The sequence below is a fragment of the Streptomyces sp. NPDC048566 genome, from assembly GCF_043199735.1.
Taxonomy (GTDB): domain Bacteria; phylum Actinomycetota; class Actinomycetes; order Streptomycetales; family Streptomycetaceae; genus Streptomyces.
Genome location: NZ_JBICWL010000012.1, coordinates 112,899 through 169,112, shown reverse-complemented (window position 1 = coordinate 169,112; position 56,214 = coordinate 112,899). Strand labels below are relative to the sequence as shown.

44 protein-coding genes and 5 pseudogenes (2 of these 49 running past the window's edge) are annotated in these 56,214 nt (G+C 72.1%); 19 read left to right on the top strand and 30 right to left on the bottom strand.

What is annotated here, in order from left to right:
- The 5 genes in view from ACGFS9_RS20095 to paaA are tightly spaced (at most 8 nt apart) and all read right to left on the bottom strand, a layout consistent with a single transcriptional unit that may run on beyond the window.
- A protein-coding gene (locus ACGFS9_RS20095; RefSeq protein WP_393254892.1) for a 2Fe-2S iron-sulfur cluster-binding protein crosses the window boundary here: on the bottom strand, window positions 1–1,035 show its 5' portion. It extends 78 nt beyond the left edge of the window; the window shows 1,035 of its 1,113 coding nt (coding positions 1–1,035); its start codon is at window positions 1,033–1,035; its stop codon lies beyond the left edge, outside the window.
- An 8-nt stretch (window positions 1,036–1,043) separates the two neighbouring features.
- Complete coding sequence (gene paaD, locus ACGFS9_RS20090) at window positions 1,044–1,544, bottom strand: 1,2-phenylacetyl-CoA epoxidase subunit PaaD (RefSeq protein ID WP_393254890.1); 501 nt, start codon at window positions 1,542–1,544, stop codon at window positions 1,044–1,046.
- Window positions 1,541–2,326, bottom strand: a complete 786-nt coding sequence (paaC, locus tag ACGFS9_RS20085) for a 1,2-phenylacetyl-CoA epoxidase subunit PaaC (protein WP_393254889.1) — start codon at window positions 2,324–2,326, stop codon at window positions 1,541–1,543. The genes paaD and paaC overlap by 4 nt, the downstream gene beginning before the upstream one ends.
- Complete coding sequence (locus ACGFS9_RS20080) at window positions 2,310–2,627, bottom strand: 1,2-phenylacetyl-CoA epoxidase subunit B (protein WP_393254887.1); 318 nt, start codon at window positions 2,625–2,627, stop codon at window positions 2,310–2,312. Before ACGFS9_RS20080 ends, paaC begins: the two co-directional genes overlap by 17 nt.
- Window positions 2,624–3,670, bottom strand: coding sequence for a 1,2-phenylacetyl-CoA epoxidase subunit PaaA (gene paaA, locus ACGFS9_RS20075; RefSeq protein ID WP_393254886.1), 1,047 nt, complete (start codon window positions 3,668–3,670; stop codon window positions 2,624–2,626). Before paaA ends, ACGFS9_RS20080 begins: the two co-directional genes overlap by 4 nt.
- Window positions 3,671–4,019: 349 nt before the next feature.
- Between paaA and ACGFS9_RS20070 the strand changes: the two genes are divergently transcribed.
- From ACGFS9_RS20070 to ACGFS9_RS20060, 3 genes are read left to right on the top strand one after another with little or no spacing between them, the layout of a single operon-like run.
- Window positions 4,020–4,274 (top strand): acyl carrier protein, encoded by a 255-nt coding sequence (locus tag ACGFS9_RS20070; RefSeq protein WP_393254884.1) that lies wholly within the window; start codon window positions 4,020–4,022, stop codon window positions 4,272–4,274.
- Entirely contained in the window at window positions 4,274–5,752 is a 1,479-nt protein-coding gene (locus ACGFS9_RS20065; protein WP_393254883.1) for a class I adenylate-forming enzyme family protein, read from the top strand. The genes ACGFS9_RS20070 and ACGFS9_RS20065 overlap by 1 nt, the downstream gene beginning before the upstream one ends.
- 4 nt (window positions 5,753–5,756) lie before the next feature.
- The gene (locus ACGFS9_RS20060) at window positions 5,757–6,380 is read left to right on the top strand and encodes an enterobactin synthetase (protein WP_393254882.1); all 624 of its coding nucleotides are present in this window, start codon (window positions 5,757–5,759) and stop codon (window positions 6,378–6,380) included.
- A gap of 146 nt (window positions 6,381–6,526) precedes the next feature.
- On the opposite strand, the gene ccrA is transcribed toward ACGFS9_RS20060, so the two are convergent.
- The 3 genes from ccrA to ACGFS9_RS20045 are packed head-to-tail and all read right to left on the bottom strand — an operon-like array spanning window position 6,527 to window position 20,221.
- Window positions 6,527–7,762, bottom strand: a complete 1,236-nt coding sequence (gene ccrA / locus ACGFS9_RS20055; protein ID WP_393254881.1) for a crotonyl-CoA carboxylase/reductase — start codon at window positions 7,760–7,762, stop codon at window positions 6,527–6,529.
- The gene (locus ACGFS9_RS20050) at window positions 7,759–11,628 is read right to left on the bottom strand and encodes a type I polyketide synthase (protein WP_393254880.1); all 3,870 of its coding nucleotides are present in this window, start codon (window positions 11,626–11,628) and stop codon (window positions 7,759–7,761) included. The genes ccrA and ACGFS9_RS20050 overlap by 4 nt, the downstream gene beginning before the upstream one ends.
- Window positions 11,621–20,221 (bottom strand): amino acid adenylation domain-containing protein, encoded by an 8,601-nt coding sequence (locus ACGFS9_RS20045; RefSeq protein WP_393254879.1) that lies wholly within the window; start codon window positions 20,219–20,221, stop codon window positions 11,621–11,623. The genes ACGFS9_RS20050 and ACGFS9_RS20045 overlap by 8 nt, the downstream gene beginning before the upstream one ends.
- A gap of 427 nt (window positions 20,222–20,648) precedes the next feature.
- On the opposite strand from ACGFS9_RS20045, the gene ACGFS9_RS20040 reads away from it, so the two are divergent.
- Complete coding sequence (locus ACGFS9_RS20040) at window positions 20,649–21,941, top strand: condensation domain-containing protein (RefSeq protein WP_393254878.1); 1,293 nt, start codon at window positions 20,649–20,651, stop codon at window positions 21,939–21,941.
- Between the two features lie 47 nt (window positions 21,942–21,988).
- Window positions 21,989–22,507, top strand: coding sequence for an RNA polymerase sigma factor (locus tag ACGFS9_RS20035; RefSeq protein WP_393254877.1), 519 nt, complete (start codon window positions 21,989–21,991; stop codon window positions 22,505–22,507).
- 282 nt (window positions 22,508–22,789) lie between these two features.
- Here ACGFS9_RS20035 and ACGFS9_RS20030 read toward each other — a convergent pair whose 3' ends face one another.
- Window positions 22,790–23,332 (bottom strand): PAS domain-containing protein, encoded by a 543-nt coding sequence (locus ACGFS9_RS20030; protein WP_393254875.1) that lies wholly within the window; start codon window positions 23,330–23,332, stop codon window positions 22,790–22,792.
- Between the two features lie 828 nt (window positions 23,333–24,160).
- Here ACGFS9_RS20030 and ACGFS9_RS20025 point away from each other — a divergent pair.
- A complete protein-coding gene (locus tag ACGFS9_RS20025; protein WP_393254873.1) occupies window positions 24,161–24,886 on the top strand; it encodes a GNAT family N-acetyltransferase in 726 nt (241 codons plus the stop codon).
- A 392-nt stretch (window positions 24,887–25,278) separates the two neighbouring features.
- Here the strand turns inward: ACGFS9_RS20025 and ACGFS9_RS20020 are convergent, their stop codons facing one another.
- From ACGFS9_RS20020 to ACGFS9_RS20010, 3 genes are all read right to left on the bottom strand, one after another.
- Window positions 25,279–26,100, bottom strand: coding sequence for a hypothetical protein (locus tag ACGFS9_RS20020; protein ID WP_393254871.1), 822 nt, complete (start codon window positions 26,098–26,100; stop codon window positions 25,279–25,281).
- Window positions 26,101–26,389: 289 nt separating this feature from the next.
- A complete protein-coding gene (locus tag ACGFS9_RS20015; protein WP_393254870.1) occupies window positions 26,390–26,800 on the bottom strand; it encodes an arsenate reductase ArsC in 411 nt (136 codons plus the stop codon).
- 14 nt (window positions 26,801–26,814) lie between these two features.
- Window positions 26,815–27,027 carry a hypothetical protein gene (locus tag ACGFS9_RS20010; RefSeq protein ID WP_393254868.1) on the bottom strand — a complete coding sequence of 71 codons (213 nt, stop codon included), beginning with the start codon at window positions 27,025–27,027 and terminating at the stop codon, window positions 26,815–26,817.
- A gap of 92 nt (window positions 27,028–27,119) precedes the next feature.
- On the opposite strand from ACGFS9_RS20010, the gene ACGFS9_RS20005 reads away from it, so the two are divergent.
- From ACGFS9_RS20005 to ACGFS9_RS19995, 3 genes are all read left to right on the top strand, one after another.
- Window positions 27,120–27,434 (top strand): ArsR/SmtB family transcription factor, encoded by a 315-nt coding sequence (locus ACGFS9_RS20005; protein ID WP_393254867.1) that lies wholly within the window; start codon window positions 27,120–27,122, stop codon window positions 27,432–27,434.
- Between the two features lie 110 nt (window positions 27,435–27,544).
- Entirely contained in the window at window positions 27,545–28,285 is a 741-nt protein-coding gene (locus ACGFS9_RS20000) for an aquaporin (RefSeq protein WP_393254940.1), read from the top strand.
- Window positions 28,282–29,343, top strand: coding sequence for an ArsO family NAD(P)H-dependent flavin-containing monooxygenase (locus tag ACGFS9_RS19995; protein WP_393254865.1), 1,062 nt, complete (start codon window positions 28,282–28,284; stop codon window positions 29,341–29,343). The genes ACGFS9_RS20000 and ACGFS9_RS19995 overlap by 4 nt, the downstream gene beginning before the upstream one ends.
- Window positions 29,344–29,436: 93 nt before the next feature.
- On the opposite strand, the gene ACGFS9_RS19990 is transcribed toward ACGFS9_RS19995, so the two are convergent.
- Window positions 29,437–29,814 (bottom strand): ArsR/SmtB family transcription factor, encoded by a 378-nt coding sequence (locus ACGFS9_RS19990; RefSeq protein ID WP_393254863.1) that lies wholly within the window; start codon window positions 29,812–29,814, stop codon window positions 29,437–29,439.
- A 69-nt stretch (window positions 29,815–29,883) separates the two neighbouring features.
- On the opposite strand from ACGFS9_RS19990, the pseudogene ACGFS9_RS19985 reads away from it, so the two are divergent.
- A pseudogene (locus tag ACGFS9_RS19985) lies at window positions 29,884–30,225 on the top strand (flavoprotein); the annotation flags it as partial.
- A gap of 99 nt (window positions 30,226–30,324) precedes the next feature.
- A pseudogene (locus ACGFS9_RS19980) lies at window positions 30,325–30,743 on the top strand (Tn3 family transposase); the annotation flags it as partial.
- Window positions 30,744–30,764: 21 nt separating this feature from the next.
- Here the strand turns inward: ACGFS9_RS19980 and ACGFS9_RS19975 are convergent.
- Window positions 30,765–31,325, bottom strand: a complete 561-nt coding sequence (locus ACGFS9_RS19975; RefSeq protein WP_393254861.1) for a hypothetical protein — start codon at window positions 31,323–31,325, stop codon at window positions 30,765–30,767.
- A gap of 310 nt (window positions 31,326–31,635) precedes the next feature.
- Here ACGFS9_RS19975 and ACGFS9_RS19970 point away from each other — a divergent pair.
- Window positions 31,636–32,103 (top strand): annotated as a pseudogene (locus ACGFS9_RS19970) (hypothetical protein); the annotation flags it as partial.
- 11 nt (window positions 32,104–32,114) lie between these two features.
- Window positions 32,115–32,874 (top strand): annotated as a pseudogene (locus tag ACGFS9_RS19965) (flavoprotein); the annotation flags it as partial.
- Window positions 32,875–32,912: 38 nt separating this feature from the next.
- Here the strand turns inward: ACGFS9_RS19965 and ACGFS9_RS19960 are convergent.
- Window positions 32,913–33,278 (bottom strand): annotated as a pseudogene (locus ACGFS9_RS19960) (transposase family protein); the annotation flags it as partial.
- On the opposite strand from ACGFS9_RS19960, the gene ACGFS9_RS19955 reads away from it, so the two are divergent.
- Complete coding sequence (locus ACGFS9_RS19955; protein WP_393254860.1) at window positions 33,271–33,579, top strand: hypothetical protein; 309 nt, start codon at window positions 33,271–33,273, stop codon at window positions 33,577–33,579. The pseudogene ACGFS9_RS19960 and the gene ACGFS9_RS19955 sit on opposite strands and share 8 nt — an antisense overlap.
- A gap of 88 nt (window positions 33,580–33,667) precedes the next feature.
- Here ACGFS9_RS19955 and ACGFS9_RS19950 read toward each other — a convergent pair whose 3' ends face one another.
- Together ACGFS9_RS19950 and ACGFS9_RS19945 are read right to left on the bottom strand one after the other, a co-directional pair.
- Window positions 33,668–33,910, bottom strand: coding sequence for a hypothetical protein (locus ACGFS9_RS19950; RefSeq protein ID WP_393254858.1), 243 nt, complete (start codon window positions 33,908–33,910; stop codon window positions 33,668–33,670).
- Window positions 33,911–34,083: 173 nt separating this feature from the next.
- A complete protein-coding gene (locus ACGFS9_RS19945; protein WP_393254857.1) occupies window positions 34,084–34,974 on the bottom strand; it encodes a S41 family peptidase in 891 nt (296 codons plus the stop codon).
- Window positions 34,975–35,385: 411 nt separating this feature from the next.
- Between ACGFS9_RS19945 and ACGFS9_RS19940 the strand changes: the two genes are divergently transcribed.
- Window positions 35,386–35,793: an FKBP-type peptidyl-prolyl cis-trans isomerase gene (locus tag ACGFS9_RS19940; RefSeq protein ID WP_393254856.1), complete on the top strand. Its 408-nt coding sequence runs from the start codon at window positions 35,386–35,388 to the stop codon at window positions 35,791–35,793.
- A 398-nt stretch (window positions 35,794–36,191) separates the two neighbouring features.
- Here the strand turns inward: ACGFS9_RS19940 and ACGFS9_RS19935 are convergent, their stop codons facing one another.
- The 4 genes from ACGFS9_RS19935 to ACGFS9_RS19920 form a co-directional block, all read right to left on the bottom strand.
- Complete coding sequence (locus tag ACGFS9_RS19935; protein WP_393254854.1) at window positions 36,192–37,832, bottom strand: M4 family metallopeptidase; 1,641 nt, start codon at window positions 37,830–37,832, stop codon at window positions 36,192–36,194.
- A 415-nt stretch (window positions 37,833–38,247) separates the two neighbouring features.
- Window positions 38,248–39,624: an MFS transporter gene (locus tag ACGFS9_RS19930; RefSeq protein ID WP_393254852.1), complete on the bottom strand. Its 1,377-nt coding sequence runs from the start codon at window positions 39,622–39,624 to the stop codon at window positions 38,248–38,250.
- Window positions 39,621–41,633 (bottom strand): PEP/pyruvate-binding domain-containing protein, encoded by a 2,013-nt coding sequence (locus ACGFS9_RS19925; protein WP_393254850.1) that lies wholly within the window; start codon window positions 41,631–41,633, stop codon window positions 39,621–39,623. Before ACGFS9_RS19925 ends, ACGFS9_RS19930 begins: the two co-directional genes overlap by 4 nt.
- On the bottom strand, window positions 41,630–43,003 hold the full coding sequence (locus tag ACGFS9_RS19920; protein ID WP_393254849.1) for an acetyl-CoA carboxylase biotin carboxylase subunit family protein: 1,374 nt from the start codon (window positions 43,001–43,003) through the stop codon (window positions 41,630–41,632). The genes ACGFS9_RS19925 and ACGFS9_RS19920 overlap by 4 nt, the downstream gene beginning before the upstream one ends.
- Before the next feature lie 299 nt (window positions 43,004–43,302).
- Between ACGFS9_RS19920 and ACGFS9_RS19915 the strand changes: the two genes are divergently transcribed.
- Both ACGFS9_RS19915 and ACGFS9_RS19910 read left to right on the top strand, forming a co-directional pair.
- Window positions 43,303–44,343, top strand: a complete 1,041-nt coding sequence (locus ACGFS9_RS19915; protein WP_393254847.1) for a helix-turn-helix transcriptional regulator — start codon at window positions 43,303–43,305, stop codon at window positions 44,341–44,343.
- Between the two features lie 159 nt (window positions 44,344–44,502).
- Entirely contained in the window at window positions 44,503–45,039 is a 537-nt protein-coding gene (locus ACGFS9_RS19910) for a YcxB family protein (protein WP_393254845.1), read from the top strand.
- A gap of 154 nt (window positions 45,040–45,193) precedes the next feature.
- Here the strand turns inward: ACGFS9_RS19910 and ACGFS9_RS19905 are convergent, their stop codons facing one another.
- The 7 genes from ACGFS9_RS19905 to ACGFS9_RS19875 form a co-directional block, all read right to left on the bottom strand.
- Window positions 45,194–46,405 (bottom strand): globin domain-containing protein, encoded by a 1,212-nt coding sequence (locus ACGFS9_RS19905; RefSeq protein ID WP_393254843.1) that lies wholly within the window; start codon window positions 46,403–46,405, stop codon window positions 45,194–45,196.
- 101 nt (window positions 46,406–46,506) lie between these two features.
- Window positions 46,507–46,944: an RrF2 family transcriptional regulator gene (locus ACGFS9_RS19900; protein WP_393254841.1), complete on the bottom strand. Its 438-nt coding sequence runs from the start codon at window positions 46,942–46,944 to the stop codon at window positions 46,507–46,509.
- A gap of 154 nt (window positions 46,945–47,098) precedes the next feature.
- Window positions 47,099–48,388 carry a cyanophycinase gene (locus tag ACGFS9_RS19895; protein WP_393254840.1) on the bottom strand — a complete coding sequence of 430 codons (1,290 nt, stop codon included), beginning with the start codon at window positions 48,386–48,388 and terminating at the stop codon, window positions 47,099–47,101.
- Window positions 48,389–48,495: 107 nt separating this feature from the next.
- Window positions 48,496–49,710 (bottom strand): M20 family metallopeptidase, encoded by a 1,215-nt coding sequence (locus ACGFS9_RS19890; RefSeq protein ID WP_393254838.1) that lies wholly within the window; start codon window positions 49,708–49,710, stop codon window positions 48,496–48,498.
- Window positions 49,707–50,471 carry an amino acid ABC transporter ATP-binding protein gene (locus ACGFS9_RS19885; RefSeq protein WP_393254837.1) on the bottom strand — a complete coding sequence of 255 codons (765 nt, stop codon included), beginning with the start codon at window positions 50,469–50,471 and terminating at the stop codon, window positions 49,707–49,709. The genes ACGFS9_RS19890 and ACGFS9_RS19885 overlap by 4 nt, the downstream gene beginning before the upstream one ends.
- Window positions 50,468–51,427, bottom strand: coding sequence for an amino acid ABC transporter permease (locus tag ACGFS9_RS19880; RefSeq protein WP_393254835.1), 960 nt, complete (start codon window positions 51,425–51,427; stop codon window positions 50,468–50,470). The genes ACGFS9_RS19885 and ACGFS9_RS19880 overlap by 4 nt, the downstream gene beginning before the upstream one ends.
- Before the next feature lie 2 nt (window positions 51,428–51,429).
- Window positions 51,430–52,374, bottom strand: coding sequence for an ABC transporter substrate-binding protein (locus tag ACGFS9_RS19875; RefSeq protein WP_393254834.1), 945 nt, complete (start codon window positions 52,372–52,374; stop codon window positions 51,430–51,432).
- A 343-nt stretch (window positions 52,375–52,717) separates the two neighbouring features.
- Between ACGFS9_RS19875 and ACGFS9_RS19870 the strand changes: the two genes are divergently transcribed.
- The gene (locus ACGFS9_RS19870) at window positions 52,718–54,145 is read left to right on the top strand and encodes a pre-peptidase C-terminal domain-containing protein (protein ID WP_393254833.1); all 1,428 of its coding nucleotides are present in this window, start codon (window positions 52,718–52,720) and stop codon (window positions 54,143–54,145) included.
- 346 nt (window positions 54,146–54,491) lie between these two features.
- Window positions 54,492–55,370, top strand: a complete 879-nt coding sequence (locus tag ACGFS9_RS19865) for a MurR/RpiR family transcriptional regulator (protein ID WP_393254831.1) — start codon at window positions 54,492–54,494, stop codon at window positions 55,368–55,370.
- A gap of 41 nt (window positions 55,371–55,411) precedes the next feature.
- Here the strand turns inward: ACGFS9_RS19865 and ACGFS9_RS19860 are convergent, their stop codons facing one another.
- Complete coding sequence (locus ACGFS9_RS19860) at window positions 55,412–56,098, bottom strand: Pr6Pr family membrane protein (protein ID WP_393254830.1); 687 nt, start codon at window positions 56,096–56,098, stop codon at window positions 55,412–55,414.
- Window positions 56,099–56,162: 64 nt separating this feature from the next.
- Window positions 56,163–56,214, bottom strand: partial view of an alpha-galactosidase gene (locus ACGFS9_RS19855; protein ID WP_393254828.1) — the final stretch only. The gene runs 2,099 nt beyond the window's last position; the window shows 52 of its 2,151 coding nt (coding positions 2,100–2,151); its start codon lies beyond the right edge, outside the window; it ends in the stop codon at window positions 56,163–56,165.

The following is a 56,214-nucleotide window of genomic DNA, read 5'->3' as shown; positions in this document are numbered from 1 at the left end:
TCCGGCGTCCAGGGCGTGTTGGGGGCCGGTCGCGACCTCACCGGTGAGGACCTTGGCGCGGCAGCTTCCGCAGATGCCCTCACGGCAGGCGTAGGGCACGTCGGGGTGGTCGCGCAGCAGGGCGTCGAGCAGCACCGGGTCCCCCGGCCCGGCGGTGACGACGTGGCGCCGGCCGTCGTACAGGGCGGTGACCCGGGTGTCCTCGGGGAGCGGCGGCGCGACGGGCGCGGGCGGGGCACCTCCCGGGGTGTCGCCGAGGGTGAACGGCTCGGAGCGCACGAGGCCGGGGTCGGCTCCGGCCTCCGTCAGCGCCGCACGGATGGCGGCGGTCAGGCCGAACGGGCCGCACAGGGCGAAGGTGGTGCCGGGGCCTGGCTCGGCGCTCAGTGCGGCCAGCAGGCGCGGCAGGTTCCCGGCGCCGATCCGGCCGTCCAGGAGCGTGCCCGCCTCGCCCGTGAGGACGTGGAGCGCGGTGAAGCGGTCGACGAACGCGTCCTTGATCAGGGCGAGTTCGTCGGCGAGCAGGGCGTCGGCGGCGGTGCGCACCGAGTGCACGAGGGAGACCCGGCACGCGGTGTCCGTGCGGAGGGCGTCCGCGGCCAGGGCGGCGAGCGGGGTGATGCCGGAGCCGCCCGCGATCAGCACGTGGTGCGCACCGGGCCGCTCGGGCAGCGCGAAGTCGCCGCTGGGTGGGGAGAGTTCGAGGTGATCGCCGGGGGCCAGAACGGTCAGGGCGTGGACGCCGAAACCGTCCGGGGTACCGCGCGCGACGACGAGTCGCAGCGCGCCGGGATCCTCAGGTGGAGGGCATACCGAGTAGCTGCGGCGCAGTTCCTCGTTCGCGCGGTGGTGGCGGACGACGACGTGTTCGCCGGGCCGGTGCGCGAAGGTCTCCCGCAGGGCCCCCGGGACGTCGAGGGTGACGGCGACGGCGTCGTTGGTGAGCCGCTGGACGGCGGTGACCGGGAGCCGGTGCCAGCCGGTGCGCCGGCGGACGGCGGGCGGGCGGGGGCCGGCGGGGATGACGGAGTTCACGCGGGGCCTCACAGCGCGGTCAGGTGGGGGAACAGCTCGCGGCAGGCGGTGCAGCGGCGTATCGACTGGCAGCGGGAGGGGCCGAACGGACTGTGCGGCCGGGTGGCCCGGGATCCGCAGTGCGGGCAGGGCTCCCCGCCCAGTCGGACCGGCACCGGACCGTCCTCCGGTGCGGGCCCGGGCGGGGCGATGCCGTGGGCGGCGAGCGCGGCCCGGCCTGCTGCGGTGATGCGGTCCGTCGTCCACGCCGGTGACAGCACCTGCCGTACCCGTCCGTCCGGGTGACCGCACTCGGCCAGGACGGCCCGGATCGCGGAGGCCATGGCGGCCAGGGCCGGGCAGCCCAGGTAGGTGGGGGTGAACTCGACGTCGAGCCGGCCGTCGGCGCCGGGGGCGACGGAGCCGATCACGCCGAGGTCGCCGAGGGTGAGGAAGGGCAGCTCCGGGTCGGGTACGGCCTCCACCCGTGCCCGGACCTCCGGTGCCGTCAGGGCGGCGACGCCGCTCACCAGGTGCCTCCCGGGAACTGCCGGTGCACCGACTGGAGTTCGGCGATCAGGGAGGCGAACTCCTCGGTGTGCAGCCCCTCCCGGCCGCCCCGGGCCCACCAGCGCGGGGCGGGCACGGTCAGTCCGGCCCGGGTGATGACGTCCGCCGTCCTCTCCTCCCACCGCGGACGGAGCGGGGCGGGCGAGGGGGCCGTACCGGCGGCGGCGAGGCGCCGTACCAGGTCGTCCTCGTCGAAGAGTTCCGCCGTGTACGGCCACACCAGGTCCAGGCCCCGCTGCATCCGGCGGGTGCTCTCGGGGGTGCCGAGGCCGAGCCGTTCGGTCCAGGTGTCGGCGTGCAGCCGGTGGAAGGCGACCTCCTTGGCGGCCCGCTGCCCGAATGCGGCCAGTTCGGGGTCCGGACAGCCGCCCAGGGCCTCGTAGTACGCGACGGCGTAGTGGGTGTAGGCGAGCTGCCGGGCGACGGTGGCCGCGAAGTCTTCGCCCGGGAGTTCCACGAGCAGGGCGTTGGTGAACTCGCGGTCGGTCCGGGTGAAGGCGAGGACGTCCTCGTCGCGTCCGGTGCCGTCGAGGCGTCCGGCCCGAGTGAGCAGCAGCCGGGCCTGGCCGATCAGGTCCAGGGCGATGTTGGACAGCGCCAGGTCCTCCTCGATCGTGGGCGCCCGGGTGATCCACCGGCACAGCCGCTGCCCGAGAACGAGGGCGTCGTCGCCGAGGCGCAGCAGGTGGACGGCGAGGTCGAGGTCGGGGCGGACGTCCGCCGGGTCAGTCGTCGTGGTCACCGTCGGTGTCCTTCTCGCTCGTCAGCGGTGCGAACCGCTCCGGATACCGGTACGGCTTGTGCCGGGCGTTGGCGAAGTACGGGTCGCGTTCGTCCGGGGAGGTGGTGTGCACCCGGTCGGAGCGGACCACCCACAGCGACAGCGGGTCGCCGCGGCGGGTGTACAGGTCCCGGGCCCTCAACAGGGCGGTGTCCGGGTCGTGCGCGCGGACCGAGCCCACGTGCTGGTGAGCCAGTCCGCGCCGGGGGCGCAGGAAGACCTCCCAGGACGCGGGGGTGCCCTCGGGCTGCCTGCCGGTCATGCGCGCACCTCCGTGCCGTCGGGGCTCTGCGCGCCGGTCCCGCCGCGGTCCCCGGTGCGGGCCGCGTACGCGGCGGCGGCCTCTCTGACCCAGGCGCCGTCCTCGTGGGCGGCACGCCGGTGGGCGACGCGCTGCCGGGCCCAGTGGGTGTCCTCGCCGAGCGCGCGCCGGTAGCCGTCCCAGTCGACGGGGGTGAAGTCGTAGTGGCCGCGTTCGTCGTTCCAGCGGACCGCCGGGTCCGGCACGGTCAGGCCGAGGCGCTCGGCCTGCGGGACGCAGGTGTCGACGAACCGCTGGCGCAGTTCGTCGTTGGTGTGCCGCTTGATGCCCCAGGCCATGGCCCGGCGCGAGACCGCGGCGCCGACCGCCGCGGTGCGCGCGTCGGCGCCGCCCGCCTCGGTGTCGGGCGGGCCGAACATCAGCGCCACGGCCGGCAGCCACCAGCGGTTCACGGCGTCCTGCGCCATCTCCCGCTGCGCCGGGGTCCCCTCGCACAGGGCACGTATCAGGTCGTAGCCCTGCCGTACGTGGAAGGCCTCCTCCTGGCAGACGCGCCGCATCGCACGTGCGTAGGGCCCGTAGGAGGTGCGGCACAGCGGCGCCTGGTTGATGACGGCGGCGCCGTCCGTCAGCCAGGCGATGGTGCCGGTGTCCGCCCAGGTCAACGCGGGGTGGTTGAAGGTGGCCGACGCGCGCTGGCGGCCCTCGTGCAGGGCGTCGAGCAGGTCGGCGCGGTCCACGCCCAGGGTCTCGGCGGCGGAGTACAGGTACAGGCCGTGGCCGGCTTCGTCCTGGACCTTGGCGATGAGCACCGACTTGCGGTGCAGGGAGGGTGCCCGGGCGAGCCAGGCGGCCTCCGGCTGCATGCCGATGATCTCGGAGTGAGCGTGCTGGGCGAGCTGCCGCAGCACCATGCGCCGGTAGCCGTCGGGCATCCAGTCGCGCGGTTCGACGGCCTCGCCGGCACCGACGAGCGCCTCGAACCGTTCCAGCAGCTCGTTCTCGCCGGCGGTCGCGGCGCCGGCGGACTCCACCGCGCTCATGCCGCTCCTCCCCGCCCGATCCGCGCCGGGGCGGGGATGCACGCGCCCCCGAACCGGACCCCTCGCCTGGGCACTGGCATCACTCCTTCGACACGTCTCGGGCTTTCACGGATGCCGCCACGCCCGGGGGTTCGGGCGCGGCCTCCGTCTGGGAAAGAGGCCGGACGACGGGCCCGCAATCCCCCGTCCGGCGGCATGGGCGCGTGACAAGCGTCACGCGGGGGTGCGGGGATTGCGGGACGGTGCGCCCGCCTCTTGTTCGGGTGACAGACGCGGGACGCGATCCGTCCGGTGACCGGTCCGCACGATCCGTCCGGCGGCCGGTCCGCCGGGGCGAAAGGGGTACCCAATGAGCACCATCAGGGAGTTGCTGGTCGAGCTGACCGGCACGGAGGAGTACGCGGACGCAGGGCGGGTCGGTGACGACGTCGACCTGGCCGCGAGCGGTATCGACTCCGGTGACCTGGTACGGCTGGTGCTGCTGGTCGAGCAGCGGGTGGGGGTGGAGATCACCGCCGACGACATGGAGAAGCTGCACACGATCGCCGACTACGAGCGATTCGTGGCCGACCGGTCGGCGGCCGGTGCCGGGGGCGTCGCCTGATGTGGCTGACCCAGCTGCTGGAACGCAACCGGCAGTGCTTCCCCGAGCGAACGGCCCTGGTGGACGAGCAGCGGGCGGTCACCTGGCTCCAGTTCCACGAACGCACCCTCGAACTCGCCCGGGGCCTGTCGGAGTTGGGCATCGAGCACGGTGACCGGGTCGCCGTGCTGTCCAAGGACCGGATCGAGGTGCTGGAGACCTACTTCGCGCTCGCCAGGCTCGGCGCGCTGTTCGTTCCGCTCAACCACAGCCTGGCTGTTCCCGAGGTGGCCGGGATCGTGGCGCAGGTCGGCGCGGTGGCCGTGTTCGGCGAGTCCGAACTGCTGGACCGGCACCCGGAGCTGCCGCCGTCGGTGCGGATCAGGATGGCGTTCGACAAGCCGGCGTTCGAGGCACTGGGCGCAGTGACGCCCCCGCGTGCCCTGACGCCCGTGGCCGACACCGACCCGGTCGCCGTGCTGCACACCTCGGCCACCACCGGACAGGCCAAGGGCGTCACGGTCGACAGCGCCTCGTTTCGCGCCATCGCCCTGGGCTGGCTCGTGTCGGCCCGGCCCACCGACGACATCGTGATGGTCAACTGCTGCCCGCTGTACCACGGCAGCATGGTGGTCTCGCTGACCTACATGGCCGCGGGCGCGACCATCGTGCTCATGCCGGGCTTCACCCCACAGCGGGCACTGGCCGCGGTGGAGCGGCACCGGGCGACCCACATGTGGCTGGTCCCGCAGATGCTGCGTTTCATGCTCCAGGCCAAGGGCGCCGACCGCACCGACCTCTCCACGCTCCGGGAGATCCTGTACGGCGCGGCACCCATGCCGCTCGACGTGTACGAGGAGGCCGTGGGGCGCCTGGGCTGCGGCTTCCGGCAGGTGTACGGGATGACGGAGGTCGGGGGCCCGTTCGTCACCCTCGGTCCCGACGAGCACCCGGCGCCCGGAGACGTCACGGCGCGCATCCCCTGCGGCCGCGTGATCCCGGGGATGTCCGCCCGCTCGGTCGGCCCGGACGGGACGGAACTGCCGGGCGGGGAGATCGGCGAGATCGTGGTGCGCGGCCCCGGTGTGATGCAGGGCTACTGGAACGATCCGGAGGCCACCCGGGAGATCCGGCTCGACGGCTGGATCAGGACCGGTGACCTCGGGTTCGTGGACGACGCGGGGCGCATCCACCTCGTGGACCGCACCAAGGACCTCATCATCCGGGCCGGGCAGAACGTCTACCCCTCGGAGATCGAGCGCGCCCTGATGAGCCACCCGGCGGTGCGGGACGCGGCGGTCGTCGGGATCCCGGACGAGGACTACGGCGAGGTGCCGCTGGCATACGTGGTGGCGGAACCGGGCACCGAGTCCACGGAACTCCTCCGGCACGTCTCGCAGTTGCTCGCACCCTACAAGCGTCCGCGGCGGGTGGAGTTCATCGAGCAGGTTCCCCGCAACCCCGCCGGGAAGATCGTCAAGAAGCTGCTGCGGGCCTGAGGCCGTGCTGCCCCCCGGGGTGCACGAGGAGCTGGCGGCGACCGGGCTCGGCACGGGGGCCGCCCTCGCCACCGAGGCGCGGCTGGCGCCCGCCGGGCCCGGTGAGGCCGCCGCGATCGCGTCGATGCCCGGCCGTCGCCGGTCCGAGTTCCTCGCGGGCCGGCTCGCCGCACGCCGTGCGCTGCGCTCGGTGGGACTGGACTGCGGGGACGTGCCCCGGGCCGGCCGGCGGCCGCTGTTCCCTCCCGGACGGGCCGCGTCCATCTCCCACAGCGCGGGCGTCGCGGTCGCGGTGGCCCGGGCGCCCGGTCACGACGTCCCGCTCGGCTGCGATCTGGAACTTCGCCCTCTGCCGGCCGGCGCCGCCCCTCTGGTACTGCGCGCGGACGAGGAGCACCTGCTGCGCGCGTGGCCGGTGACGTCCCTGTTCTCCGCGAAGGAGGCCGCCTGGAAGGCGCTGGCGGCCGACGCCGTCGGGACCACGCTGCGTGATCTGCGGGCCGGGCAGGACGGACCGGGATTCCTTCGGGTCGAGGCCCGCGCCGACCCCGCGCGCGTGGTCCGCGTCCGCGTGGTCGCCGTCGGGCCGGGCGTGTTCAGCGTGGTGCTGGGCGGGGACGCCGGCTGACCGACTCCGCGAGAGGGGCCCGGCGGTGCCGGCGCGCGACGACCGGTCACCGCCCCTTCGCCCCGCATGTGTTCGTGAGGGAACCGCACGTGACGGCTTGCTGCCGCTGACGTGCGACGACCGGGCGGGCCGGTCGTCGCACGCGGCTACTCCGACGCGTTCACCAGCACCGCCATGTTCCCGGCCGGGTGGCGGTTGTCGTGAATGAGCTGGTGGGCCAGGCCGATCTCGTCGAAGCCGAAAGTGCGGGAGAGACAGGGGTCGATGACACCCTGGTCGATGAGGCGGGTGACCTCGCGGGCCTCGCGGGCACTGGCGACGTGGGAACCCTGGAGGCGCTTCTGCCGCATCCACAGGAACCGCAGATCCACGTCCCCGTTGTAGCCGGTGGTACCACCGCAGATGACGACCATGCCCGCCTTGTCGCACAGGTAGATGGAGGTGGGGATGGTGTCGGCGCCGGAGTGCTCCAGCACGATCCGCGGGCTGCGGCGCTCGCCGAGCACCTCCCAGAAGCGCCGTCCGAAGGCCCGTGCCCCGGAGAGCCAGCGGCTCATCGCGGCCTCGTCGGTGGTGTCGGGCATCCGCCCCCAGTGGTCGAAGTCCCGCCGGTCGATCCAGCCTTTGGCGCCGAGCCGCATGCAGAACTCGCCGCGTTCCTCGCTGGAGACGACGGCGACCGGGATGCCGCCGACGTGCCGGACGAGCTGGATGGCGATGCTGCCGAGGCCGCCGGCACCGCCCCAGACCAGCACGGGGTCCCCGGGGCGGACGGTGTGCGGGTCCCAGCCGAACAGCTGCCGGTAGGCGGTGGCCGCGGTCGCCATGTAGCAGGCGGCGGACGCCCAGGACAGCCGGGCGGGCTTGGGGTGGCACATGTAGTCGTCCACGACGGCGAACTGGGCGAAGGAGCCGTAGTTCTCCTCGTAGCCCCACACCCGCTGGCTGGCGGAGGCGGCCGGGTCGCCGCCGAGGCGGATGTCCTCGGCCGACTCGTCCCAGCGGCTGGCGAGCACGACGACCTCGTCGCCGAGCCGGACCCCGCTGACGTCGTCGCCGACGGCCCACACGACGCCGGACAGGTCGGAGCCGCCGATGTGGAAGTCCTCGGTCGCGCCGGCCTTCTGCCGGGCGCCGATCACGTCCAGCGGCAGGCCGAGCGCCGCCCACACGTTGTTGTAGTTGACGCCGGCCGCCATCACCTTGACCAGCACCTGGCCGCGGCGGATGGGGGGCACGTCGACCACCTCGGTACGGAAGGCGTCCACGGGCTGCCCGTAGCGCTCCCTGCGGATGAGCGAGGCGTACATCCTCCGTGGCACGCTGCCGAGTGCGGGCGCGTCGCCGAGGTCGTAGAGGTCCTGGGGCGCGGTCGATGTCATGCGGGGTCTCCTGGGCGGTCGGGGCCCCCTGGGGGCACCACGGGTACGGGCGGCGGGGAGCCGGGGAGGGCGCGCAGGGCCTCGGCAACGGCTTTGCCGATCAGGGCGAGCGGCTCGGGTTCGGTCATCTCGTAGTGCCCGCACGGCACCCGGTGGTCGTGCAGGGTGCCTCGGACGTGTGGCCGCCAGGCGTCGGCCTTGCCGGGCAGGACGGCGAGGTCACCGGCGAATGCGGTGACCGTCTCGTCCCCGGCGCTGAAGAACAGCACGTCGCCGTCGAAGTCGCCGGGTACGAACTGCGGGGCGAGGCGCAGGTTGTTGCGCATGACGTCGGCGATGGCGGCGGCCTGCGCCGGGGTGACGGGTGAACCGGTCGGGTCCGCCGCGACCTTGCTGTCGATGCGGTCCAGGACGGTCGCCACGTCGGGCGGTTCGGCGCTCGTGTCCACGGGGAGTCCGGCCACCCGCATGAGCAGCGCCGCCACCTGGCGTTCGGCGGTCTCCGCCTCGTACCTGCTGCCGTGCGGCTGCGGAGCGTCCAGCATGGCCAGCAACTCCACCCGCTCCCCCTGCTCCCGGAGGGCGCGGGCCATCGCGTGGGCGACGAAGCCGCCGTAGGACCAGCCCAGCAGTCGGTAGGGGCCGTGCGGCTGGACCTCGCGGACCAGGCCGACGTAGGAGGCGACCATGGCCGGGGCGTCCGGCGCGGGCGGCCGGGTCCCGTCGAGGCCGGCGGCCTGGATGCCGTACACCGGCTGGTCGCCGCCGAGGTGGGGCAGCAGTCCGGTGTAGCGCCAGGACACGCCGGCGCCGGGGTGGACGCAGAACAGCGGGACCGCATCGCCCTCCGAGCGCAGCGGCAGCAGCGGTGCCAGGGCGTCCAGGGGGCGGGCCTGCCGGTCGTCGCCGGTGGCGGCGAGGACACCGGCGACGGTCGGGGCGGCGAGCAGGGCGGCGGCGGGCACGTCGAGGACGCCGGACCGCCGGAGCCGTCCCGCCAGCAGGACGGCGAGCATGGAGTCACCGCCGAGGTCGAAGAAGTTGTCGTGGACGCCGATTCCGCCGATGCCGAGGGTCTCCTCCCACAGCCGGGCGACGGCCTGCTCGCGTTCGGTGCGCGGCGGCACGTGCCCGGTGGTCAGCCGGGGCCGGGGCGTGAGATCCGGTCCGCTCCCGTCCGGGTCCGGGGTGTCGCAGGCGGCGGCGCGGGCGCCGGGGGCGTCGATCCAGTGGCGGTGCCGTTCGAAGGCGTACGGCGGCAGCGGTACCGTCCGGGGCGCGCCCGGCACCGGCGGCAGTGCCGTGTCGACACCGGCGCTCCACAGCCGGCCCAGTGCCGTGGCGAGGACGAGGCCGTCGGATGCGTCGGCCTTGGCGTGCCGCATGCTGGTCACCGTCACCGGGGTGTCCGGGTCCAGTTGGGCGACGGCCAGCTTGGTCAGGGTGTCGGCCGGCCCGATCTCCATCAGGACCGGGCGTCCGCGCTCCCACAGGGCGGTGATGCCGTCGGTGAACCGCACGGTGTCGCGGGTGTGGTCGAGCCAGTGCCGGACCGAGGTCGCCTGCTCGTCCGTGATCCAGGTGCCGGTGACGTTGGTGACGAACGGGATGCGGGGCGGGCGCAGGGTGACCCCGCGCAGGTGCTTCTCGTAGGTCTCCAGGACCGGGGCCAGAACGTGGGAGTGCGCGGCGGCCGGTATGCGCACACGGCGAAACGGCAGGCCCCGGCGGGCGAGTTCCCTCTCGAAGCGGGCCACGGCCTCGTCATACCCGGCGACGGTGCAGGCGGCGGGCCCGTTCACCGCGGCCAGGGACAACTCGTCGTCCAGCAGCGGCAGCACCTCCTCGGCCGGGGCCCCCACGCCGACAGTGGCGCCGCCCGCCTCGCTGATGAGCCGGATGCGTTCGGTGACCAGGGGCAGCATGTCGGCGAGGTCGATGACCCCGGCCAGGCAGGCCGCCGTGTACTCGCCCAGCGAGTGGCCGATCAGCGCGTCCGGCCGGACTCCCGCGGACATCAGGGTGCGGGCGAGGGCGTACTCGGTGACGACCAGAGCGAGGAAGGTGGCGGTGTGGTCGCCTGGCGCGCCCTCGAACAGGGCGGTGCGCACGTCGGCGCCGAGGACGGGGCGCAGGATGCGGGCGCACTCGTCCACGGTGTCGCGGTAGACGTCGTGGTCCCGGTACAGCTCCGCGCCCATGCCCGGGTACTGGGAGCCGCCGCCCGGCAGCAGGAACGCCACCCGCGCCGGCTCGTCCGGCACGGCCGGGGTGGCGGGGGCGGCGGCACGCAGGGCTTCCAGTGCCTCGTCCCGGGAGGCGGCGGTGACGGTCAGGCGGTTGCGCAGGGCCGGGCGGCCGGTGCGCAGCGTGTGCGCCACGTCGTCCAGGCGCAGGTCGGGCCGGCGTTCGAGGTGGCGGGCGAGGGCCTCGGCCTGGCCACGCAGGGCGCCGGCGGTACGCGCGGACAGCGGCAGCACCAGCCGGCCGACGTCCTCGGGTGCGCGCGGCGGGACGGGCGCGGGCGCCGGGGCCTCCTCCAGGATGACGTGGGCGTTGGTGCCGCCGATCCCGAAGGCGCTGATCGCGGCCCGGCGGGGGTGGCCGAGGGCGGGCCAGTCCTCCAGTGCGGTGGGGACGCGGAAGGGCCCGGCGGCGAAGTCGATGAGCGGGTTGGGCCGTTCGAAGTGCAGGCTGGGAGGGATCTGCCGGTGTTCCAGGGCGAGGACGGCCTTGATGAGCCCGGCGATTCCGGCCGCGGCACCGAGGTGGCCGATGTTGGTCTTCACCGAGCCCAGCGCGCAGTAGCCGCGCCGGTCGGTGGACTCGCGGAACGCCGCGGTGAGAGCGGCGACCTCGACGGGGTCGCCGAGGCGGGTCGCGGTGCCGTGCGCCTCGACCAGGCCGATGGTGCCGGCGTCCACCGTCGCCTGGGCCTGCGCGGCGAGCACGACCTCGGTCTGCCCGGCCGAACTGGGCGCGCTGAAACCGACCTTGCGGCGGCCGTCGTTGTTGACGGCGCTGCCCCGGATGACGGCGCGGACGCGGTCGCCGTCGGCGAGCGCGTCCTCCAGCCGCTTGAGGACGACCGCGCCGACGCCGTCCCCGGAGGAGGTGCCGGCGGCGTCCGCCGCGAACGCCCGGCAGTGCCCGTCGGGTGAGAACGGCCCGTCGGGGACGTGCCGGTAGCCGAGCAGCGCGGAGGGGTTGAGGGAGACGGCGGCGGCGAGAGCGGTGTCGCAACGGTAGTCCAGGAGGTCCTGGCAGGCGGTGTGCACGGCGACGAGCGCGGTGGAGCAGGCCGTCTGGAGGGACACGCTCGGACCGGTCAGGCCCAGTTCGTAGGAGATCCGTGTGGCCAGCGTGCCCAGGGAGTTGGCGGTGGCCGCGTGCACCAGCTCGACGGAACCGGGCTGCCCGGCGTAGCGGGGGTGGACGTGGGCCGGGTAGTACCGGCTGTCGCCGCTGCCCGCGTACACCCCGAAGGTGCCGTTGTCGGCACCGGGCGCGAGCCGGCCGGCGTTCTCCAGGGCGTGGTAGGCGGTCTCCAGGAGCAGGCGCTGCTGGGGGTCGAGCACCGCGGCGTCGGCGGGCGTGTAGCCGAAGAAGCCGGAGTCGAAGCGGTCGATGCCCTCGACGACGGACGCCATGCGGATCAGGGAGGGGTCGTCCAGGTCGCGCGGGTCTCCCCCGGCGGCGAGGAACTCCTCGTCCGTGACGGGCCGTACCGACGCGCGGCCGGCGGCGAGGTTGTCCCAGAAGGCGTCGAGGTCGTCGGCGCCCGGGAACCGGCCGGCCATACCGATCACGGCGACGGCCGGCGTCTCCTCCTCGGGGGTGTCCTGCGCTCCGTTGGTCTCATGCATGGCCTGGGCCCCTTCCCTGCCGTGGGGAGCGCCGGGCCCGGGCCGCGCGCTGCCGTTGTGCCTGTTCCCTGGCGCGCTCCAGCCCGCCCGGCGGGCCTGCGGCGCCGTCGTCCGGGGTCCGGGGTTCGGGTGTCCTGGTCGCGAGGTGGCGGGCCAGGTCGCGCACGGTGGGGTGCGCGAAGAGGTCGACGACGGTCAGGTCGCTGCCGAACGCCTCGTTGACGGCGTTCTGCGCGCCGACGAGCAGCAGCGAGTTGCCTCCCAGGTCGAAGAAGTTGTCGTCGCGGCCGACACGGTCGCGGCCCAGGACACCGCACCACAGTCCGGCGAGCCGCTGCTCCAGACCGTGCAGCCGTTCCTCGGCCCCGGCCGCGGCGGGCGGCTGTTCGGCGCTGCCGGCGGCGCGCAGCACCCAGGGCGCGGCGCCCGCGACGTCGGCCGCCGTCCGGTGCAGGGCGCCGAGGTCGGCGCCTTCGTCGAGGGCGACGCGTCCGGCCAGCCGCCGTACGCCTCGCGCCTGTTCGCCGAGGTGGCTCCGGACCCAGAGGGCGGTGCGGTCGGCGCCGATCAGCAGGTGGGGTTCGTCCAGGGCGCGGGCGAGGTCGAGGGAGCGGAGCGCGGCGGCGGTGTCCAGCACCCGGTAGCCGCGGGCTTCGCTGAGGGCGACCAGCCGGTAGCCGCTGCTCATGCCGCGTTCGCGCCACATGCTCCAGGCCAGGCTCTGCGCGGGCAGGCCCCGGGCTCGGCGGTGCAGGGCGAGGGCGTCGAGGTAGGCGTTGGCGGCGGCATAGGCGGCGTTCATGGCGCCGCCGAACCAGCCGTTGACGGAGGAGAAGAGGACGAACGAGGTCACCGGGTGGTCGGCACTGACCCGGTGCAGGGTCCAGGCACCGTGGGCCTTGGCGGCCAGGGCGGTCCGCCAGGCGTCGGCGTCGAGGTCGCCGACCGGCCGCTCCGCCAGGGCGCCGGCCAGGTGCCACACCGACACCAGGGGAACGCCCCATGCCTCGCGTGCCCCGGTCACGGCCGCCCGTACCTGGGTCTCGTCGGTGACGTCGGCGCGGGCGTAGCGCACGTTCCCCGTGTCGGGCAGCCCGTGGTCGCCGGGGTCCCGCGGGGAACGGCCGAGGAGCAGGAGCCGCGTGCCGGGAGTGCGCAGCAGGTGGGCGGCGAGTGCGGTGCCGACTCCGCCCAGTCCCCCGCTGATCAGGTGGAATCCCTCGGTGGCGGGCGGCTCCACGCGGACCGGTGCCTCCGGCAGCGCGGCCAGTCGGCGGACGTGGCGCCGTCCGGCGCGGTGGGCCACCTCGGCGTCCACCGGCGGCTGTCCGGCCTCCGCCAGGACCAACGGTACGGGGTCGGTGCCGGGCTCGACGTCCAGGTGCACGCAGCGCAGCGCCGGGACCTCCTCGCGCAGCGACTTGAGGACGGCGCCGGCCATCGCCTGTGCCGGGGAGGGGACTTCGCCGCCGGTCACTGCCTGGGCGCCGGAGGTCACGTGCAGCAGATCCACGGGCCGGGTGCCGAGGGCGCGGGCGAGGGCGAGCAGGGCGAGGGCGCTCGACTCGTCCGGGGCGGCCTCGCCGGGGTCGGGGGCGGTGAGGTGGACCACGGCGTCGACCGGTCGCTCGTCGGCGTCGAGGTCCCGGAGCAGCGCCGCGTGGTCGCTCTCCTCGGCGGGCCTGATGCGGTAGCGCGCGGCGTCGAGGCGCGTGTACGACGATCCGGGCGTGACCACGGTGCAGCGGGCGCCGTCGGCGCGCAGGGCCCGGGCCAGGCGTCCGGCGGCGTCGTGGGTCGCGGTGTCGGAGCCGGCCAGCACGAGGGTGTGCCGGCCGGGCGGCAGGGGGCGTGGCGGTTGCGGTGCGGCCGGCCGCCACTCGGAGCGCAGGAACCAGTCGGGCAGGGTCGCGGCGGTGCCCATCAGCAACTGGGCCGCGCGGACGGCGTCGTCGAAGTCTCCCGCCTCGAAGCTCTTGCGCAGCCTGGTCCGCTGGATCTTGCCGATCTCGGTCTTGGGGATGTCGCCGGGTCCGACCGGGACGAGGAAGGCGGGGCTGACGCCGATCTCGCGGGTGACCTTGCCGGCGATCTCCCGCAGCGCGGCGGCGCGGTCGGGTCCGTCGGCGAGGTGGACGAACAGGGCGAGTTCGTCGGTCCCGGCGGCCGGGTCGGTGCGGACCGCGCAGGCGGCGGTGAAGCTGCGGACGACGACGGGCAGTTCCTCGACGCAGGACTCGATCTCGTGGCTGTAGTGGTTGACGCCGTTGACGATGATGACGTCCTTGGCGCGGCCGGTGATGAAGAGTTCCCCGTCGCGCAGGAACGCCAGGTCGCCGGTGTCGAACCAGCCGTCGTCGGTGAACGCCTCGGCGTTGGCGGCCGGGTTGTCGTGGTAGCCGCCGGTCACGGAGGTGCCCCGGACCTGGAGGCGGCCGACGTCGCCCTCGGCGAGCACGGCGGCGTCCTCGCCGAGGACGCGCATGGCGAAGCCCGGGTAGGGCAGGCCGCAGCTGACGAACGTCTCGTCGGCGCCGGACGGTTCGGCGGGCAGCACCGAGTCGGTGACGACCGAGCAGGTCTCGGACATGCCCCAGCCGGGGTGCATCACGTCCTGCGGCAGTCCGAACGGCCGCAGTGCGTGCAGGAAGCCGCGGGCGGCGGCGGCCACGACAACCTCACCGGCGTTCATCACGAGCCGCATCGGGCTCAGGTCCCAGTCGCGGTCGCGGAAGCGGTCGGCCTGTTCGGCGAGGAGGCCGAAGGCGAAGTTGGGGGCCCAGGTGACGGTGACGCGATGCCGGTGGGCGAGGTCCATCCAGCGGGTGGGGTCCTGGAGGATCCAGGACGTGGGCGCGTGGATCTGGCGGCAGCCGAGGTAGAGGTCCCGCAGGTGGAACATGACGACGCCGGTGACGTGATCGAGCGGGATCCAGTTCAGGGTGACGTCGCGGGCGCCGAGACCGTTCACGGCCTCGGCGGCGGCGGACCGGGTGAGCACGTTGCGGTGGGTGAGCCGGACGGCCTTGGGGAGCCCGGTGCTGCCCGAGGTCATCAGCATGAGGATGAGGTCGTCCGGTTTCGCGGCGTACCAGTCGCGGTCCTCGGGCGCCTCCCGGAGCGCGTCGGCGGTGGTCAGGCGCAGGCCGGGCCAGTTCTGCCGGTCGGCGACGCCGCGCAGGCCCGCCTCCAGGGCGGGCGAGCACACCATCCAGGGCCGGCCGAGCATCCTCCAGATGCCCTCCAGCTTGGTGAGGGCGGCCGAGGACGTGCCGTAGGAGGCGGGGACGGTCAGCGGGACGGCGACGAAGCCTCCCAGGACGCAGCCCCACAGCGCGGCGAGGAAGTCCTCGCTGTCGTCGCACTGGAGGATCACCCGGTCGCCGGGGCGCAGCCCCGCCCGCCGGAGTCCGGCCAGGACCCGGGATGCCTCCGGAATCAGGGAGGCGTACGCGCGGCGGGTCTCACTGCCGTCGGCGCGGACGTGCACGATGTCCCCGCGGGCGTGTTCGGCGGCGCGGACCAGGGCCTCGCTCCAGCCCGGGACGGAGGGTTCCGTCAGCTCCGGGCCCTCGCTCAGGGCCGGGCGGCGGTCCGCCGCCTGCGGAGCCGCCGTGGGGGCCGGCTCGGTGGTGCGGCGCGGCGGACCGGCGTACCGGCGGTCCAGTTCCTCTTGGGTGTGCTCCACCGTGGCCTCGGCGCGGGCGACACCGTCGGCGCGGGCGAGGTGGCGCTGCCAGTCCTGTGCGGCGGACCGGTCGACGGCGGGCAGGGCGGCCAGGGCGGCCGTGTCGAGGTCTCCGTCGGCGGTGCGCGGCAGAGTGCTGACGGCGGTGACGCGGACGGCCGCCCTGCCGGTGCGCTCCAGCAGTCGTTCGACGCCCTCGGTGGCCTCCACGCGGCCCGGCACCACGAACAGCCGGGGCGCGTCCCCGTCGGCGGCGGGCAGCACGGCGGCGTCGCGGACACCCGGCACGGACAGCGCGGCCTCGGTCAGGGCGGCGGTGTCGGGCTCGCGGTCCGCGGAGGGGGTGCGCTGCTCGGGCGCGGGGAGCCGGCGCAGTCGGGTGTCCGGGTCGGCGGACACGGCTGTGAGGAGGCGGCCGAGAGCGCGGGCGAACTCCTCGGCGGTGGCGGTGTCGTAGAGGTCGGTGGCGTACTCGACGTGCAGGTCCAGGCCGTCGGGGGTGCCGTCGGCCGTGTGCCGTTCGAGGACGTCCACGAACAGGTCGAACTTGGCGGTGCCGGTGGCGCTGGGCCGCAGCGGCACCGCCCGGCCGTCGAGGCGGAGCAGTGCGGGCTCGTTGTTCTGGAGCGCGAGCATGACCTGGAACAACGGGTGCCGGCCGGGCAGTCGGGGCGGGTTGAGGTCGTCGACCAGCCGGTCGAAGGGCAGTTCCTGGTGGTCGAGCGCGGCCAGGTCGCCGGGCCGGACGCGGGCCAGCAGTTCGCGGAACGCGGGGTCGCCGGAGGTGTCGGCACGCAGCACCAGCGTGTTGGTGATCAGGCCGATCAGGTCGTCCAGACCGGGCTCGGATCGACCGGCGACGGGAACGCCCACGACGATGTCCTCGCCGGCGCCGCACCGGGTGAGCAGGGCGCTGACGGCGGCGTGCAGCACCATGAAGAGGCTGGCGCCCTCGCGTTCGGCGAGGCCGGTCAGCCGCCGGTGCAGGGCGGCGGGCACGTGCTCGGTGACGTGGGCGCCGCCGCGCGGTGCCGGTGGCCGGGGCCGGTCGCCTGGCAGGGTGCACTCCTCGGGCAGGCCCGCCAGCGCCTCCCGCCAGTGCGCGGTGAGCCGCTCGGCCCTGCCGCTGCCGTCCTGCGCGGGCGCGAGCAGCGCGCGCTGCCAGAGCGCGTAGTCGGCATACTGCGCGGGGAGCGCGTCCCAGACCGGTGCGGTGCCCGCCCGGCGAGCCGCGTAGGCCGTGCTCAGGTCCTCGGCGAGGGGGCGCAGCGACCAGCCGTCGGCGGCGCTGTGGTGCAGGACGAGCAGCAGGGTCCGTTCCTCGCCGGTCCCGAACAGCCAGGCTCGCACGGGGGTTTCGGCGGTCAGGTCGAAGCGGTGCCGGGAGGCGGCGGCCAGGTGCGCGCCGATCTCGTCGGCGGGGCAATCGACGGCACGCAGCCGCGGAGGCAGTTCTCCGGCCGGCACGATCCGCTGGTACGGCGTCCCGTCGTGCTCCGCGAACACCGTGCGCAGGCTCTCGTGCCGGTCGGCGAGGTCGCCCAGCGCGGCACGGAGCGCCTCGGGGTCGACGGCGGAGCCGACCGGCACACAGAGCGGGATGTTGTACGTGGCCGTCGCGTCGTCGAGACGGTTGAGGAACCACATGCGTTCCTGGGCGTACGACAGCGGGACGTGTGGGGGGCGCGGCCGTACGCCGAGGGCGGGCCGGGCGGGGGTGGTGCCGGGGCCTCCGTCGAGGAGCGCGGCGAGCGCGGCGGGCGTCGGTGTCTCGAACAGGGCGGTGATGGGCACGTCCGTGCCGGTGGCGTGGCGCAGCCGGGCCAGCAGCCGGGTGGCGAGCAGGGAGTCGCCGCCCAGGTCGAAGAAGTCGGCGTCGACCCCCACGGTGTCCCGGGGCAGTTTCAGCACTTCCTCGAACAGGCCGCACACCAGCGTCTGCTCGGCGTTCGCGGGGCGGGTGCCGGCCGTGCTGCCGGTGAAGTCGGGGGTGGGCAGCGCGTCGGTGTCCAGTTTGCCGTTGGCGGTCAGCGGCAGCGCCTGGACGGGTACGCAGGCCGCGGGGACCATGTGCTCGGGCAGGTAAGCCGCGGCGTGGGCGCGCAACTCGGCGGCTGTGGGTACCGGTTCGCGGGTGGCGACGGTGTAGGCGACGAGCTGCCGAACGCCGTTGCCGACCTCGCGCACGACGACGGCGGCGCGGGTGACGCCGGGGTGCCGGGCGAGGACGGCCTCGATCTCGCCGGGTTCGACGCGGAAGCCGCGCAGCTGCACCTGCTGGTCGGCGCGGCCGAGGTAGTCGAGGGTGCCGTCGGCGCGGCGGCGGGCCAGATCACCGGAGCGGTACATCCGGCTCCCGGGCGGTCCGTGGGGGTCGTCCAGGAAGCGCTCGGCGGTGAGTTCGGGCCGGTTGAGGTATCCGGCGGCCACCCCGGCGCCGGCGACGTACATCTCGCCGACGGCGCCCGGCGGTACGGGCCGGCCGGCCGGGTCCAGGAGGTGGACGCGCAGGTCGGCGAGGGGGGTGCCGATGACGCCGCCGCGGCGCGGGTCGGCCAGGTCTGCGGCGGTCAGGCGGTGGTGGGTGACGTGCACGGTGGTCTCGGTGATGCCGTACATGTTGATCAGGGCCGGCCGGTCGAGCCCGTGCCGTTCGGTCCACGCGCGCAGCCGCTCGGGGCGCAGGGCCTCCCCGCCGAACACGACGTACCGCAGCGCGCCGGTGCCGGTCCCCTCGTCGGCGTCCACGAGCTGTTCGAAGGCGGACGGCGTCTGGCTGAGGACGGTGACGCCGTCGTCGTGCAGCAGCCGCAGGAAGTCGCGCGGGGAGCGGCTCACGGCGTAGGGCACGACGACGATCCGGCCGCCGTGCAGCAGGGCACCCCAGATCTCCCAGACGGAGAAGTCGAAGGCGTAGGAGTGGAAGAGGGTCCACACGTCGTCGGCCTCGAAGTCGAAGTGCTCGGCCGCCGCGGCGAACAGCCGGACCACGTTGGCGTGCGGGACGCGCACACCCTTGGGACGGCCGGTGGAGCCGGAGGTGTGGATGACGTAGGCGATGTCGGCCGGCCCGGTCGGCCCGCCGCGCTCGGCGTCGGTCAGGTCACCGGCGGGGCGGGCCGCGAGGGCGGCGGTGACGGCGGGATCGTCCAGGAGGACTGCGGGGGTGTCACCGCCGAGCTGCCCTGCGAGTTCGCTCTCGGTGACCAGGAGGACCGGGGCCGCGTCCGCCGTCACCAGACGCAGTCGCTCGGCCGGGTGCCCTGGGTCCAGCGGCAGATACGCGGCGCCGGTCTTGACGACCGCCAGCAGGGCGGGCAGCAGCCGGGGGCCCCGGGGCAGCGCGAGGGCGACCACCCTGCCCGGTCCGGCGCCGCGCTCAACGAGCAGCCGGGCCAGCCGGTTGGCCTCCTCGTTGAGCCGCCCGTACGTGAGGTGTTCTCCCTCGTGGGTCACGGCGACCTGCCCGGGCCGTGCCGCCGCCTGCCGTTCGAACAGCTCGGTGAGCGTGGCCGTGACGGGAAACTCGCGCACCGGGGCGTCGCCCGGGCGCTCGCCGGGGAGCAGCAGGTCCAGGTCGGCGACCGCGGTGCCGGGTCCTGCCTCCGCCAGGTGGCGCAGCAGGGCGACGAACCGGTCGCGGTGCAGCACGAGTTCGTCCTCGTCGTACAGGGCGGGGTTGGCGTCGAAGGCGAGCCAGAGGGTGCCGGGGCGAGTCCCGGGGCGGACGCTGATCTGGAGGTCGTCGACGGCACCCCCGGACAGGTGGTGCCAGGTGGCCGTGCTCCCCGCGAAGTCCAGGTCCTCGGTGAAGGGGACGATGTTCAGCACCGGGCCGTACAGGCGGCGCCCGGTGCCGAGCAGCCCGAGGTCGCGGCGGATGAACTCGCTCCGGTACTGCTGGTGGCGGCGCAGCGCCGCCACCTCGTCGGCGACCATGCGCGTGAAGTCGTGCACGGTCGTGCCGGGTTGGGCGGCGACGCGCAGCGGCAGCACGTCGGAGGCGGTTCCCGGGGCGCGCAGGGCCGCGCTGCCCAGACGGCTCATGGCGGCCATGCCCAGGACGAGGTCGTTCTCGCCGGTCATCCGGTGCAGGTAGGCGGCGACAGCGGCGGTGAGCAGGTCGGTGCGGGTGACGTCCAGCCGGGTGGCCGCGGCGGACAGCGCGTCGACGTCGGGGGCGTCCAGTTCGGCGGTGCGCCGCAGGAACGGGGAGCGCGGTGGGGCGGTACGGCGGGTGAGGCGGGCCGGTTCCGGCAGCCCGGCGAGGCGGGCGGCCCAGTGGGCGCGGTCGCGGTCGTGGCGTTCGGAGGCGAGGTAGGCGGCTTCCTCGGTCTGGAGCCGCTCCACCGGTGCGAAGCCGCCGGTTCCGGGGTCGCGGCCCTCGGCCAGCGCGTTGTAGACGTCGGCGAGGCGGCGGCCGATGAGCTTGTAGCTGTAGCCGTCGAGCAGGATGTGATGGGCGCGCAGCAGCCAGATGTGCCGGTCGGTGGCGAGGGTGAGCAGCGTGTGCGCGAACAGCAGGCCCTTGTCGGTGTCCACCGGCGTCGCGAGGTCGGCTCGGATCAGGTCCCAGGCGGCGTCCTCCGGGTCGGCGGCGTCGCGCACGTCGGCCCGGCGCAGCGTCCAGTCGGCGGCGTCCGGCGCGGGGCCGCAGCGGGGGCCGTCGTCGGTGTCGCGGAAGCGCAGCGCGAAAGTGCCGGCCTCGTCCACGGTGCGGCGCAGTGCCGTCTCGAACAGACCGGTGTCCAGGGTGCCGTGGATCTCCACCGCCTCAGCGGTGTTGTACGCGGCGCTGTCGGGGGTGAGCCGCTGCGCGTACCACAGGCCCTCCTGAGCGCCGGACAGCGGTCCGGACAGCGTTCGGTGTTCGTCCTCGGGGAGAGACTCCTCGCGGAGTGACATAGCACAACCCTCACGTGGCAAGCCGTAACGGCCCGGTGGGCGCAAGCCCGGCCGGTCTGACAGGAAAGCGTCCTCGGCCCGCGGTGCCGACCTCACGGGCCGCACACCGAGGGTGCGGTCGTAGCGTTGGCCCGCCGCCCGTTCACGAGTTCCTCACGGTGGGGCAGCCCGTGGAACCCGGTCAAGCCGGTCCGGGCTCCCCGAACGGAATTCAGGTGTTTCCCTGAAAAACGCGGGTTCCGGGATAGCGACTCCCGCGACGAACTTTAGGGAAATCACGAGACTTTCCCCGGGGCACCGGGTCGGCAGTGGATTCGAGCGGGTCCAACCATGCACTCTCGAAAGGACATCGGCTGGACCCACGCCATCGACCACGGGTCGGCGGGCCGGCTTCCGGGAATGAGCGGGCGGAAAGAGGTCCTGACTTATGCGCCGTGCGTTGTGTCCGGTGGAGACGCTGTACGTGGGGCAGCGCAGCCGAGCTGTGCTCTCCTGCACCCTGCGCGGCCGAGTCGACACCGGGGCGCTGTCGTCCGCGATCGACGCGGTGACCGATGCGCATCCGTCGCTGCGGGCCCGCATCGTTCCGGACGGCGGTGGCTTCGCGCTGCAACTGCTGGAGGACGCGGAGCGCACCCGGCTGGCCACCCGGACCGGCACCGCCGAAGAGGCCCACAGGGTCGAGCTGAACACGCCGCTGCCCGTCGGGGGGCCGCTGAGCCGTGCGGTCCTGGTGAGCGAGCCGGAGGGCGACGGCCACCTGTTCGTCCTCTCGGTGGACCACACCGTGGTCGACGGGCACAGCGGCATCGCCCTGCTCAACGAGATCTGGGACCGGTACCGGGAACTGGTCGAGGGCGGGCAGCGGCCGGTCGGCGGGGACGGCGCCGCCGCCTGGCCGGTGCCGATCAGCGAGTTGCTGCCCCCGACCGACCCGGCGCGGACCGCCGCGTACCTGGACCGGCGCACCGAGGAGGCGCTCCGGCATCCGGCGGAGCTGGTCGCCTACGACGTCACCGACCCGTCCGCCGCCGAGGGCCGGATCGAGGTCTGCCGGCTGACGCTGGACGAGGAGCGCACCGGCCGGCTGCGCCGCGCCGCCCGCGCGGCCGGCGTGTCCGTGCACGCCCTGGTCGCCGCGGCGCTGTTGACGACGGCCCGCGGGCGCCTGCCCGGCGACGGGCCGCGCACTCTCGGCTGCCTCTCCCCCGTCGACCTGCGCTCGCGGCTGTCGCCGCCGGTACCCGCGCTGGTGATGGTGCCCGCCGTCACCGCCCACCTCCAGTCCCTGGAGGTCTCCCCGGACTCGGATCCGCTGAAGCTGGCCCGGACCGTTCACGCGCGGCTCGGCGCGTTCGTCGCGGGCGACGGGCCCGCCCAGGAGATGCGGATCATGCCCGAGATCCCGCGCAATCCCGTCCTGCAACTGGCCACGGTGATCGCCACCAACATGGGTGCCGTCCCCGGCCCCCGCCTGCCGGCGGGCCTGGAGGTCACCGACGTCCGGCTGATGCCCGCCCGGGAACAGTACTTCCCGGCGGCTGGGCGCAGTCCCGTGATGGCCTGCGTCGTCTCCTTCGAGGGGCGGCTCGCCATCGAGTTCCCGTACTTCACCGCCTGCTACAGCCCGACGTTCGTCCGGAGCTTCCGCGACGGGGCCGGCGCGGCGCTCGCCGCCTTCACCGACGCCGCCGAGCCCGTCCCCGCGCCGTCGGGCTGAACGACTCGCCGCACCGCACCGGCCACCGCAAGGAGCCCTTCGCCACCATGAGCGCAGTCAGCGACATCCCCACACCCCTGGCGCTGCTGCCGCACGCCCAGGCGGGCGACGAGCAGGCCATGAACCAACTGCTGACCGGGATCACTCCGTACGTCGCCCGGCTGTGCCGGTCGATCACGCGCGACGACGGGGCCGACGCCACGCAGGAGGCCCTCTTCGCCGTCTACCGCGGTCTGCGCACGCTGCGTGAGCCGACCGCGTTCTACGGCTGGGTCCGCTCGGTGACGGTCCGCGAGGCCGTGCGCACCGTGAAGCGGGCCGGCGAGCAGCGGCCCTGCCAACGGGTGGAGCCGGGGCAGGAGTCGGACCCGCTCGACGCGGTGCACATCAGCGACGTGCTGGACCGGCTGTCGACGTCCCACCGGCAGGTGCTCACGCTGCGCGCCTACGGCCTCAACGAGGAGGAGATGGCCCGGGTGCTGTCGCTGCCGGTGGGCACGGTGCGGTCCCGGCTGCACCGCGCGCGCCTGCGGTTCCGGGAGGCGTGGCAGCCCTCCGCGGCGTAGGCGTTGCCAGGCACCTCTACGCGGAGTGCCCCGGGCGGCCGGACCCCGGTACGGCGGCGGCCGTCGCCGGGGGCGTTCCGGCGCCGGACGACCCCGTGCCCGTGTCCCCCGTCGTCCGCGCCGAGGGCTGTCCCGTAGTCCCGGGCGGGCGCACGACGACAGCGACGGCACCCCGTCGTTATCGGAACGCCCGAATGCGCGCAGTATGAGGGCGCCCCTCCGCCTTGCGAAGCACCGCATCCGACGCCGCGCGCCGATCCACCCGGGACTGCGGAGCAGCCCTCAGTCGACGAGGTCCGGCAGCACCTGCGGGGGCCACCGGCCGGGCGCGAACAGGCCGAGTGCGTGAGCGCGGGCCACCAGGGCGGGCCGGTTGGGGGCGTCGAAGCGGCGCAGGAGCAGACCTACGCGGTACTCGACTCCCTGGCGGCTCAGGTACAGCCGGCCGGCCAGTTGCACGGTCGACGCACCGCTCGCCACGCCCTCGAGTACGCGCGCGTCGAGTTCGCTGAGCGTCAGTTCGCGGGGGCCCGGCGTGTCCGCGTCCCGCACGGGGCACAGCAGCAGGACCAGTCCGGCCGGCCCGGCCGGGCCGGTGACCGCTATGGCCGTCAGATCCGCGGCGAAGACACGGCCACCGCCGTGCCGGCCGGCCACCCGCTCCGTGAACCAGTTCGCGCGGCCCTCGGAAAGGTCGGTGAACCGATGACGCAGGCGGGCGGGTGCACCCGCCCGGAGCAGGTCGCTCAGCGAGCGGCCGCATATCTCGCCGGGACTCGCGCAGAACAGTGCCGCGAATTCGGCTTCCGCGGCGGTGATGGTCATGTCTTTCGGACAGGCGTGGGCCGTATAGGTGCGGCGGCGGTTCGCGCCGGCGCCCGTGTCGCCGGCAGTGGACAAGGGGGTGATATTTGGGGTCACCACGGACATACGGTCTTCCCTTTGCACGTGGGGAGGTAGCGACGCACCGCGCCCGATCCGGTGGCCTGCCTGGTGACTACGTTGTCGGGGTGCATGGTCCCGCGGGCCTCCGTCGGACGGGGGTGATATCGCATCAGGTCGGCATCTTGGAGGCTAAGGCGGGAATACCCGCCTGGCAAGTGTTCACCTATCGGGGCGCACATACGGTCAACTCCTTCGGCCATCACGTGATTTCGGCCATCCGGGGCCCGGCGCCGGGCTCTGCTGAAAGTCGACGCGGAGGGCAACCACCGAAAACGACGGGGAATCCTCTCCTGCACAACCCCGTTGCTGCCCGCCACGTCCCTCTGAGGGATGGGCAATTTCCGGACCCGGCCTCGGTTACGTGAGGCCCGCGAAAGACTCAAAATGGCCTCAGGGGATCAGCGGGCGAAATGCTGGAGCAGTCGCACTTCGGTCGGCATCCGAGGAAGCTCGGGCCGGAGCGATGCCTGAAGGTGGCAGCGGTGGCCGGTGGGGAGGTGCCCTCGATACCTCTCACGCCTGGAGTCGGACTCAAAGCCCCCTTCAGGCGTCCTCGGCTCAGGGCTCACCGCGGTCGCCACCCGGCGTCGTCCCCCACCCGCCGGGAACACCACCCGGAATCCGTTGCGTTGATGGCGAAGCTATATTCGGCAGTCGCGCGGTGCTGGAACAGCACGTCAGCAAACCTCTCACCAGGGGCAGGACACCATGTGGCAGGCGTTGTTCCGCCGATCCCCAGCACCGCTTCACCCACCTGTGCGCGGCAGGTGCAGCGAGGGCCGGCATGTGTTGCGCACCGAGCGGTTGCTGCTTTACACGCCCCTCATAGCTCAGGACGTCATCGCTTGCGCAGCAGTTGGATCCGACAGCGAGGCACAGCGCTGGCTGGGAGACAGAGCCGACAATGTGGTCCACGACGCGTACTCGCGAGAGGTGTTCCTGTCCATGCGCGCGGACGACGACCTCTCACGGTTCGAGACGCGCGACCGCCTGAGATTGATGAGGAAGATCGACAAACCCTCCAACGGCATAGCTCAGCTGACCGCCGTACATCTGGCTGACGGCAGATACGCGGGCACGACGACGGTGAGCCTCGCATCCGGTGAGATCGGTGGCGCCCTGGCCCCGGGCTACCGCCGGCAAGGACTGGGCGTCGAACTGTTCCGAGGCGCCCTCCAGTTCGGTCACCGGCACCTCGGACTCGCGGTCATGCGAGCCGGCGCCGAGCCGACCAACAGAGCCTCTCGGCAAGCACTCACGACAGCCGGCTTCACCCCTGCAGCGGGACCGCCGCGTTTCACCCTGGGTGACGGACGCACCATCGACGCATGCTGGTACCAGCACCAGCAAAAGGCAACGTCACACTGCCGCGGCGAGTACTCCAGCAGTACTTGGCGGCGCGGCCTGGGGAAACGTCGAGCAGACGGAGCGTAGTGGTCCTTCGGTCGTGCGGGAGCGGCCCCCGGCGTTCCCGCACTCCTCCCCCGCCGCCACGTGCATCTCCGGCTCCCGCCGACGGAGCCGAGTGCGCACCCGATCCGCACGCGCATGACACCGTGAGCGGCCCGGCGTGCCAGACCGCCGGCGTTCCTCGGAATCTCAGCGCCTGGCCGAGCGCTTCTGGCCGTCCTGTCCCCGCGTCCCCGGCGCTTCGGCTGCCTGCCGAACGTCGCATAGGCCGGTCGGCGTCGTTCTTCCCGGAGATCGCGGCACGACCGTCCACGCTCCGGGCTTCTTCCCCGAGCCCGCCACGACGCCCAGGGAGCCGCGAACGCCCCGCCCCCAGGTGCAAGGGGCGGGGCGTTCGTGCTCGACGGGTGTCGCGGCTACTGGACGACGTCGACGTAGTCGCCGTGGGAGGTGGCCGGGCCCGAGGTGCTGTTGCCGTAGTACTTCCAGCGCCAGGCACCGTCCTGGGTGGCGGTGACCGTCGTGGAGAGGGTTCCGCCGGTACCGGAGTAGACCTTCTTCACCGTGGAGTAGGAGCTGGATCCGGCCGGCTTGAACTGCAGGGAGACCCGGCGGCCGGAGTAGCCGTCGTAGTGGTTGGTGTCCCAGTTGGCGCGCTGGATCGTCCCCTTCACGGTGATCGCCTTGCCGGCCGTGACGGGCTCCGGCGAGGCGTTCATGTCACGGATCCGGTCGTAGCGCTTGACCTGCACGGTCGTGGACAGGTGATCGTCGTCGAAGCCGCCTCCCAGGCGCACTCCGGTCGCGCCCACCTTCCAGGACGTCGCGTCCGCGTTGATCAGACCCTTGCCGCCGTTGAGCCGCTCCGAGCGCGGGTCGATGTCGTGGACGCGGTCGCAGTCGTAGAAGTAGAAGCCGCCGGCCTTCGATTCCCGGCAGTCCTCGTTCCACTCGCTGGCGTCGTTCAGCGCGTCGCCGTTCGTCAGTGTGCCCTTGTACGCCCACACCCGGAACCAGTCCAGGGGAGCGGTGCTCTTGACTGTGAAGGTGACCGGGATCTGGACGGTGTTGGTGGTCCCGATCACGACGGGCTCACCGTCGTTGAACACCACGTTGTAGAAGCTGATGCCGTTCTCCGGCGTGCCCGTGGCCTGAGCCGTTCCCGGTCCCCAGACGACGGTCAGTGCGCACCCGAGTGTGGCCGCCGCTGCGGCCTGTACGGGTCTCTTGCCTTTCAATGGCCCCCCTTGGGCACGTGGAGGCGGTCGCCTGCGGGCCGGCACTCCGGCCCCGTCACGCGACCGCCACCTCTGTCGACCTGGGGATATTGCGCCATGGGCGTCCGCAAGGTCAATCCCGTACCGGTTGCCGCACCGCGATGCGCCATCAGCCGTACCGCGTCGAACGGGCGGTGTCACAGGGCAGCCCTCTCGGGATGCGCCGTCACCATGCGAGGTGCAGGCTCACGCCGGCCTCCGCCCTACCGGAACGTTGGTCCGGTCACGGTGCCGGTGGAGCAGTTCACGCTTACTGCCGGGCGTCGATCTCGGCGATCAGTGCCTCGATACGGGTGCGGATCTCGTCGCGGATGGGCCGGACGGCGTCGACGCCCTTGCCGGCCGGATCCTCCAGGGCCCAGTCGAGGTACTTCTTGCCCGGGAAGATCGGGCAGGCGTCTCCGCAGCCCATCGTGATGACGTAGTCGGACGCCTGCACGGCCTCGGTGGTGAGGATCTTCGGTTCGGCCGCGGAGATGTCGACGCCGACTTCCTTCATGGCCTCGACCGCGGCGGGGTTGACCTGGGCGCCCGGGACGGAGCCGGCCGAGCGGACCTCGATCCGGTCGCCCGCGAGATGGCCGAGGAATCCGGCGGCCATCTGCGAGCGGCCGGCGTTGTGGACGCAGACGAACAGCACGGAGGCGAGCGGCGAGGACATCGGTTCTTCCTTCGTCAGTGGATCAGGCAGGTCGTGCGGAGCGGAACCGCGGTTCGGACGTTCGCCAGGGAGGCGAGGGGTTCGGTGACGCGGGCATCGATCTCGTCGCGGATACGGCGGACGACGGCGATCGGCACCCTCTCGGACTCGGTCGCGGGCCAGTCCACGGAGCAGCGGCCGGGCTCGAACAGGGTAAGGGCGGAGGTACGGGGAACCCTGCCGGGCATGGGTGGCATGTGTCCCCACCGGTGATGGGCTACCGGCCCCCATCATCAGTCCAGGCTGGTATCAGTTCGAAGTGATGTGAGAGTATCAGCCCATGCTGACGTCAGTCGACACTGATCTGTTGCGAGTTCTGGCCGATCCGCTCCGCCTCCGGATCGTCACGCTGCTCGCCAACGAGACGCTCTGCTCCACGCATCTGATCGAGGAGACGGGGGCCAGACAGACCAACGTCTCCAATCATCTGAAAGTGCTGCGGGAGGCAGGGATCGTGGAGACGGAGCCATGCGGCCGGTTCACCTACTACCGACTCAAGGCAGACGTCATCGCCTCGCTTGCCGACGGGTTCGCCGACCTCGCGGAGACCGCGCGCGCCACCGCGGAGAACAACGTCAAGCGGTCCTGCCCCTGAATTCCCCGACGCCCGTCCACCGCCGCGTCCCGTCGACCTCCCGCACGCACCGAGGAGTCCCCTTGACCGCCATCGAGACCGCCGAGCACCACGGGCCCGAGGAATTCGCCATGGCGGCCGCCGGCGACCCGCAGCCCGCCCCGGGAGCCACTCCGCCGCAGAGCCCTCCGCTGCCGGCCAAGGCCGCGGCCGAACTGGTCGGCACCGCGGCGCTCGTCGCCGTCGTCGTCGGCTCCGGCATCCAGGCCACCGAACTGACCCAGGATGTCGGCCTGCAACTGCTGGCCAACTCCACTGCCACCGTCTTCGGCCTCGGCGTGCTGATCACCCTGCTCGGCCCGGTCTCCGGCGCGCACTTCAACCCCGTCGTGACCCTCGCCGAATGGTGGACCGCCCGCCGCGGCGGCGCGGGCGTCTCGGCCCGCGAGGCAGCAGCCTACGTTCCGGCCCAAATCGTCGGGGCCGTCGCGGGCGCGATCCTGGCCGATGCCATGTTCGGCGAACCGCTGGTGAAGTGGTCCACCCACGACCGGTCCGCCGGGCACCTGCTGCTCGGCGAGGTCGTCGCCACCGCCGGCCTGATCCTGCTCGTCTTCGGCCTGGCCCGCACCGACCGGCTTCGCTTCGCACCCGTCGCGGTCGCCTCGTACATCGGCGCGGCGTACTGGTTCACCTCCTCGACGTCGTTCGCCAACCCCGCCGTAACCATCGGCCGCGCCTTCACCGACACGTTCGCGGGCATCGCCCCCGGCTCGGTCGCGGGCTTCGTCGGCGTGCAGCTCGTCGGTGCCGTGGTCGGACTTGCGCTGGTGGCGCTCATCTTCATGCCGGGCCGGAAAGCCGCCGGGTGACGCACACGTCCCCGGTGGTGGTGATCGGTGGCGGCCAGGCCGGGTTCGCCGCCGGTTACCACCTGCGGCGCCAGGGCCTCGGCTTCGTGATCCTGGACGCCGCGACGGCACCGGGCGGGTCCTGGCAGCACATGTGGGACTCGCTGCACCTGTTCTCCCCGGCGGAGCACTCCTCGCTGCCCGGCCGCCTCATGCCGGCCCAGCCCGGCCGGACGTACCCGGGCGCCGGGCACGTCGTGGGCTATCTCGCCGACTACGCAAAGCGCTACGACCTGCCCGTCCGGCAGGGCACCCGCGTGCGGGCCGTTCGCCGTCACGGCGACGAGCTTCTGGTCGAGGCCGACACCGGCACCTGGCGGGCCCGCGCGGTCATCAGCGCCACCGGCAGCTGGTCGCGGCCCTTCCTCCCGGCCGTCCCGGGCCGATCCGTCTTCACCGGCCGGCAACTGCACACGGTGGACTATCGCCGGCCGGCCGACTTCACCGAGCAGCGGGTCGTCGTCGTCGGCGGTGGCAACTCCGGTGCTCAGATCGCAGCCGACTTGGCCTTGGACGGACGGGTCGGCGTGACGTGGGCGACCCGGCGCCCACCGCGGTTCCTGCCCGACCACATCGACGGCCGTGCCCTGTTCGACGTCGCCACCGCCCGCCGGCGCGCCCTTGACGCGGGCCGAGACGACACGGGCGGAGTGGCATCGCTCGGCGACATCGTGGCGGTACCGCCTGTACGCGCCGCCCGCGACGCCGGACTCCTTCAGGTGAGGACGATGTTCTCCCGGCTGACCGCCGCCGGCGTCCGGTGGACCGACGGCAGCGAGGCAGGCGCGGATGCGGTCATCTGGTGCACCGGCTTCCGTCCCGCTCTGTCGCACCTCGCCCCGCTGGACCTGCGCGGACCGCGCGGCCGCATCCCCACCGACGGCACCCGCGCCCGACACGAGCCGCGGCTGCACCTGCTCGGCTACGGCGACTGGACCGGCCCTGCCTCGGCAACCCTGATCGGCGTCGGCCGGACCGCCCGGGACGCCGTCCGCGAGGTCGCCGACCTGCTCAGGTAGGCGCGGGGTGGACCGCCTCACCGGCACCATCCCGCCCACCTGGTGGCGCGAAGCTCCACGTGGTCCGGCCGTGTCGACGGGCGCCCGCGGGGGTCATGCCGCAGCCGGTGCTCCCACCAGCAGTTGCCCCATGGCGGCGAGCACGGACGGCTCCACGCGGTAGTAGACCCAGGTGCCGCGTCGCTCGGAGGTGAGCAGCCCGGCCTCCTTGAGCTTCTTCAGGTGGTGGGAGACGGTGGGCTGGGAGACGCCGACGTCGGAGATGTCGCACACGCAGGCCTCGCCGCCCTCGTGCGAGGCCACGGCCGAAAACAGCCGAAGGCGGACGGGGTCACCGAGTGCCTTGAACATCCGCGCGGCGGTCTCGGCCTCGTCGGCGGTCATGGGGCGTTCCGTCACCGGCGGGCAGCACGGCACCACACCCTGACCTTCGGCGGGCTCAAGCAGGGGCAGCACCTTCGCATGCGACATGCGTCTATGTTGACACACGTCGAACCAGCTCGGGGGGTCCGTCGCCGGTGCGCGAGATGCGCGAGCGCGGTGCCGGGCGACACGGTCCACGATCCCATCGGGCCGGCCGCTGCCGCCCACCTGCTCAAACGCGGCATCGAGCCCCTGCTTCTCGAATCCGGCCCGGCCGCCGGAGCCGCTGTGGGCGAGTGGTCGCACGTACGGCTGTTCTCCACCCGGAACGAGGTGGTCGACCCGGCCGCCGAAAGGCTCCTCTCCGCCACCGGCTGGGCGCGGCCGGACTCCGCGACCCATCCCTCCGGCAGCGAAAGGGCCGGCCGGTACCGGCAGCCGCTCGCCGACGTCCTCGGCAGACGAGTACGCACCGGCGCACAGGTCACCGGCGTCTCACGGGCGGGCCGGGACCGAATCCGACCTCGGGGAATAGCGGTACAGCGGCTATCGGTGACAGCGATCATGGACGTCTGGCGCAGTGATCCACTTCGCTGCTGGGGTTCGGTGAAACGGCACCTGCGAGTGGTCGACCCGGTGGACGAGACCTACGCCGGCAGATGAACCGGCAACTCACCGTGCAGAAATGCCGTCACAAGCTCGCCCGCGACGTGTGCCACGGCAAGCGCGCAACCATCCACCAGGCGTACCGCGACGGCGTTGAGGACCAGCTCGGCACGCTCGGCCTGGCCCTCAACGCCATCGTGCTCTGGACCACGAAGTACATCGCCGCCGCCGTAGCCCAGCTCCGGGCCGAGGGCCACGAGATCCGCGACGAGGACATCGCCCGCCTGTCTCCGCTCACGCACCGCAACCTGAAGATGCTAGACCGCTACAGCTTCACCGCCTCCACCCCCGCCGCCGGCGCCCTGCGCCCGCTGCGCGACCCGGACGCGCCGGGGCTGGACGAGGACGACGGCGCCGGACAGAACAACTAGGCGGTCATCTCATCCGCCTGGTCAGGAGGTGGAGCAGATCGCGGCGGCGATGGCACGGCCGGAGTGGAAGCGGGCACCCCAGCCGTTGCCGTCGCCAGTCGGCGTGTTCGCCTCGACCATGTCGTAAGCGGTGCCGCCGTTGGCGAAGACGCCATTGCCCTGGTAGCCGCCGCCGATCACCTTGCTCCCGGACGGACAGGTAGCAATCGCGTTCTCGCCCGCTGCGGACTGGGCACTCTTCGCCACGGTGACGGATGCTCCGCTCTTACAGATCGCGGTGGCGATGGCACGGCCGGAGTGGAAGCGGGCACCCCAGCCGTTGCCGTCGCCGGTCGGCGTGTTCGCCTCGACCATGTCGTAGACGGTGCCGCCGTTGGCGAAGACGCCATTGCCCTGGTAACCGCCGCCGATCACCATGCTCCCGGACGGACAGGTAGCAATCGCGTTGCCACCAGGCGAGGATTCGGCACTCCTCACCACCGTGATGGCTGGGGCAGCGGCCTGCACGGTGGTAGCGCCCACGGTCGCCGCTCCGCCGAGAACCAGGCCGGCAGTGCTCCAGATGAGCCAGTTCTTCTTCATGGGTACCTCTCACTCAACGCTGATGCCCAAGATCAGCAGACATGCCGACGTTACCCAAAGTGGTCACATGCACACACAGCGTCCGGATCGGGTGGAGTGAATCCGGCCACAGCAGACCCCCAGGCCAGGGAACGCAAAACCGCCAACCGGTCGCGAGTTCGAAGGTCCTTCGGGGTAGGGGGCTGCGCGGCGACTTTCCACTTCCTCGTCTCCCCTGCCATAAGACGATCAAATGACGACAGGGGCGACGGGCGTCCAATGAACCCGGTGATTCCGGGGCCCGACGGCGGCTTCGTTCCGATGAGATCCGATGGCGGCCGACGACAGGGTCGATGACACCCGCGGGCCGATGCGGCGGCGGAAGCGAGGGAACAGCGTGGCCAATCTCGTCTACAAGCGGGTGTCGACCGACCAGCAGTCCATCGCCCGCCAAGACCTCGCCCTCGCCCGAGGCCGGGATCGAGGACCCGGTCGTCTTCGAGGAGGACCCGGGCACCTCCAGCCGCCTCCACCCCTCCAGCAGCCGAAGTTCGGCAAGCTGCTCACCTACGTGCAGCGGGGCGACACCGTGCACACGTCCGAGATGCAGCGCCTCGTGCACGGCAATCAGCACATCCTCGATGTCCTCGAAGTCGTGCACCGCGACCAGCTCGCCCTGCGCATCCACGATGGCGCGTTCTCCGCCATGGACCTCACCGCCCGCCATCCGCGCACGGGCGAGCTGGTGTCCACCGTGAAGTTCATGGTGCAGATCCTCGCCGCCGCCGGCGAACTCCAACGCGACCTCCAGCGCGAGCTGACGTACGACGGACTACGCACCGCCGAGGCCAACGGCAGCCGTTCGTCGTCCACGTCGCCTACGCCGACGGCGGCGAGGAGCGACTGCCGCCCGCGCGGTCATCGACGCCTCCGGCACCTGGCACACCCCCGGCCCCGCCGGCGGCAACGGACTCGCCGTCCTGGGCGAGCGCGCGGCGATCGACCGCGTCACCTACCGCTTTCCCGACCTGCAGGACCCGGCCGTCCGCGCCCGCTACGCGGGCAAGCGCACGCCGTCGTCGGCTCCGGCGCCTCCGCCTTCACCGCGCTCGCCAACCTCGCCGACCTCGCCGACCTGGACCGAGCCGAGGACGGGAGCGGCACGAAGAGCGGATGGATCCTGCGCCGCCGCATCTCCGGTTCCACCTACGGCGGCGCAGAAGCGGACCGGCAAGCGGCGCCCCGCCGGGGCCGCCGTCGACCAGGGTCACACGCACGCCGTCACGGGCTTCCGCACCGCGGCGATCGGTGACGGCGACGGTCGCCTGGTCCTGACCGCCTTCCGCCCCGTCCTGTCGTTCCAGCCCGAGATCCGCCTCGGGCTCGCCGAACGCCTCCAGGCTCCCGTCGAGCTCGCGCCGCCGATCGACCCCAAGCAGCACTCCTGCGGCACCCCCCTCACGGCCGCGGCGAACTCTCCCACTCCGAACAGGGCGTCTGCCTCGTCGGCATGAAGTCCTACGGCCGCGCCCCCACGTTCCTCGCCATGACCGCCTACGAGCAGGTCCGCTTGCCGACTCAAGGCGCGACGACGTTCACCACGCCATGCTCGGCGTTCGTGCGGTCCCGGGTGGGGATCAGGGTGCCGTCCACGATGAGCACGGCGTCCTTCGCGAACCGCTTGCGCGGCCGGAGCGCGAGCTTGGGTCCGAGGTGGTCGATGATCCGGTCGACCACCGACTTCGAGATGCCGAGCAGCGGGGCGAGCTGGCGCATCGTCAAGTTCGTGCGCCAGTAGGCGACGACCAACAGGATGCGGTCCTCCAGCGGCAGCCCCCAGGGGGCGCCCGCGATGCTCCTTGGCCGCAGTCTCGCGGCGCAGAGCCGTCACCAGCTCGCGAAACAGCGTGGGCTCAGCCCGGTGAACGGGGCTGTCCGGGACGGCTCCGACGCTACAGTGCATGGCGTGGACATACCCCACGACGTTCCCCACTGGTCCGTATGGATCATGATCGGCGTTGCGTCCCTGCAGGCCATCGCCCTTGTTCCCATCAGCGGCCGACTGCGTGCCTCGGATCCCGTCGTCCGCTCTTCTGCGCGCTTGGATCTCCTGGACGCCGTGGGCAGTCTGCTGGCTTTCGGTGGCTTCGGGCTGACGCTGAAGCTGGCGGAGTCCTGGTTCTGGCTCGGGTTGGCCGGCTTCGTCCTCGTGACGACCGCGTACGGAGTGAAAGGCGTTCGCCTGCTGCGGGCGCGTCGCCGTTCCATCGGCTGACGCTCGCGGCGTACTCGGCAGCCGCGTTCAGGGCATACCAATACCCGGAGGCCCTCCCGAAGGATTCGGGAGGACGCCGCTTCAATGGCTAAGACATGTACGCCAGCCACTCCCAGTCGCCGGGTCGGGAACGCAGCCGGATGATTCCCTGCTCAAGGCAGTCGCTTAGGCTGGAAGATTCAGCGCGAACGAGCCCTTCGGGCCCTAGGCCAGGACCCGACATCACCAAAGTCCAGGGCTCGCCGCCTTCCGCCATCCTCTCGTCATCCACCTTAAGAATCACGGTGATGCCGGAGCGGCCCAACTTCTCCATGAGCTGCTCGATATTCATTCGTTGCGCTCCCATCAATGGCTCCTCAGAGTGGCCGCGATGCCACGGACGTCGTGGAGTTGCCCCTTACCCACCCTGTCGATGACACTTCGGAGCTCGGCAGAAGTTGGGCCACTGAGGCCCTCTTCACGAAATGCCAAGCGCAGCGCCCCGGTTGCGGTTGCTCGGAACAGCTACGCAGCGCGCCGCAGTGCGTCCTTGCGTGCCGCCTCGAGCGCCTGATCAGAGGGGGCGGCGAGGTCCGGCACCACGCCCACGCCCTCCCAGTTGGTCCTCGTGACGGTGCTGATCGTCCGGGCGGTCGGTACGGTGACTGAGATGTGTTCCGTCACCGGGTGCCGGGCGGTCGGGTGAGCACCACCCCGGGTCGTCTCGCCGACGAGAACGGCCCGCCCGTGCGCCTGCAGGGTGTACGCCACGTCCTCCCCTCCCGAGAACGTGATGGCACTGGTGAGTACATACACGGGGCGGTCGAGGTAGCGCGGCGCGGGCAGGTGCGAGGCGGTCCAGTACTGCCGAGTGAAGCCGGTGGAGCGCTCGTAGATGTCGTTGAGGTGCACCTGGTCGTCAGGGAAGAAGTAGCTACACCACATGGCGGCGCCCTCAGGTGAGCCACCGCGGCACTCACGCAGATCGAGGATGAGCGCACTGGTGCGGGCGACGAGTTCCATGGCCGCACCGATCGCGCGGGCGCCGTCGCCGGCGTCGGCGATCCGCCGGATGTCGAGGTGGCCAATGTTGCCCTCGAGGTGCTCGAAGCGGTGGATGCCCTGGTTCTCAGCCCTCAGCATTGCGAGGAAGGCCGCTCGGCCTTCGTCCTCGTCCGCCGGATCCGTGGACTGCGGCTCGTCCTGCCAGAGCAGTCTCAGGTGCTTGTCCGGGCAGACCTCCTGCAGATGGGCGGTCACGGCCTCGCAGAGCGCGAGGCCGGTCAGCGTGTCGTACGCCCCAGCAGCGAGCTGACGTCGGATCGCCCCCTCGATCTCCACGACTCGCTGAGGGAAGACGTATCCGGACGTGATCCGGTCCAGAGCCAGACCGACTATCTCTGCGTTAGTGTGCATGGCTGAGGAGCATAAGCTCCTGTCCGCGCCGGACGCCCTGAATTTCGCAACCCCCAGACCTCACTGACGTTGTCTCAGCGGTGATCGCTTCCAGATTCGGTTGAGTGCGAGGGAGACGCGGGCGACGTCACCGATCCGGCTGGGGCTGACAGTGACGTGCTGCAGAGCGCGCCAGCGTTGCTTGATGTCGGCGGCTGCACGTTCGCCGAGGGCTCGTATGCCGGGCGTGTTCGGCCAGAACGTTGATGCCTTCGTGCAGGTAGCGGTAGCCGGTGGTCGGAGTTGAGTCCGGCCGGCGACATGGCGAGCTCCTGAAGGACGTCTACGGGGACGCTTCTTGCAGGTCAACGATGTCCCGCGCCGCACATCGCCGGCCTGTGTCCGGTACCAGCGAAAGGAAAAGGGGTCGACATGAGCGAAGTGGACAAGCCCGTGGTCGTCGTGCCGGAAGGCGCGGCTCCTGCCGAACTGACCGTCCGGGACCTCATCGTGGGTGATGGGGTCGAGGTCAGACCCGGCATGGTGGTCCGGGTTCACTACGTCGGGGTGACGTTCGAGTCCGGGGAGGAGTTCGACGCCTCCTGGGATCGGGGCGAGCCGTTCAAGTTCGCCCTGGGTGGCGGCAAGGTCATCAAGGGCTGGGACCGGGGAGTGAGAGGGATGCGAGTGGGCGGTCGGCGCGAGATCATCGTGCCGCCGCGTCTCGGATACGGCGACCAGTCGCCCTCGCGGCTGATTCCGCCGGGCTCGACCCTGATCTTCGTGGTGGACCTGCTGGACGCCTACGCTCACGCGACCGGATGGAGCAAGGCCCCGTAGTCGTCCGAGGTGCCGGTGAAGCGGAAGCCCAGACCGGTCACGCGTATGGCCGGCAGCCCACCCCCTCCGGACGGCGCCCGATCCCCTGTCCCGGCCCCGTTCCGGCGATGCGGTCCGTGCCCACGACGGAGTCGGTCCGGAGCCAGTTTGCCACCGCCTCGATGGGGGTGCCCGTGGCCCGGGGAAGGACAGGCGGGTCGCCCGTCTCGACGTCGGCCCTCGTGTCCAGGAACTGTCGGGCCATCAGCGAGCCGAGCATCACCGTACGGTGGAGACGGGATGCCACCTCCCGGGACGCCGGCTCAAGTCGGGCTGCGGACGGGTGTACGGACACGGGGGTGGCACCGGGCAGGAGCCCGGTGCCACCTCGCATGGAAGGCTGGCTGGAGCCGGTGGGCTCAGTGCACGTCGACCCCGGTCCAGGCCGCCTCGACCGCCTTGTACTCGGCGCTGTCGGCGCCGTACAGGTCACCGGCAGCGGACAGTGTGCCCGTGCGGGCCCCGGCGTAGTCGGTCGTCGACGTGAAGTAGCTCGTCAGCGCCTTGTACCAGATCTGGAGGGCCTTGTCCCGGCCGATGCCGGTGACGGTGGAGCCGTCCTTGGTGGGCGAGTCGTAGTCGACGCCGCCGATGGTCTTCGCGCCACTGCCCTCGGACAGCAGGTAGAAGAAGTGGTTGGCGACGCCCGACGAGTAGTGGACGTCCTCATTGCCGACGGAGGAAGTCCAGTAGTCGGCGGAGCCGCCGTCCTTGCTGGGCTTGTCCATGTAGCGCAGCGGGCTGCCGTCGCCGTTGATGTCGATCTTCTCGCCGATGAGGTAGTCGCCCGGGTCGGTGCTGTTCTTCGCTGCGAACTCGACGCCGGTGCCCATGATGTCGCTCGTGGCCTCGTTGAGGCCACCCGACTCACCGCTGTACTCCAGTCCCGCGGTGTTGGAGGTGACGCCGTGGCTCATCTCGTGGCCGGCGACGTCGAGCGAGGTCAGCGGGTCGCTGTCGCCGGTGCCGTCTCCGTAGGTCATGCAGAAGCAGCTGTCGTCCCAGAAGGCGTTCACGTACGCGGTGCCGTAGTGGACGCGGGAGTAGGCGGCCGTGCCGTCGTTCTTGATGCCGTTGCGGCCGAAGGTGTCCTTGTAGAAGTCCCAGGTGGTCTGCGCGCCGTAGGCGGCGTCGGCCGCGGCGGTGGCGGCGTTCGTGGTGGTTCCGTCGCCCCAGGTGTCGTTGTCCTGGGTGAACAGGGTGCCGGTGCCGCTCTGCTTGTGGTCGAGGTCGTAGGTCTTGTGGCCGCCGCGGGAGTCGTCGGTGAGGGTGTAGGACGACCCCGACTGGGCCGTCGACAGGTCGACCTTGCCGCTGTAGTGGGTGTTGCCGACGCCCGTCTCGATGCCCTGGTACTGGAAGAGCTTCTTGCCGGTCGTGGCGTCGGTGATGACGTGCAGCCGGTTCGGGGTGCCGTCGTCCTGGAGGCCGCCGATCACGGTCTCGTAGGCGAGGACGGGTGTACCGTTCGCCGCCCAGACGACCTTGCGTGGGGCGCGGTCGGTGGTGGCCTTCGCCGAGCCCTTGTCCTTCGCGAGGCTCAGCGCCTGGTTCTGTGCCGTGGTCGCGGCGATCCGCGGTGTGAGCGTGGTGAGCTTCAGCTTGGCCTTCGTCGCTCTGGTCACCCCCTGGGTGCTGCCGGAGGCGGCCGTGTGCACGATCAGGTCGCCGCCGAGCACCGGGAGGCCCTGGTAGGTGCGCTCGTAGCGGGTGTGGACGGCGCCGTCGGCGTCCTTGACGACATCCTTGACGACCAGCTTCTCCTTGGCGCCCAGGCCTATGTCCTCGGCGGTGCGGGCGACCCCGGCCTGCGCGGTCCGGATGAGGCCGGTGCGCGCGGCGGCCGACAGGGCGACGGGCGCGGCCGACGGTCGTGCGGAGTCGGCGGTGAGCCGGGGTGCGGCAGACGCCGTGAGTGGGGTGCTCATCAGGGCGGCCGCGGTGGCGGTGGCGATGGCTGCCGCGAGGGTGATGTGGTGACGTGTGGTGCGGGAGGTCATGCGAGCTCCGGTTCCGTGGGGGGATTTTTCCGGCCGTGCGAAGACGGCCGGTGTGAGCTACATGAAGGGCACACCCCGGCAAAGCAGGGGCATGACAATCGGCGAACAGCGTCCACGCCTCATCAATTCGCCTTGCAGGGATCTGAATTGGCGGTGACACCCAGAGAGAACCTCAGGTGACGGCGGTCGCGCCATACAGGTGGATCACAAATGACAACAACCCCACGGCGCCTTCACGCGGGACATACAGCCCTTTACGTCTGTGGACGCCGCGCGAAGTCGTTGAAAAGTGTGATCACCGCAGAGCCGGGCCCGGCACGCGACTGCTGCCCGCCGCGGACCCCGTGGGGGCTGCGGCGGGCAGATCGCCTATGTCGATTGTCTGTCGAGTTGCCGGCCCGCTTCGGGCTCCGGGTCAGGGTCGGGGCGCCGCTCCCTCGTCGGCGGGCAGGGCGACCGGTTGCCGCTCCGGTAGCCGGCCGGGCCGCCGTGGTTCCGGCTCGGCGCCCTTCGCCCCGCCGGCGGCAGGCTCTGTCCGTCGATCTCGGCGCACCCGGCGCAGCGCCGCGTGCAGGAGGAGAATGAGCACGCACGTGACGGCAGCCGACTGCCACAGCAGCGCGTCCAGCCGGTCCGCCGCCAGGTAGGCGCCCGCGGCCACCGCGGCCAGTGCGCACACCCCGCGGTCCACGATGCTCTCCACCGACAGCAGGGTGGCGCGCGGCGCGCCCTCGGGGATCGCGTCGTTGATCAGTTTGCGCTGCACCGGATAGCAGAAGCCGGTGAGCGCGGCGAACACGCACAGCAGACCGGCGACGGCCCACGGGCCTCCGATCGTGGTGCCCGCCAGCGTGGCCGCGAGCGCCACACTCAGCAGCGACACCCAGGCCGTCGGGGAGATCCGGGAGCCCAGCCACCGGGGGCGCGCCGAGGCTACGGCCTCCGCGACCGTCATCGCCGCGAGCACCGTGCCGTGGCTGCTCTCGGCGATGCCGTGGTGCAGGAGCACCGGCTGGAAGAGGTTGACCTGGCAGATGCGCGACAACGTGAAGACGCCGACGCCCTGCACCATGAGCAGGACGAGCCACGGTGACGCGCGCAGCGTCCTCAGCGCGGCTGCCGTGTCGCGCAGCAGCGCCGTGCCGCGTCGCCCGGAGCCGTCCGTCGCCTCGCGGGGGCCGCGCGGAACGGCCCGTGGCAGCGCGAGCGCGCATCCGAGCGAGCCCGCCGCGCTCACCGCGCTCAGCACGTACGGGGACTGCGGAGCCAGCGTCATCAGCGGCCCGACGAGCGGCCAGCAGACCACCTTGGCGGTGAGCCCCAGCGCACGCGCCGTCCCTTCCGCGCGGAGATAGTGCGCGTCGGCGCCCTCCGCCCGCAGCCCGTCGTACAGACAGGCGCTCGCCGCCCCCGAGGTCAGGGAGCGGCCGGCGGCGATGGCGAGGAAGTGGAGGAGGAAGCCCGTGTAGGAGGGCGAGAACACCGGCATCAGGTTCGCAGCCGTCATGACCGCCGCGCCCGCCCACAGGCAGTTGCGTGCGCCGATGCGGTCGGCGACGAGCCCGGTGGGGATCTCGAAAAGGCAGAAGGCGATGTAGTAGACGCTCTGGATGCCGAAGATCTGGCCGTCGGACAGGCCCGCGTCGCGCTGGTAGGCGTAGAAGACGGGCATCCACCACAGCAGGTTGAACAGCAGCTGGAAGCCGTTGTTGAGGCGGATCACCCGGCGGGCGGCCGGCGTCAGGTCCCCGTGGTCCGTCCGGCGCCACCGCGCGGGAAGGTGGCGCCTCATCGGGCGTACGGGCGGACCTGGACCAGGTGGAACGCCCCCTCCGCGGTCATCAGCCACTCGATGTCCAGCGCCTCGTCCGGGTCGTCCGTGCCGAAGTGCGACTGCAGCAGCCGCCCCGCCAGGGCGAGCCGGGCCAGCGCCGCCCTCGTGTCGGGGGGCAGGTCCGTTCCCGACGATCCGACGGCGACCGTCCGGCCGCCGCCCTCGACCGTGTTGTAGAGGTACTGGTGGGGCAGGACCGTTCCGTCCACGACGTGTTCGGGGGAACCGGGCGTGCAGTTGATGTACACGTTCCGGAAGTCCTCCCGACGGGTCGGGTTGCAGGTCACCAGGACTCCCCCGAGGTCGGCGGGCGTGTACTCCTGGATGATCACCCCCATGTAGGTGTCGTCCAGCGGGATGCCGACCTCGTGCCGCATCCGCACGCTGCGCGGTGACACCAGGGAGGCCCAGACGTGGACCACGGCGTCCAGCAGTTGCCGCGCACCGCGCACGGTCGTCACCGAGTCGTAGATGCCCGCCGCCGAGAATCCGGGCAGGTCCTCGGCGTTGGAGGAGGAGCGCACGACGAGCCGGCGGTCGTCGGCCAGCAGCTGCGGTACCGCTCCGGTGATGGCTCGCGCCACTTCCTCGGGTACCGGCGTGCCGCGCATCAGGTGCTGGAGGTCCAGGCAGAGGGAGTCGATCATGTCGAGCGCGTCGAGTTCCAGCGCCATCTTCAGCTTGCCGATGCCCTGCTGGAGGGCGGGCGATGAGGTCAGGTAGAGGTGGTGGAGGTGGAACGGCAGGGCGACGCCCCGCGGTGCCCGGACCGTTCCGGCCACGCGTTCGGCCGCCAGGGCCCGCAGGCGGGCCAGCGGGGCTCCGGGCTCGCCGAGGCGGGCTCCGAGGTGGGCGAGCAGGTCGGGCCGCGGTGGACGCGGGCGGGCGTAGAAGGCGGTCAGGTCCGCGGTGCGGCGGTCCAGCACGTGGTGCAGTTCGCCGAGGTGGGCCGCTTTGGTGCCGTGGCTGTCGCGGTCGTCGACGCGCAGCCGGTGCAGGTCCAGGACGGGCGCGTCCCCGATGAGGGGCGCCGCGATGTGGATGCGCTGGGTGTCCCAGACCGGCCGCTCCAGTGCCGGGGCGGCCTTGAGCCGCTCCAGGGTGACGGTGTCCTCGCGCACGCGGTACGTCACCCACGCGCCGTCCAGGGCGTGCCGCTCGACGAGAGCGTCGAGGTCCCGGACGATCGCGTTCGGTATGCCCCAGCCCGAGGCCAGCACGTTGGTGTGCGAGAGCGGTGTCGTGGGGGCGGTGTTGACGAATCCGGCGACCCGGGGCACGTCGTCGGGCAGGCCTGCCATGGCGACGATGTCCGACCAGCCGAGGTCCGCGGCTGCGGACCGGTACTCCCGGGCGCTGCGGAAGTACCGCAGACGGCCCTGCGCCACGCCCGGGTTGAGGCAGGTGCGGGTGCGGGTGCCGAACAGGTCCTGGCTCAGGATGCGCGGGAGGCGGGCGTCGCCGATCGCGGCGAGTTCGTGTTCCTGGCCGTGGTTCGCCGGCTTCAGGAGCAGGGGGAGGCGCCCGTCGACGCGGTGGCGGACGTAGTCGTAGAACTCCTGGAGCAGGGCGCCGTGCATGGTGTCCGCCTCGGTCGTCTCCAGGACGAGGAAGGGCCGGTCGGTGCCGTCGGGGTCCTGGTCGCTGTGCAGGGACAGGACGCCCAGCAGGAAGCGTCGGTCCGGCGCCATGTACACGGAGGCGTTGAAGGCGTCGAGCTGCGCGTCGAGCTGCTGCGGTGTCATGCCGAGGACGCGCGTGGCGATGTAGTCGACGTGGAACGGGTGCACCCGGGTGTCCAGTACGTGCCAGGTGTCCTCGGCCCGGTCGACCACGACCTTCAGGTACGGGTGTCCGGCGAGGACGCCGGAGAGCGTGCGGAACAGCGGCAGCGAGAGGTTGACACCGACGGCGGTGCCGTCGCCCGCCGCTTCGGGGGCGCGCGAGGTGTCCTGCGCGAGCGTCATGCGCGGACCTCCTCGGCGGCGTAGCCGGGCAGGATGTCCGGCAGGGCGTCCACCAGGGCGGCGAAGTCCCGGACGACGCTCTGCGGCCGGTCGGCCGACAACAGGCAGAGCCCCGCCATGGTGTTGGCGCCGCCCGCGGGATCGTAGACGGGCACCGGCGAGCCGTCCGGCAAGGAGCTCTCCCGGACCACGGACAGCGTGCTGTCCTCGCCGACCGGCGCCGCGCGCAGCACCGCCGAGGAGTCCCACCGGGCGCGGCGCTCCCACGGGGTGCCGTCACCGTTGACCGCGAGCACCACCAGCGACCCCGCGGCGCGCCCGGCGTCGGCGCGGGTCAGCGCCCGCGTGGGCCAGGCCGGCGCACGGCCGAGCAGCTGGTCGGTGAACAGGCCGACCAGATCGAGGCCGAAGACCTCTTCGATCTGGGGCACGGTCATGGCGCCGCCGAAGCGGGCGGCGGTCTCGATGACCCACATCCGGCCGTCCGCCCCGAGTTTGATCTCGGTGTGGGTGCCGCAGTTCTCCAGCCCCAGCGCGTCGACGGCCCGCCGCGCCAGCTCCACGATCCGGTCCTGCGCTCCCCCTTCGACCGCGGCCGGCGTGATGCCGGCGCGCTCGGTGAACGGCGCCACCGTCGGCATGCGTCCGCTCAGGCACACCGGCCGGAACTCGCCGTCGACGACGGCGCCTTCGACGCTCACGTAGTCGCCCCAGCCGGGGCCGTCGAACCACTCCTCGGCCTGCCCGGAGACGATCTCCTCGACGATGAAGTCCTCCGACGCGCCCCGCACGTGCAGTTCGGCGAAGCCGAGTTGCGCCGACTCCGCCATCACCTGCCGCGATCGGCTCCACGCCTGGTGCGCCTGCGCGGGCTCGTCGATGATCTGGTGCGCGGTCGACCCGGCGCTCCAGGCGGACTTCAATAGTAGAGGACATGACAATTCACGGGTCGCCTGCTCCAGTTCGGCGAGACCCGCGACGGCGCGGAACCGGGGCTGCGGCACACCCCGGCGCTCCCAGGCGGCACGCATCAGCCGCTTGTCGCGGGCCAGAGCGGCGGCGGACCCGGCCCCCCTCAGACCGAGCCGCCGGCACGCCTCGGCGACCGCCACCACCGCGTACTCCGAGAAGGTGACAACCGCCTCCGCCCCCACCTCGCGCGCCCGGGCGGTGATCACCTCGACGAGATCCCGTTGCTCCGCTGCGGACGGCGCGACCACCGAGGCGCACAGCCGTGCCGCATCCTCCGCCACCCCCTCGGGCAACTCGCTCAGCATCAGCAGATGCGCCGTGGACCTCGCGGCCACCCGCGCCAGGGCATGGCCCACCGGGGGGCCGCCCTTGGCATGCACGTACAGCACCTGGCTCATGCGAATCCATCTCCCTTGAAGTCATGGCGGTTGACGCCGCAAACACCCATGCCCGCCGTCCGCCTCCTCTCAAGCGAACCAGTCCGAACTCGCCCTGTACCCAGCGCAGTCGGTTCATCACTCAGGCAAACGCCCTATTGGCAGGGGCGGTTCGCGCCGAGTGAAGGTTTCGTGATGCGCTAGCGCACAGCTGGTGCAGGCAGCACGGGTGACCGGCGCCCCCTGCTCCGGGAGGTGCTACGGCTTACACGCGAAGCGTCACCAAACGTCACATAGTGCAAATTTGAAGGAGTTGGGCCGTGAGCAAGACGGAGTCCGGGACGCGGCCGGTTCATCCGGCCGGACCACCCGACCACAACCCGTTCGTCGCCCTCGCCGAACTCGCACCCGCCGCCGCGTTCATGCGCGACCGCACAGGCCGCTACGTGTGGGCCAACCACGCCTACGCCCACCTGTACGGAACGACCCGCGACGCGGTGATAGGCCTCCACCTGTCCGACATCGACGAACCCGCCGACGTCGACCGCTTCCTCGCCATGGACCGACAGGTGCTGACCGACGGCAAATCGGTGCGGCACACCCTCACCTACCGCCGCCCCGACGGGTCCCGCGCCCACGCCGCGGGCTACCGCTTCCCGGCCGCCTGGGGCAGCGAACGCTGCGTCGCGGGCATCTACGTCGACGTGACCGACTACGTCCGTGCGACGGACCAACGGCACCGGGCCGAAGCGGACCTGCGCGCGCTCCGCGACCACAGCGGACTGGCCTGCGTCAGACTGACACCGGACGGACGGGTGAGCGAGGCGGGCATCGCCGCGGCGGAGGTCCTCGGCGTCCGCCTCTCCGACCTGACCGGCGTCCGCGCCGACGCGTTCCTCTCCGACCCATCCGAGCACGTCGACCTGTTCCGGGCCTGGCACGATCTGACGAGCGGGCGACGCAGAAGCGCCCGCGCCTCCGCGGTGCTCGTCGCGGGAGAGGGCACACAGCGCCGGGCCCGCGTCCACCTGACGGCCGTCGGCGCGCCGGCGACCGGCGTGACCGGCGTGTGGGCGGTGGCCACCCGCCTGGGCCGTCGCCGGCAGACCCAACCCTCCCCGACCCCCGCCCAACTCCGCATCATCACCCTCCTCGCGGCCGGTCGCAGCAACACCGACATCGCCGAGGAACTGCACCTGTCGCGGCAGACGCTGGACTACCACCTGAGCCGGCTGCGCCTCCTCCTGGAGGCGCCGACGCGCCCCGCACTGGTCGCCCGCGCCTACGTCCTCGGCCTCCTCTCCCCCACGGCCTGGCCGCCACGGCCACCGGGGGCGGCGCGTCCCTCCGGCCCGGTGTGACCGATGACCGGTGACCGGTGACCGTGCCAACGCCGGGTCGACGCATCGGAAAGCGCTGCGACCACGTCGTGACCGGACCGAACGGATATCGCGAGCGTGAGCGGTCGCATCGCCCGCTACCCTGACCTCGTTTGATCACGAAGAGTCCAAGGGGGGATCGTGGAGGAGCAGGCGAAGGCCACGCTCGGAGAGCACGTCGAGCTGGAGTACGAGCTGACGCGCCAGGACATGAAGCAGGCGCTCAAGGCGCGGGCCAAGGCGTCCGGCCGCGCCCGGCGGACACAGCGGTTGGCCGTGATCGCGGTCGCGGCGCTCGTCGGGACAGCGGCCGTGCCGCTGGCGAAAGGGGAGGCCCCCGACACGCAGTCGCTGGTGATGGCCGGCCTGGTCGTCGCGGTCGTGTTCGTGCTTCAACCCTGGCTCATGGCACGCCAGTTCCACGCCATCGCCTCCCGGAACGGGACCTACCGCGCCAGGGTCGACGACTCCGGCGCCGGCGTCGCCAACGAGGGAGGCTCCAGCCAGGTGAACTGGACCGCCGCCCCGCACTACGCCGAAACCCCCGACACCTTCGTCCTGCTCAGTGGAGACAAGAACGTCTCCTGCCTGACCGTGCTCCCCAAACGCGGCGTACCGGACCCGCAGGACGTGGACGCGCTCCGCGCGCTGCTGGACCGGCACACCCGCAGACTCTGACGCCGGGCGCCGACTGCGTTCCCGCACTTCATCCGCCGGGACCTGCCGCACCACGCGAGGGCACCGATGCCGGAGCCGGACGCCGCGCCGGAAGCACCACGGCGTCGGCCTTGACGAACGGGCGGGACCGAGGTGTTCACGGCGAGCGGCTTCCTCAGACGGCGACCTCCGATTCCCGACCGAGCCACATGTCGGGGCCGAAGACCTCGTAGTGCACGTTCTCGGCGGACAGGCCGCGGGTGAGGAGTTGGGCCCTGACCGCCTTCATGAAGGGAAGGGGGCCGCAGAGGTACGCGTGCGTCCGCTCCGGCAGGGCGATCGGTGCGACGTCCACGAATCCGGTGCGGTCGCCGGCGTCGGCCCCGTGGGAGTCCTCGTACCAGAAATGGGCCGCACCGTGGGGAAGTCGACGTACGAGGTCCTTCTGCTGCTCCCGCAGCGGGTGGTGGGCCGGGGAGCGGTCTCCGTGCACGACCGTGACCGGCCCCCGGTGCCGCCGCGCCACCAGATGCTCCAGCATGGCGTGCAGCGGGGTGCAGCCGATTCCCGCCGAGGCGAGCAGCAGGGGAACGGTGGTGTCCTTGACGGTGAGGTCGCCGTAGGGGGCGGAGAGTCGCAGCGTGGTGCCGGCGTGCGCGTGTTCGTGCAGGTGGTGGGAGACTTCCCCGTCCGGCCCCTCACCGCGAACGCGCTTCACCGTGATGTACCGGACGTCGGACGCGTCGGCCGCCCGCGACAGGCTGTACTGGCGTATCTGACGTGCCCCGTCGGCGAGTTGCACTTGGACCGAGACGTATTGCCCGGGCTGGAAGGAGGGCGGCCGGAGGCCGTCGGCGGGGGTGAGTGCGAGCGTGACGACGTCCTGCGCCTCCGCTGTACGGGACGTGACGACCCAGTCGTTCCAGGTGTCCCCCACGAGGACGCCGTGCTGGGCGTACAGGCGGCGCTCGATGCCGATGAGAGCGTTCGCCATCAGCCAGTAGACGTCGTCCCAGGCCGCGGCGGCCTCAGCGGTGAACGCCCCTCCGAGCACCTCGCCGATCGCGGCCGTCAGGTGGTCGTGGACGATCGGATACTGGCCGGCCGTGACCCCGATGGACGCGTGCTTGTTGGCGATGCGGTCGAGCATCGCGTCAGGCCGGCTGTGCGGCCGGTGCACGAGGAGGCGGGCGAATCCGGCGAGAGCGGCGGCGAGAGCCTGCTGCTGGGTTCCGGCGGCCTGGTTGCCTCGATTGAACAGGTTGCGCAGCAGTTCGGGATGGGCGTCGAAGAGCCGCCGGTAGAAGCGCTCCGAGATCTCCCCGAGTGCACCTTCCACCGCGGGAAGGGTGGCGCTGACGACGGCGGACGATGTGGGGCTGAGCATCGGTGCTCCTCGGAGATTAATATGCATCTGACACTCATATTTGAGTGCAGCGTCGCCGACCCGTCGACCCGGGCCGGAGGATGGACCATTCACGCCTGCGGTCAGGGGTTGACCGCCACCAGGCCGACCAGGACGGGGCCGGTCGGCGACCGGGTGAGGTCTTCGACGGTCAAGGGGTCGAGGGACGCGTAGAAGGCCTCCTGGGCCCGTCGCAGCGCACCCCGCAGCCGGCAGGAGGAGTTGAGCGGGCACGGCGTCGCGCCCTCGCAGTCCACGACGTCCCCCTCGCCCTCCAACCGCCTCACCAGGCCGCCCACCGACGCCCGCAGCCCCGCCGCGGTGATCCGCAGTCCTCCGCCGCGACCGCGTCGCGACTCGACGAGCCCCAGGCGCTGCAACTGGGCGGCGACCTTGGCGAGGTGGGAATAGGGCACCTGCATCGCGTCCGCGATCTTCGCGATGGTCGACTCCTCCTCGCCGATGACGGCAAGGGACATGACGACCCGCAGGGCGAGGTCGGTGGACTTGGTGAGCCTCATGAGCCCACCCTACCCTTAACTTTCATATGAGATGCAAGTTAAAGCCTCCCGGCTTCCACACCGACCCGGCAACGGTCGACCGCACCTACGGAGGGCGCCCGAAAGCGCGCTGTGGGGGGACGGCGGGGCCGTCCCCACACAGTGGTGCCGAGGGCTACTTCGGCGCGATGTCGACGCGCAGCCCGATCAGGGTCTGCGGGGTGTTCGCGGTGTCGGTCCACGCCGTGAAGCCGTGCGGCTCGGTGAGCGTGACGGTGAAGCCGGGGCCGCTTTCGTAGGTGGTCGCGGTGGCCCTGGTCTGAAGGCGGGCGGCGAGCTGGCGGGTGGTGGTGCGCAAGGAGTAGGGACTGCCGTCAGGGTTGGCCGCCGAGTAGAAGACGTCGGTGTTGGCCGGCACCGAGGTGGCGTCGTGCGGGGTCAGGGGCCTCTTGTCGGGGGCCGGACGGGGGGTTCCGGTGCGGGCGGCGTAGTGGTCGCCCTGGGTGAGGTAGGTGTAGCGGGCGTTGCTCAGGGACCAGCCCGCAGCAGTGGTCCGGGCATGCGCGCGCCGCAGGTCCAGGACGGCGACGCCGTTGGTGCCCAGGACCGTCATGCGCTCGTCCCGGCTGCCCGGGTTGTCGACGACGAGGGCGGTGTTCTCCTCCAACGCGTAGACCCGGTCGTGGTGGGTGTCGGCGGCCAGTCGCAGGGCGCGGCCTTCGCGTCCGTAGGCGCCGGTGTGGGTGTCGACCAGTCCCGAGCGCAGGAAGCCGAAGCCTCCGCGCGGGATGTAGCCGAGGCGGGTGGCGTCGTCGAAGTAGCCGGGGCTGCTGCCGTCGCGCAGCGCTTCGTAGGATTCGCCGCCGCTGACCATGTCGGGACCGGACGCGATCTGGGCGCCGGCGGAGGACCCGGCGACGACGGCTCCCCGGGCGAGCTTGGCACGGATCGCGGCGAGGACCTTGGAGTCGGTGTGCCGGTCGCCGTTCAGGAGCGTGGTGACGTAGCGGTACTGGTCTCCGCCTCCGAAGAAGAAGCCGGTCATGGAGTCGACCTGGGCGACGACGTCGGCGGAGTCGGCGTTCGCGATGTGGTCGAGGTCGATGGGGATCCACTGGGCGTCGGCGGCGCCGTGCTGCTTGAACAGGTCCGCGTAGTAACGGCCGTTGCAGGCGGAGTTGCTGCACCGCTGCGGGTCGCCGGCGTCGGGGTCCTGGCTCTCGGGTACCGAGGCGGCGGTGATGACCCCGATGCGGGCCTTCGGTCCCCCGGCGCGATCGATGATCTCGCCGTAGACCCGGCTGTTGTCCTCCTTGAGTGCGCCGCCCACGAGGACGAGCGAGCCGGCGTGGCCGGCGTGGGCGGGTGCGGCCTGCGCCGCGGGGGTGGCGGACAGGACGCCGAGGACGAGTGCGGTGCCGGCGGCGAGGGCGACGCGGCGTGGCGGTCGAGGGTATGCGCGCATGGTGCCTCCGTGAGTGTGGTGGGTGATGGCGCGGGTGCCGGCCCGATGACGGGGTCGGGGGCGGGGCCCGCGGTGGGGAACGTGCCGGGCCGGGTTCGGCGCCGGGGTCAGGAGATGTCGCCGGACCTGCCGAGCGACGCGATCAGGCCGGCCAGCATCGCGACACGCGGCGCGACGGTGGAGGTGTCGAGCCATTCGCCGGGGGTGTGGTCGGCCCCGCCCACGGGGCCGAGGCCGTCGAGCGTGGGCACTCCCACACCGGCGATCAGGTTGGCGTCCCCGACCCCGCCGGTGGCCGCCGCGCCAAGCGGCATCCCGTATCCGGAGGCGGCCCGGCGCGCCGCTTCGAAGACGCGCCGTGAGGCCGGCGTGTCCTCCATCGGGGGGCACAGGTCGACCTGCTCGACGGCGACGGAGGTGCCGGGCACGGCGGGGCGGGCCGCCGCCTGCCGGATGGCCGCGATGGCACCGCTCATTCCGGACGCGGTGGCGGCGCGGACCTCGATGTGCAGTTCGGCCTCGGCGCACACGATGTTGGGGCGGGTGCCGGCGCGGACGACTCCCACGTTGAGGGTGACGTCGTCCCCGTGCCCGTTGAGTCCCTGGAGTGCCACCGTCAGGTGGGCGGCTGCGAGGGCCGCGTTGGCCCCGCGCTCCGGCTCGATGCCCGCGTGCGCGGCCCGGCCCGTGACCGTCAGCCGGAAGTCGGCGACACCCTTGCGGGCGATGACGAGGTCCCCGTTCTCCCGGGCGCATTCGAGACCCAGGCCCACGTGCACGCCCCGCGCGGTCCGTTCGATGAGCGGCCTGCTGACCAGGGAGCCGATCTCCTCGTCGGGGGTGGCGAGGAACACGATCTCCGCGAAGTCCTCGACCGAGGCGTCCTGCAGGACCTCCAGGGCGGTGAGTCCGGCCAGGAGGCCGCCCTTGTCGTCGCTGACGCCGGGGCCGTAGGCGATGGCTTCGCGCAGGTGGAAGGGGCGGGCTTCGGCGGTGCCGTCGTCGAAGACGGTGTCCATGTGGGCGGCGAGGAGAATCCGGCGGCCGCCGGCGGCGGCGTCGAGGCGGCCCTGCTTCCGGCCGACGAGGGCATCACCCGCCTGATAGCGCGGGTCGGCGGGAAAGCTCACCCGCTCGACCTCGCACCCGATGCGCGCCAGCCGCTCCTGGACCCAGTCGGCCACCTTGTTGACGCCGTCCGGGCTGTAGGAACCGGAGTCGATCGACACCAGGTCGCGGAGGTCGGCGAGGTACGCGGCGTGACGGGCGCGCGCCCGGCTCAGCAGCTCCGCACCGGACAGCCGGCAGGGAGGCGCGTTCACAGGACCTTGGACAGGAAGGCGCGGGTGCGCTCCTGCTCCGGGTCGACGAGGATCTGCCGGGGATCGCCCGCTTCGACGACGACGCCCTGGTCCATGAAGACGGCGGTGTCGGCGACCTCGCGGGCGAAGCCGATCTCGTGGGTGACGACGACCATCGTCATACCGTCGGCGGCCAGGCGGCGCATCACGTCCAGGACGTCGCCGACGAGTTCGGGGTCGAGGGCGGAGGTGGGTTCGTCGAACAGCATGAGTTTGGGTCTCATCGCCAGGGCTCGCGCGATGGCGACCCGTTGCTGCTGGCCGCCGGACAGCTGGGCCGGGTAGTGCTCGGCGCGGTCGCCGAGACCGACCTGCTCCAGCAGGCGCCGCGCCTCCTCCCGGGCCGCCGCTTTCGGCACCCGGCCCACCTTGACCGGAGCCTCGACGATGTTGTCGAGCGCCGTCATGTGGGGGAAGAGGTTGAACCGCTGGAAGACCATGCCGATGTCGCGGCGCCGTTCGGCCACTTCCCGCTCGCGCAGTTCGTGCAGCTTCGTGCCGTGCTGCCGGTAGCCGACCAGTTCGCCGTCGACGGTGAGCCGGCCGCCGTCGACCTTCTCCAGGTGGTTGACGCAGCGCAGCAGCGTGGACTTCCCGGAGCCCGACGGGCCCAGGAGACAGCACACCTGCCCGCGGTCGACCGTGAGGTCGATCCCCTTGAGGACTTCCAGCCGTCCGAAGCTCTTGCGCACGCCCTCGGCGCGCACCATGGGGACGTTCATCGGCCGTTCTCCTTGCTGTTCCTGCCGATCAGTCCGGTGGCCCCGGCCAGCATCCGCTGGAGCGGGGTCACCTGGCCGCCGGAGGTGCCGCGGCCGTAGCGGCGCTCCAGCCGCGCCTGGGGGATGCTGAGCAGGGTGACGAGTGCGAGGTACCAGAGGCTGGCGACGATCAGCATGGGGATGACCTGGTAGTTCTGCGCGTACACGTCCTGGATGTTCGACATGAGGTCACGTGCCGAGATGACCGAGACCAGGGCGGTCATCTTGAGCATGTTGATGGTCTCGTTGCCCATCGGCGGGATGATGACGCGCAGGGCCTGGGGCAGGACGATGCGCCGCATGGTGAGGGCGGGCCGCATGCCCAGGGAGTGAGCGGCCTCGGCTTGCCCGTGGTCGACGGACTGGATGCCGGCGCGGACGATCTCGGAGGCGTACGCGGCCTCGTTGAGGCCGAGCGCGAGCAGCGCCGCGATCGCGGGGGTGAGCAGGGTGTTCGTCTCGGCCTGGAAGAAGGTGACGTCGGTGAAGGGGACCCCGATCTTGACGTTCTTGTACAGGGCCCCGGCGTAGCCCCAGAAGATGATCTGGACGAGGAGCGGGGTGCCGCGGAAGACCCAGACGAAGAGGTTCGCGAGGCCGTAGAGGACGGGGCTGGTGGACAGCCGCATCACGGCGATGAGGGTGCCGAGGCCGAGCCCGAGGGCCATGGCGGCGGCGGTGAGCCAGAGGGTCGTGGCCAGGCCGTCGAAGATCAGGGGGGCGAAGAGGTAGCTGCCCACGACGTCCCAGTGCAGGTTGTCGTTCTTCGCCAGGGAGCCGATCAGTCCCACGAGCGCCAGGATCGACGCCGCCGCGGCGACCCAGCGTCCGTAGTGGCGGACGGGGACCACGTCGAGGTCGGTTGCGGTCGGCTGGGGGGTGGAGGTGGTCGTGGAGGAGGGTGTCGTCGCGATCATCTTCAGTCGACCGCCGCGTTCCTGGTGGCCTTCTGGACCGCGATCGAGGCGACACCGTACTTCGTGTAGATCTTGGTGACGGTGCCGTCGTCGATGAGGGACTGGAGGGCCTTCTGGATGGCGTCGGTGAGTTCGGGCAGCCGCTTGCTGACGGCGATGCCGTTGGGCGAGGCGTTGTACCCGCCAGGCGCGGCCGGGTCCTCGACCAGGTCGAAGGCCTTGCCGGCGTCCGCGGTCTTGGCGACCCAGCCGGCGGCGGGCTTGGTGAGGACCTGGGCCGCCACCTTGCCGGAGCGCAGCGCGAGCTGCGCGTCGGAGTCCTTGGGGAAGGTCTGGATCCGCACGGACCCCTTGCCGGCCTTGGCGCACGCGGCCTGGTGGGTCTTGAGGAGGTCGAGTTGGTTGGTCGCGGCCTGGACGGCGACCTTCTTTCCGCACAGGTCGTCCAAATCGGCGATCTTGTCGGGGTTGCCGTCGCCGACGAGGATGCCGGACCCCGACTGCGAGTAGTCCACGAAGTCGACGACCTGCTGACGTTCCTTGTTGTCGGTGATGGCCGACATGGCGGCGTCGAACTTGCCCGCCTGGATCGCGGGGACGATGCCGTCGAACTTCTGCGGGGTGTAGGCGAAGGTCACGCCGAGCCGTCCGCCGAGGGCTTGCCCCAGGTCGTAGTCGAGCCCGGTCAGGGCGCTCTCGCCCTCCTTCACGAACATCTCGAAGGGCGGATACGGCACGTCGGTGGCGACGCGGACCTTGCCCGCCTTCTTGATGGCGTCGGGCAGCATCGCGTGGAGGGCGGGGTCCTTCTTGATCCGGACACCGTCGACGGTGACCGTCGCACCCGCGGCGGGGGCGGGATCGGTGTCTCCGCATGCGGCGAGTACCGCGAGGGCCGTGGTGGTGACGGCGGCAGCCGCAAGGCCGCGGGTAACACGAGCGTTCATCGGAGTCGAACCTCTCGAGGATTTCAGCCGACGACGACTTCAAGCCGCCGGGTCTCAGCACGGAAGTTACAGATTCAACGCCGAGTTGGCTAGATGTATCGCACGTTACGTTGACGTAACGCGGTCGACTCCACCCCGCGACACCGACCTTTCACCATGTCAGGGCACATCGGCGGATGACGTGAGCCGCCATTGCCGCGAAGTGGGGTCGTACATCTTCCGTCCGATCCGAAGTATCTGTAAGTTCCGCTACCAACTCAGCGCCCGGAGGCACGTTCCCGGTCGCCCGGTCGCTCCGGCGACCCCCCAAACGCCCGTCCGTCCCCTCCCCAAGGAGCGCCTCATGGCGTCACGCGCCACGCGCAGATCCACCCCGGCCCTGGCCGTCACCCTGCTGACACTGGCCCTGTCCCTCACCGCACAGCCGTCCGCCCACGCAGCCGCCGACCGCGTGCGGCTCGGCTCGGCGGGAGATGTCGCCCGCACCTCGTGGAGCGGTCCCGCGTTCACCATGAACGGCTCCGGCGCCGTCGTGCCGGCCTCCATGAACAGGGCCATCGAGCAGATCCGGGGCGGAACCGGAAGCATCGACGTCGTCGTCCTCGCCGGCTCGGCTCCGACCTCGGGCAGCGCGACACCCGAATGCGACACCGTCATGGGTCTCACCGGGGTCAACTCCTGCACGACCTGGACGCTCACCGCTGCATCCGACGGCAACAACAGCCAGGTCAACACCGATGTGCGCAACGCCGAGTTCGTGTACTTCGCCGGCGGCGACCAGTGCCGGTACGCGGCCTGGAAGGGAACCGCGCTCGAAGCCTCCGTGGAGTCGGTGGTCGCCAAGGGCGGCGGATCGGGCGGGGGCAGCGCGGGCCACCACATCAACAGCCCCCTGGTGTACGACGCGTGCAACGGAAGCGTCACCAGCAGCGAGGCGCTCGCCGACCCCTACGACCGCTCCATCAGCTTCACCACCGGCATGTTCCAGTGGCCGCACTACGACGGGATCGTCAACGACTCCCACTTCGTGACGCGCGACCGGATGGGCCGCAGCATGGCGTTCGCCGCCCGGGCGGCGAAGGACAACCTCACCTCGGGTGGCGCCGCCCGGGCCGTCGGGGTCGAGGAGGGCGGTTCGCTGTTCATCGACCGCGACGGCATGGCGACCGACTACGGCCAGGACGCCTACGTCGTCCTCGCCGACCACCAGCCCGAGCAGGCCACCGCCCGAAAGCCCCTGACGTACTCCGGCTTCAAGATCTGGCACCTCACGCCCGGATCGACGTACGACTTCGGCGACCGTCCCACGTGCGGCTACTACCTGCGCAGCGTCACCAACGGCAAGGCCGACGCCAACCTCTACGACGGCACCCCCGTGACCGACTGCGGCTCGTCGGCCGGGAGCACCCTGGCCGAAACCGAACCGAACGACACCCGCGACACCGCCGACGACGCCTCCGGCCTCCCCTCCCCCGCCACCCTCACCGGCGGCATGAAGTCGAGCAGCGACCGCGACTACTTCAAGGTCGCACTCGCCTCGGGCCAGAGCGCGTCCGTGCAGTGCGCCGTCCCCGGCGCCTACGACGCCGACCTGTACTGGCTGGACTCCTCCGGCAGCACGCTGGAGCGCTCGGTCAACGACGGCGCCGGCACCGACGAGTCCCTCACCTTCACCAGGACCGCGTCCGGATCGGGCACGTACTACGTGGACGTCGAGGCCTACAACGGCTCCGGCTCCTCCCCCTACACCTGCACACTCACCAAGAGCTGACCCTCTGACGTCCACCCCGTGGAAACGGAGCAGGTGGACGGCGTTCGGGCCCCGGCGCTGCACCGCGGGGCGGCGGCCGGTGGCCTCCGGGACAGGCGGAGGCCACCGGCCGCCCAGGGAAGCGCTCCACGGATTCCCACGGGGCACGTCATGTAATGTTCGTTACGAATGGGCGGACGCTCGACTCGGGAGAGACGAACCGGACGACGAATGCACCAGGACGCCGCACCCGGCCACTGCAACGGCAACGTAACAGGCAGTACATCCGGCGCTGTACGCAGCCGGGTTTGACGGCAGCGGGCGACGACGGCAGATCCGCCACCGCACCACCCAGGGAGGACGTCCGATGAGCCCCACGCTGGCCGACGAGATCCGCAAGCGGCTGGGCGAGCTGAGCCCGGCCGAACGCAAGGTCGCGCGGGTCCTGCTGGCCGGATACCCCTCCGCCGTCTTCGAAACGGTCGCCACCATCGCCGAGCGGGCCTCGGTCTCCGCTCCGACCGTGCTGCGGTGCGCCTCACGCCTCGGCTACAAGGGCTTCCCCGACCTCCAGGCCGCACTGCGGGCGGAACTCGACGCGCGCACGGCCTCTCCCATCACCCTGTACGGCCACGCCGAGTCGGCCCGGCCCGAGGAACGGGCTGGAGCCGAACGGACCGCCGATCCTCGACTCGGGGCCGCACTGGCCCTCGTGCAGCAGGCCGTGTCGCAGACGTTCGAGGAGGTGGCCCCGCACGAATTCGACGACGCGGTGCACCTGTTGAGCGATCCCCGCCGACGCGTCCACGTCGTCGGCGGCAGGTTCACCCATCTCCTGGCCCAGTACCTCGGTCTGCACCTCACGCAATTCCGCGACCAGGTGCACTTCCTGCCCGACCGGGACGTGGAGCGGACCTCCTTCCTCACCCAGCTCGCACGGCGCGACGTGACCGTGGTGTTCGACTACCGGCGCTACGAACCCGACAAGACCGCCATCGCCGAACTCGCCCGCGAACGCGGGGGAAAGGTCGTCGTGTTCACCGACCCGTGGCTCTCGCCGGCCGCGGCACACGCCGACGTCGTCCTCACCACCCAGGTCGCGTCGAACTCTCCGTACGACAGCCTCACGCCCGCACTGGCCCTCATCGAGTCCCTGGTCGCCGCGACCCTGGAGAAGATCGGCGACGAGGGCCACGAGCGGATGAAGCTCTCCGAGAGCGTGGCCCGGCGGACCGGCCTCATCTGATCCGGCCGCGCCGCGCGGTCGCAGCCCGGCCGCCCGCCCGATCACGGACCGACCGTCACCGCGGCGGCGGCGCCGCGCGGCGTGAGCCGGCGGTCCACGGCGACCAGCCCGAGCCCCAGCAGCAGGAAGGCGGCCGCGAGGAAGACGCAGTTGACGGCGACGCGTGCATAACCGAAGGCCCCGACATCGAGGAACGGGTACGGATAGCGCGTGCCGCCGGTCACCAGGGTGCCCCGGATCAGGGCGAAGGCGAGGTAGCCGAGCGGGTACGCGAGCCACACCACCGCGTGCCGGGGCCGCAGGGTTCCCCTCGGGCCGAAGAGCAGCCAGTCCAGCACGGCCGCCACCGGTGTGACCAGGTGCAGCAGCACGCTGTCCCACAGGTAGTGCGACTCCTTCTGCTCCTGGTAGAAGGGGCTGGCCGGGTTGGCGAGCAGCAGGTTGAAGACGGTGCCGGTGATCACGATGTAGAGGGTCGCTGCCCCTTTGACCGGGGCAACGAGGGCCTCGTCGGCATCTGCGCTGCGCCGCGTCCGGACGAGTAGCACGGCGAAGACCGCGATCAGGAGCAGATTGCTCTGGACGGTGAAGTAGATCCAGAACTCGGCGGGACCGGGGCCCGCGAGGCTTCTCGCCTTGGTGCCGCAGAGCCCCGCCGCTCCGGCCAGGCAGAGCGCGAGGCGAAGGGCTGTGGGGCGGGCACGATCACGTCCTGCGTCGAGTGCCATGAATGCTCCGTTGGGGGAAGGGAGTGGGTCGGGGCCGGGCGGGACGCCGGACGCCCCCGTCGTCTCACGCCGTGCGGCGCAGGACGGCCAGGGCGCTCGCGGCGTCACCGGCCGGA

What these genes read in the sequence shown, in the direction of transcription:
- ACGFS9_RS19940 (WP_393254856.1), top strand. Translation starts at nt 35,386, where the DNA reads ATGAGCGAAGTGGACAAGCCCGTGGTCGTCGTGCCGGAAGGCGCGGCT.
- ACGFS9_RS20000 (WP_393254940.1), top strand. Translation starts at nt 27,545, where the DNA reads ATGGCGGCCGCCGGCGACCCGCAGCCCGCCCCGGGAGCCACTCCGCCG.
- ACGFS9_RS19990 (WP_393254863.1), bottom strand. Translation starts at nt 29,814, where the DNA reads ATGTCGCATGCGAAGGTGCTGCCCCTGCTTGAGCCCGCCGAAGGTCAG.
- ACGFS9_RS20070 (WP_393254884.1), top strand. Translation starts at nt 4,020, where the DNA reads ATGAGCACCATCAGGGAGTTGCTGGTCGAGCTGACCGGCACGGAGGAG.
- ACGFS9_RS19860 (WP_393254830.1), bottom strand. Translation starts at nt 56,098, where the DNA reads ATGGCACTCGACGCAGGACGTGATCGTGCCCGCCCCACAGCCCTTCGC.
- ACGFS9_RS20050 (WP_393254880.1), bottom strand. Translation starts at nt 11,628, where the DNA reads ATGCATGAGACCAACGGAGCGCAGGACACCCCCGAGGAGGAGACGCCG.
- ACGFS9_RS20015 (WP_393254870.1), bottom strand. Translation starts at nt 26,800, where the DNA reads ATGTCCTCGCCGCTCGCCTCCGTGCTGTTCGTCTGCGTCCACAACGCC.
- ACGFS9_RS19950 (WP_393254858.1), bottom strand. Translation starts at nt 33,910, where the DNA reads ATGAATATCGAGCAGCTCATGGAGAAGTTGGGCCGCTCCGGCATCACC.
- ACGFS9_RS20080 (WP_393254887.1), bottom strand. Translation starts at nt 2,627, where the DNA reads ATGACCGGCAGGCAGCCCGAGGGCACCCCCGCGTCCTGGGAGGTCTTC.
- ACGFS9_RS19925 (WP_393254850.1), bottom strand. Translation starts at nt 41,633, where the DNA reads ATGACGCTCGCGCAGGACACCTCGCGCGCCCCCGAAGCGGCGGGCGAC.
- ACGFS9_RS19945 (WP_393254857.1), bottom strand. Translation starts at nt 34,974, where the DNA reads ATGCACACTAACGCAGAGATAGTCGGTCTGGCTCTGGACCGGATCACG.
- ACGFS9_RS19900 (WP_393254841.1), bottom strand. Translation starts at nt 46,944, where the DNA reads ATGAGGCTCACCAAGTCCACCGACCTCGCCCTGCGGGTCGTCATGTCC.
- ACGFS9_RS19880 (WP_393254835.1), bottom strand. Translation starts at nt 51,427, where the DNA reads ATGATCGCGACGACACCCTCCTCCACGACCACCTCCACCCCCCAGCCG.
- ACGFS9_RS20005 (WP_393254867.1), top strand. Translation starts at nt 27,120, where the DNA reads ATGCTGACGTCAGTCGACACTGATCTGTTGCGAGTTCTGGCCGATCCG.
- ACGFS9_RS19865 (WP_393254831.1), top strand. Translation starts at nt 54,492, where the DNA reads ATGAGCCCCACGCTGGCCGACGAGATCCGCAAGCGGCTGGGCGAGCTG.
- ACGFS9_RS19870 (WP_393254833.1), top strand. Translation starts at nt 52,718, where the DNA reads ATGGCGTCACGCGCCACGCGCAGATCCACCCCGGCCCTGGCCGTCACC.
- ACGFS9_RS19920 (WP_393254849.1), bottom strand. Translation starts at nt 43,003, where the DNA reads ATGAGCCAGGTGCTGTACGTGCATGCCAAGGGCGGCCCCCCGGTGGGC.
- ACGFS9_RS19885 (WP_393254837.1), bottom strand. Translation starts at nt 50,471, where the DNA reads ATGAACGTCCCCATGGTGCGCGCCGAGGGCGTGCGCAAGAGCTTCGGA.
- ACGFS9_RS20025 (WP_393254873.1), top strand. Translation starts at nt 24,161, where the DNA reads ATGTGGCAGGCGTTGTTCCGCCGATCCCCAGCACCGCTTCACCCACCT.
- ACGFS9_RS19905 (WP_393254843.1), bottom strand. Translation starts at nt 46,405, where the DNA reads ATGCTCAGCCCCACATCGTCCGCCGTCGTCAGCGCCACCCTTCCCGCG.
- paaA (WP_393254886.1), bottom strand. Translation starts at nt 3,670, where the DNA reads ATGAGCGCGGTGGAGTCCGCCGGCGCCGCGACCGCCGGCGAGAACGAG.
- ACGFS9_RS19930 (WP_393254852.1), bottom strand. Translation starts at nt 39,624, where the DNA reads ATGAGGCGCCACCTTCCCGCGCGGTGGCGCCGGACGGACCACGGGGAC.
- ACGFS9_RS20040 (WP_393254878.1), top strand. Translation starts at nt 20,649, where the DNA reads ATGCGCCGTGCGTTGTGTCCGGTGGAGACGCTGTACGTGGGGCAGCGC.
- ACGFS9_RS20045 (WP_393254879.1), bottom strand. Translation starts at nt 20,221, where the DNA reads ATGTCACTCCGCGAGGAGTCTCTCCCCGAGGACGAACACCGAACGCTG.
- ACGFS9_RS19895 (WP_393254840.1), bottom strand. Translation starts at nt 48,388, where the DNA reads ATGCGCGCATACCCTCGACCGCCACGCCGCGTCGCCCTCGCCGCCGGC.
- ACGFS9_RS19975 (WP_393254861.1), bottom strand. Translation starts at nt 31,325, where the DNA reads ATGAAGAAGAACTGGCTCATCTGGAGCACTGCCGGCCTGGTTCTCGGC.
- ACGFS9_RS20065 (WP_393254883.1), top strand. Translation starts at nt 4,274, where the DNA reads ATGTGGCTGACCCAGCTGCTGGAACGCAACCGGCAGTGCTTCCCCGAG.
- ACGFS9_RS20035 (WP_393254877.1), top strand. Translation starts at nt 21,989, where the DNA reads ATGAGCGCAGTCAGCGACATCCCCACACCCCTGGCGCTGCTGCCGCAC.
- ACGFS9_RS20010 (WP_393254868.1), bottom strand. Translation starts at nt 27,027, where the DNA reads ATGCCCGGCAGGGTTCCCCGTACCTCCGCCCTTACCCTGTTCGAGCCC.
- ccrA (WP_393254881.1), bottom strand. Translation starts at nt 7,762, where the DNA reads ATGACATCGACCGCGCCCCAGGACCTCTACGACCTCGGCGACGCGCCC.
- ACGFS9_RS20030 (WP_393254875.1), bottom strand. Translation starts at nt 23,332, where the DNA reads ATGACCATCACCGCCGCGGAAGCCGAATTCGCGGCACTGTTCTGCGCG.
- ACGFS9_RS19875 (WP_393254834.1), bottom strand. Translation starts at nt 52,374, where the DNA reads ATGAACGCTCGTGTTACCCGCGGCCTTGCGGCTGCCGCCGTCACCACC.
- ACGFS9_RS19935 (WP_393254854.1), bottom strand. Translation starts at nt 37,832, where the DNA reads ATGACCTCCCGCACCACACGTCACCACATCACCCTCGCGGCAGCCATC.